We start from the raw sequence: 55,454 nt of genomic DNA, 5'->3' as shown, positions 1-55,454 counted from the left end.
TTCGAGGACCTTGAGCCGCGCCGCCATCTTGGTGAAGTCCCTGGCCAAGTCGCTGATCTCGTCGCCGAGCGGGATCTGCGGGTCGTAGTCGAAGTCCCCGGCGGCGATCCGGTCCGTCGCGCGCTGCAACTTCCTGATCGCCCCGAAGATGCGATAGGTGACGAAAGGCGCGACCCCTATGGCCAACAGGAACCCGGTCAGGGAGATCACCACCGTCCACCAGATCGTCGCCTTCTGCTGCTGGTTCGCCTTAGCCAGCACCGTGTGCAGATGGGCCTTGCGCTTGACGTAGGTCGCGTCCACCGCCTGAAGCAGCTGCCGTGCCGACCGCCGCAGCTGAACTTCACTCCCCGGGTTCCCCGAGAAAAGCTTCGCGGAAGCGCCCTGGTAGCTTTGATAAAGCCGCCTGAGCTGGCTTGCGTCCTGCTTGGCGCCGGAGGTCTCCAACACCGCCAGATTCTGCAGCGCTTCCGACTCGCGCTGCCGGAACAGATCGATGAAAGCCGGGTCGTGCAGGATGGCGTATTTACCGGCGAAGCCTTCCTGGGCCAGCAAGGAGGTGCGCAGTTCGATCAGGGCGCTCATAACCGGCAGGTCGTTGTTTGCGATCTGCCGGGAGGTGTTGTTGCTCTTGTAGATGTTGAAGGCAGAGAAGACGAGCGCGGCCATGGTGAAAAAGGCCATGGCGGCATAGCCCGCGCCGATCTTCTGTATCAGCGTCAGCCTGGGCAGGTTGAATTTCGCAGGAGCATTTGTGTCCATCGATGATGACATGGGCTAGATATTAGAGGACGCTGAAAGCAAAGTCAACTTTGACGGTCCGCGGCATGGTACTCCTGCCACTGTGACAGTACCCGCGCTGCCGCCTCTTCAGGGGTGCAGCTGTCAAGCAGAACCACCATCTGCGCATACTTTCTGTAAAGTGGAAACCTCTGGGCATACAGTTCTTCCAACCCGCCCTGATCCATCCCGACTATGCCGCGCGGCGCCTCGAGCGCGATGTGGCTCCGGATGGCGCCGACGGGTAGGTCGAGGAAAACGACCGTGGCGATGGAGCGAAGGTGCAGCATGGCCGCCTCTGAGTAGACGACGCTCCCGCCGGTGGCAATCACGGTCCGCTGCGCAGCTTCCAGGCTCAGCACTGTCTGCTCCTCTATCAGGCCGAAGGCCTCCGCCCCCACCAGTTCGATCACGGCCTGCAGCTTCAGCCCGAAGCGTTGCTCGATGAGCCGGTCCGTGTCCAGGAAATCCCACTCAAGCCTGTCTGCCACGATTCTCCCCGCAGCGCTCTTGCCCGCCCCGGGCATCCCTATCAGTGCCATCGCCTGCATAACTGCTCCCTCATGGGCTCCGTGCCCTTCTGTGCGCAATACCATCCAGCGACAAGAATATTACCAACTAATGTGAAAGCAGGCCGGGAAGTTCCGGCAAAGATAGGGCTTCCAGAACATTAAAACCACTGGCGAGCGAAAACAAATTAGCTATACAGTGCCGCGAAAGGGGTGCGGGTGGATCTGTTGAGGGCGGGAAGGGAGGGGGTCGAGCTGCACGCCAGCACGCTTTCCCAGGAAAGCGGCTACTACCTGTTCAAGGCGGTGAAGCCCGGCGATTACCTGGTCGTCATCCCGGACCAGGAGCTGGCCAGGCTGGACGCGGCCCCGCCCCAGCCGCTGCGCGTGGCGATGCCCGATGGCGGGGACATGGTCTCGGGACAGGATTTCCTGCTCGAGCCAGCCTCCGCACTCCCCACCCTTGAGGCGGCGGCAAACAGGAGGTGAAACCGAAGGAGGTGGTTTGGGTCAGTTCTTAGCCGGCAAAAGTGTCGCTTCCAGGAGCTCGCGCAGCACCCTGTTGGCGCCCGACTCCCGGTTCACGATCGCCTTGCGCTCTCTGCGCGACAGGAAGGCGCCCAGGTGCTCCGCTGCCTCGGCGGTACTTCCCGCGATCGAAGCGGAGAGGTGGCAAAGGATCTGCACCGGCAGGCCGTTTTTGAACCCCTCTACCAACTTGCCGATCTCCTCGTGGCGCTTCTCGTAGCTCCAGGTCTGGTAGACTTCGTCTCCGATATTGTTAAGCTGGTGCAGCATTTGGCCTCCGTTTTCGTCGTGCGCCGCTATTTCTTATGTTCGTGGCTGAAGATGTGATCCCTGCAGTAGCCGTGCTGCCCGTTGCACTTGGGGCAGTAGCGGAAGTCCATGTCGGGATGGGTTTTGTCGGTGATGCCGCAGGTGGTGCACTTGTGGCTTAAAGGCTGCTCCTTCCTGGGTGCCTTGGCCACGGTCTTGGCGATCTGCCGCCTGCCGTGCCTCAAGTTCAGCGCGATGTCCCGGGCGAAAAAGATGAGGAAGTTCGCGGTCGCCGCCAGCACCATCACCCGCGCGGTCCAGTCACCGAAGACGAACTGATAGGCGTAGCCGAGCCATGTGAGCAGGGCGAGCCACTTGACCTTGACCGGGAGGATGAAGAAGAGCAGGATCTCGAACTCCGGGAACAGGGCTGCAAAGGCAAGGAAGACCGAACCGGCGAGAAAGGCGTTGCTGATGGGGTAGGAAGGGACCAGGAAGGAAGCCCCCAGCGTGATCAGGCACCCCAGGAAAAGGTAAGCGTTGTAGCGGAAAGCCCCCCAGTACTCCTCCAGCGCGGACCCCAGCATGTAGAAGAAGTACCAGGCGACGAGGGTGAAGAGGACTCCTGAGCGCGGCGGATCGAAGGGGATGGTGAAGATGCGCCACCACTCACCCGCCAGCAGCAGGTCGGCGGAGAAGTAGGTCGAGCTCCGCTCCAGCTTCCCGGAGAGGTACATGACGTAGAAAAACGACTGTCCGGCGATCAGGTACAGGGTCAGGTTCGGGATTGCGAAGCGCCCGAGCTTTTTCTCCAGCAGGTCTATGGTTCTCATTGCGCGGGATCGGGTCCTTTTTGAGCCGGCAGCACGCTGCCGGGAGTTGGCGATTGGGTTCTGACGGCCATGGTGCCGGCGTCGGCAACGGCGCCTGTATGCGTCAGGACACCCTGCTTTAGAAGGGCATCCCGTTCGGTATCCGTGATGACCTTGATCCTGGCGAGCGCCTCGATATCGACCTTTCTGGCATGCTCCACGGTGTAGGCGAAGTCCTCGGTACCATAGCTCGAGCCTCGGGGATAGACGTTGCGCACCATCACCTGCAGCGGCGACGGGTACTCGAACAGATGCTCCTCCCACTCTCGCCGCTGGTCGTTGGTCATCCCCGTGTACCAGACGTGGTGCGCCAACTCGTGCAGCATCATGGAGCGCAACTCCTGGTCGCTGTATTTCTGGTACAGGTTCCGGTAGATGAGCTTCGTGTCGGGGCGGTACGCGCCCAGGCGATGCTTCACCTCGCTGGGCATCATCGGCTCGTCGAAGGAGTCCCCGGCGACCCTCAAGGTGCTGCGGTCGCGGTCGTAGCGGTCGAAAAGGGTGGCGAGGAAGAGGTCGGAGCGGGAAAGCTGCTGCACCTTCTCTCCAAAGCCCCAGCTGACCGGAACATAGGTCGTAGCGCACCCGCTGGAGAGCAAGGCCAGGAGCAAAAGCGACCGCATTTTAACCATAGACGGCATCGTTACCCCGGCCCCGTCGCTGTCAGCGCGACGGGAAGACCCTGCGCAATCTACCACATTATTTTATTAAAGCGCAACCACCGCTCTCTTCGTCCGGTAGCCGACAGCCGGCTCATTTTCATCCCATGGGCTGAATAATATTGATTATTGCGCTCCCCTACCCTAAAATGTCGCCGAATTCGAATACCAGAAGGAAAACATGACCAGCGTCCTCTTAATATCGGATAGCGAAAGGGTGCAGCGCATCTTCCAAGGCCTGGAAGAAAAGGGAGTGCTGAAGCTGCAGTCGGCATCGACCCTCCCTTCCGGGGAGGCTCAGATAGCTTCTTCCCCCTGCGACTTCACCTTCGTGCAGAGCCGTATCTCTGGTTTTTCCGGAGACATACTGCTGCGGCACTTGGAGAAGATGCTGCAAAAGGGGGCCGCGCTGGTCCTTTTGGGGGATGCCGAGGATGCCGGGCAGGCGCGAAAGTACGGCAGGCAGTCGGTCGACCTGACCCTTTCAGACGAGCTTCTGGCGCAGACCGTTGCGGCCGTTGTGACCGGCGCGCCGCTCCCGGCGGAGGAGACTGTTGAAGCTCCTGCTGCGCCCAAGCCCGCCCCGAAACAGGAACCCGTGCCGTCAGAAGCTAAAGACGAGGAAGCCGAGCCTTCCGCCGCACCAGACGCCTCCCCAAAAGAGGCCGCCGATCCTCTCGCGTCGCCTTTTGAGGAGGCGATGCAACGCGCCGCGGCTGGCGTTACCCCCATCAAGGCAAGCCTGCTCGAGGTCGAGGACCGGGTGGAAATTGGCAAAGGAGGTCCCGGTGGCAGGAAAGAACCGGCCTCGCCGCCGCCCACCGCCGAGGCCCCGGTGCGGCCGGAAAATGACGATTTCTTTGCCGGCGAGACCCTGCAGGAAGCGATGCGCCGGATCGAAAAGAAAAAGAGCCGTCGCCCATACCTTCTCATCGTGCCGGCTTTGGTGCTGATCGCCATCCCATTGATCTCGTACACCGTCGGGAAGAGGTCGCCCCTCAATCTCGAACTTTCCCCTTCTTTCAAGTCGGCGCAAAAAGCCCCTGCAACTCTTCCCGCTCCGAAACCCAAGGAGGCGCCTGCCGCGCTTCCCGGCGCTCTGGCGGATAGCTCCGGGAAGGCCCCGGCAAAGACGGAGCCGGCACCCCCGCAAACGGGAAAACCAGCCATGCCCCCCGCCGCTACGGCCGTGCGACCGGAGCCGCAGCCGGCGCAAAAGGCCGCCCCCCCCGCCCCCACTGCAGCCAAACCGTTGGCAAAGCGCGGAGCCGAGCGGCTCCCCCCGACGCTGGAAGGGACCAAGCCTGACCCGCAGTACGGCAAGACCCACCCGGGTTGGGAGCGTTACGTCGGGCGCCTGGCGGAGTACAAGCTATACCGGGAAAACAACCTCTACAAGGCGCTGCAGGTGGTCCCCGTCGCCGGCGGGACCATTTCCGACGACCTCTTCGACAGGATACTGAGAGAGTTCGGCGGGGCGGACAGCTACCGCGTCGAGTCCAGCGAAAAGAAGGGCGGCTACCTCATCGAGCAGGCCAGCACCAAAGGCAACACCGCTCTCACCATCTATCGAAACCTGAATACCCGCAAGGTAAAAGGCTTAGTCGTTTACTACCGTTGAATGGCCGGTCCTGAAATAAGGCAAGTGAGGTAAGTTGATGATCAATCCGACCAAGGCCAAGGGAATGCTCCTGCTGGCACTCCTTTCGCTGCCGTACCAGTTGCACGCAGCGCCGCCGCAGTATGAAATCGACCTGAAGGAGCTGGACCGGCAAAAGCCCGCCCCGGCACCCAAGCCGGCAAAGCAGGAGCTCCCCGCCAAGAAGCAGGCTCCAGCTAAAAAGGGAGCACCCGAGGAGACCCCACGTCCCGCCAAGGGAGCGACAGCCACCGCGCCCAAAGGGGAGTACGTCCGCTACACGGTGAAGCCGGGCGACCACATCTTCAAGATCCTCATGGTCAACTTCGGCATGTCCAACGAAGCGGCCGAGCGTATGATCCCGGAGATAGTACGGATCAACGACATCAGCAACATCAAGGCGCTGACGGTGGGACGCACCCTGCTGATCCCGGCAAAGGGGAAACAGGTGCAGAGCGGACACCACAAAAGGAAAGAGCGGCACAAGGGAAAACCGCTGACAGCCGCGGCTCCCGAGGCGCAGCCGTCCAGTTCCCAGGAAAAAGCGCCTGCCGCGACGTCCGCCCCTGCCCCCGAGGCACCCGAAGCCGCGTCACAGGCACCCGAAGCCGCACCGCGGGCACCCGAGCCGGCACCTGAGTCCCGCCCAGCAGAACCTGCGCCCACCGCTCCGGTCCCCGTCGCTCCGGCTGCCCCCGCAGTACCGGCTCCACCTGCTGTGCCGCAGGCCGCAACCTGGGTCTGCCCGGCGCCCAGGCAGAACACGGCAGCGATCGTCGACTCGCTGCTCAGCGCCATCTCCGCCTCCTGGAGCAAGAACAGGATCATCCACTCCGGCAGCGGAGCCCCCACCACTTTCAGCATCAGGGTGGACCGCTACTTCGAGTACAAGGGGGGGCGCTACATCGTCAGCATCGGCGAGAACGACCCTTACAACTACACGCTGATCAGGCTGCTCGAGGCGGCAGGGTACCGCGTACTGATGTTGAACGGGAACGAGGACTTCAAGACGACGTCGGACAAGCTGTTCAAGCTCGTCGGCATCCAGCCTGAGTTCGGCACTCATCTGCTGCCGGGGGGGGCACAGGCGACAGGGTACCTGCTCCAGCAGGAAGACGCAGGGGGGAGACGGATTTTGGTTACGGAAGGTGCGCCGCCCCCGGGGCACAAATGGGTGCTGCCCCAGGGATGCGGCTCGAAATAAAAGGGTGAGTTACGGGATGGGGGGGGCTGCGGCGTCCCCCTGTTCCATGGCGGGATCGCCGCTTTGGGGGGCCAGGGAGTTCTGCTGGATGCTGCTGCCGAGCGCGCTTTGCAGCGAGGAGTCAGCCAGGGACGGAGTTTCCTCCTTCAGCACCTCTTTGGGGGACGGGATCGCTCCCTTAACCTTGACGGTGAACTCTTCTCCCTTTCCCTGGGCGGCGTGGTCGACCCAGCCGTCGACCTTCTCCCGGACCAGGTCCTCGATCCTCCTGTTCAGCGGCGTATAGGCCGCTTCCTGCTTCAGCGGCTTCACACGCTGCAACTGGTCGAAGACCTTCTTGGAGTACTTGTCCCGCTTGTCGGGGGTCTGGCTGTTGTAGCAGCCTATGGCCTTCCAGGTGTAGCCATACTTCTCCATGCACATGGAAAGGATCCAGGCACCCGTCTTCACGCTGTTGCACGGATCGCCCAGGGAGTTCCAGCGTTCCTTGCCGATGGTGGGGGCCCAGATGGAGTTTATCTGCATCAGCCCGAAGTCATATGAACCGTTGGTGTTGTAGTTGACGGCGGCGGGGTTGAAGTTGGATTCAACCTTGGCTATGGCGCGAAGGATCTGCGGGTTGATGCCGTATTGCTGGCCCGCCTCTTCGAAGCAGAAGGCGGATGCATCCGCTGCCAGCGCCAGGTTCAAGGCGGCAACCGCTAGAAGCAGTTTGGCTTTACCTGTCATCGGAACCTCTTTTGGGGGTGTAAGGTCATCTGCAGGAGGAGGCTCAGGCGGGTTTTCCCTGCCGATGTCTGCCCGCCGCCTGTTCCGCGACCGGCACAATCCGGCCAATAATACCTTTTCCCGGTGATGATGTCACCTGCTAATGTGCCGAAGCCCCCCGCACCCTGTCGTGCGGCGCTCAGCGCAACCGCCGCAGAAGGAGCAGCCGATGAGAATGAACCTGAGCGAGCTGGAGATCAGGATCCTGGGGTGCCTCATGGAGAAGGAACTCGCGACTCCCGAGATCTATCCCCTGACCCTCAACGCCTTGGCCGCCGCCTGCAACCAGAAATCGAACCGCGACCCGGTGATGTCGGTCACCGAGGCGGAGCTCCTGCGCGGGTTGGAGGCGCTGGGAGGGCGAGGGCTCGCCCGCCTCACCACCACCGGCGGGCGCGTCCCCAAGTACTGCCATTCTGTCGCGGAGAAACTCGGCCTTGCAGCCGCCGAGTGCGCGGTGCTGGCGGAACTGATGCTTCGCGGCGCACAGACGGCGGCCGAATTGCGCAGCCGGGCGGAGCGGATGACGGCGCTCGTGGACATCGAGGTGGTGGAGGAGGCCCTTTTGAAGCTGCAGCAGCACGGCCCGCCCCTGGTGGCGAAGCTCCCGCGCCAGCCCGGGCGCAAAGAGCCGCGCTACCTCCAGCTCTTTGCCGGGATGCCTGACCTGGCCGACCTGCCGGAAGCGCCGGAGGAGAAGGAGCCTGCGGCCGCGGTCCGTCCTAGAGCGACTACCGCAAGCCCCGCTGCGGGAAACGAGCGGCTGGAGCGGCTGGAGGAGGGAATTGGCTCCCTGCGGCAGGAGATCGCCGCACTGCACCGGGAGGTGCAGGAGATGATGGACGCATTCGCCTGAGCCCCCCCGGAAGCTCCAGCCTGGCGAAAAGGCAAAAAAGAAGGCCCGACATCTCTGTCGGGCCTTCTTTTTTGAAGCGGTGTTGAAGTGCGGTACTAGATCAGGCCGTGTGCGACCATAGCCTTGGCTACCTTGATGAAGCCGGCGATGTTGGCGCCGTTCACGTAGTTGCCCGGGGTGCCGTACTCTTCCGCGGTCTGGTAGCAGGTGTCGTGGATGTTCTTCATGATCTGCGCCAGACGCTGTTCGGTGTACTCGAAGGTCCACGCGTCGCGGCAGGCGTTCTGCTGCATCTCCAGAGCGGAGGTGGCTACGCCGCCTGCGTTGGCAGCCTTGCCCGGGCCGTAAGCGATATTTGCCTCGAGGAACACCTTGACCCCTTCCGGAGTGGTCGGCATGTTGGCGCCTTCGCCGACCGCGATGACACCGTTTTTGACCAGGGTAGCTGCGTCCTTGCCGTTGATCTCGTTCTGGGTCGCGGAAGGCATCGCCACCTGGCAGGGGATCTCCCAGATGTTGCCGTTGGGGATGTACTTCGCGTCCTTGTGGTATTGCACGTAGTCCGCGATGCGGCGGCGCTCCACTTCCTTGAGCTGCTTGATCAGGTTGAGGTCGAGGCCCTTCTCGTGGTAGATCACGCCGTTGGAGTCGGAGCAGGTGATGCACTTGCCGCCCAGCTGGTGGATCTTCTCGATGGTGTAGATAGCCACGTTGCCGGAACCGGAAACGGAGCAGATTTTGCCGTCGAAGGCCTCCTTGCGCACCTTCAGCATGGCGTCGACGAAGAAGGTGGCGCCGTAGCCGGTCGCCTCGGTGCGTACCAGCGAGCCGCCCCAGTCAAGGCCTTTGCCGGTGAGGACGCCGGGCTCGTAGCGGTTGGTGATGCGCTTGTACTGGCCGAACATGTAGCCGATCTCGCGGCCGCCCACCCCGATGTCGCCGGCGGGAACGTCGGTGTGCTCGCCCAGGTGACGGTACAGCTCGGTCATGAAGCTCTGGCAGAAACGCATGATCTCGTTGTCGGACTTACCTTTGGGATCGAAGTCGGAGCCACCTTTGCCGCCGCCGATGGGGAGGCCGGTCAGGGAGTTCTTGAAGATCTGCTCGAAGCCCAGGAACTTGATGATCCCGAGGTATACGGAGGGATGGAAACGCAGGCCGCCCTTGAAGGGTCCGAGGGAGCTGTTGAACTCGACGCGGAAGCCGCGGTTGATATGGACGTTGCCGTTGTCGTCCTGCCAGGGCACTCTGAAGATGATCTGGCGCTCCGGCTCGCAGATCCTCTCGATGATCTTGCGCTCTGCGAACTCCGGGTGCTTAACCAGCACCGGTCCGAGGGACTCGAGGACCTCGCGGACCGCCTGGTGGAACTCTACCTCACCGGGGTTGCGCTTGAGAACTTCCTGAAAAATCGGCTCTACCTTCTCGTCAATCTGTGGCGACATACTACCTCCTAGTGGCATTGAGTCAGAGTGTTTTGATCACTCTTTAATCAGTTTTTGCCCTGACAGGGGGAGCCCCCCTGACCGGTGCCACATATATATGCACGCGCTGAACCATTTTTGTGCAGCCGTGCCCGAAAAAGATGCACAGATTCTTACCTGGCCGATTTAGCAGGTAAATTTTCCCTCCCGCCAGGAAAACCATGCTTTCTTTTTGGGCAAAAAGGCACCATCAGTGTTTACATTAGCTACACTACTAATGTTCAGAGTTACACAAAAGACGTTCTTTCAGGCAGGAAAGAAGAGAGTGCCACAGTAAAAAAAGGGGGGTGCCGCAAAAAGCGGCACCCCCTTTTCATGCGGCTAAAGGGGAGGCTAGTTGGTGAACAGCAGTTTCCGCTCCAGATCCATGGAGTGGGAGAGCCGCTTGGCGTCCTCCATGGTGATCTGCTCCTGCTCGTGCAACTGGATCAGGTGTTGGTCGAAGGTCTGCATCTGGTACTGGCTGCGGCCGTTTTCCATGTGCGCCTCGATCTCGTCCAGCCTCCCTTCCCTGATGCAGCTCTGGATGGTGGTGGTGGCGCGCATGATCTCAAGGACCGGCAGGATAGCCTCTCCGGTCTTGTTCATCACCAGGCGTATCGAGATGGTGGCGACCAGTATGTCAGCAAGCCTTTGGCGCACGATCTCCTGGGCATCCGGGGGGAAGTGCCCCACGATCCTGTTGATGGTGGAGACCGCCCCCTGGGTGTGCAGGGTGGAGAGAACCAGGTGCCCCGTCTCGGCGGCCATGAGGCAGGATTCGATGGTGGCGGTGTCGCGCATCTCGCCGACCATGATCAGGTCCGGGTCCATGCGCAGCGCGGCCTTCACCGCGGAACTGAAGCTGTCGGTGTCTATCCCCACCTCGCGCTGGATGATGCAGCTCTTCTCGGACTTGAACAGGAATTCGATCGGGTCCTCGATGGTGATGCAGTTGTAGGCGAGGTTCTCGTTGATGTAGCGCAGTATCGAGGCGAGGGTGGTCGATTTGCCGTTGCCGGTGGGACCGGTGACCAGGATGAGGCCGTTGGGCGCCTTGGCTACCTCGCCCAGCACCGACGGGAGCCTGAGTTCCTCGAAGGTGCCGATGTTCGCGGGGATGACCCTCATGATGATGCCGAAGTTCCCGCGCTGCTTGAAGATGCTGACGCGGAAACGGGCGCCGCTTGGCAGGGAGAAGGAGGTGTCGAATTCCTTCTGGTCGACCTCCCAGCGGCGGTTGTGATGCGCCATGATCTGCGAGGCGATGAACTCGGTGTCATCGGAGGTGAGGCTCGGCAGCTTGGAGCGGATGATCTGCCCCTTGCCGCGGAAAAACGGGGGATTGTCCACCTCGAAATGCACGTCTGAAACCTTCTTGTTGAAGGCTATTTCAAGAATCTGGACGAAGATCTTGGAATCCATGCCCCCCCCTGTAGCTTGAATGTAATGACAGCGAAGCTTGCTGCTTATTTTTGCGCGCACCTTTTACGGTACAGCACGTTGTCTATGATGAGCCCTGCGTGCAGCGAGAGAATCTCGAGCAGTTGCAACTGCGGGTCCGCCCCGGCGCTGGAACCGAAGTCGGCGTAGATGACGGCGATCACCCTGCCGAAGCTTCTGACCGGAAGCAGCAGGATCCTGCTGCTGGCGGGAGCGCCGATGGCCGGAAAAATGGTCTCGCGCACCGCGCGGTCGGCGTCGCCGTAATAGATCTCGCCCTCCAGAGCCCTCTGGTACAGGCTGGGCTCCCCGGTCGGGATGCGCAGTTTCACCGAGGTGACGGCGCCCGTGTCGCTCGTCCCGATGGCGCGTTCCGCTATCAGCTCGGAGCGCACCACCACGAGGGTGACCCCCCGCTGGAAAAAGCCGCAGGCGGCCTGCAAGAGCGAGAAGGTGACCTCCGGCGGGTCGCGCTGCTCCGAGAGGTCCAGGAAGCTGCTCCTGAACCTGGGCAAAAGCGCGGGCCCGGGCTCCTCGACGCGCTTTTCCAGGTAGGCGGCGAGCGTCCGGCAGCTCTCGACGGTGTCCGCGATGAAGCTTTCGGGGCGCTCCTTCCTGGTGGCGCGGGGCAAAAAGGCGCTAGCGCCGGCTTCCAGCACCCGGGCGAAGAGCCCGTAATCACCAGGGGAAGCGAGAACGACGACAGGGAGATCGGGGTAGCGCCCTCGTCTTTGCTGCAACAGGGCTAGAAAATCCGCCCCCTCGCCGCGCTCCCTGGAGTCGCCGGCATCGACCAGCAGCAAGGGTAGCCGCTGCCTGGAAAGGGCCTGGTCCAAGACGGCGTCAACCTGCGACGGATCGTCGGTAGCGCAGAGAAAGCTCGCACCGCAGACAGCACCCACACATTCGCGCAGCACCTTGTCGCCGGTGTAGAGCACCACCCCGGTTGCGCCGCCCTTCTCCGGCCGCGACGCCAGTTGCTCCAGGTAGCGGAGAAGCTTCTGCTGTTCCTCGGCGGAGATCCCGGAAAGCTCGTCCCGGAGCCGGCTTGCGGGCGTGTCCGGAAGCTCCTGGGTCAGCGGGGCGAAGTGCTGGGGGATGCGCCTTTCCAGCTCGTCCAGCTCTTCCAGCCCCAGGTCGGCCGCGGATATCTCGCCGGCGCCGGTCGGCGCTTCCGCCAACGAGGGCTCGGCCGTGCCGAACATCGCTTCCGGGGTGAGGGTGCCGTCGCGCTTTCTTTCGTCGTAGATGCGCAGGGCGTCCATCAGCAGGTTCTGGGTGTTGAGGTGGATCTCCTGTTTGACCTTTTCGGGGAAGTAGCGGTAATCGTCGGAAACTATTGATTTGGTTACGTCGAGGGAGAAGGTGCCCCTGGTCCAGGTGAGCACCTCGACGATGGTCATCTCGATCAGCGCCTCCAGCCCCTTGTAGGCGTCCGAAGTCTTGACCATGCCACCTTCGATGAGGGTCTGGATGATGGGCTTGCGCTGGGGGCCGGCCGATCGCTGCTCCTTGAGCGCCAGGTCGAGGTTCTCTTTGGTGATCAGCCCCATGCCGAGCATGATCTGTCCGATCCGTACGCTGTTGTTCACGTGGTTCGCGCTCACCACGAACCCGTCCAGGAAGACCAGCTGGCTTTCGCCCTTGGCGCTTTTCAGGGTCAAGGTGCCGGATTTGCCGGTCGCGTGCAGCAGTTGGATCACGTCGACTATGGGCAGGTGCTCTAAATCGCCGTCAAATGACATGCAGGTACCCTTATCTTGGATGGTGGTGCGGGTATGGGAGCGTTCCACGGTTCTGCCGGGAGCCGGGCCGCAGGACTCTCCCCGCCGACGGCCCAAGAGCTGGCAAGCGGCGTGATATTAGCATGCGTAAACGGTCAAGTAAACGGTAACCTCAGGCCGCCTCGAGTTCCCCGGTATGGCTGAGCCAGGCGAGGGCCAGTGCGAGCACCCCTGCCACTCCCCCCATGGTGAGCCTGGCGCTGGTGTAGTGGGAGTTCCGCTCGGCGAGAAAGCCGAGGAAATCGTCCCGCTGCGCCACCATCCGCTCCAGGTACCTGCCGTCCTCCCTAACCGTCTTAAGGCCGCTTCTGCCGCCGCTTTTCAAGGTGGTGCTGTCCTCCACCGTCTGCATCAGGCGCCCCAGCATGGCGAATACGGCGCTGCCGCGGTTGCCGGATGCGACCTCGCGCCTGAACACCGGGAGCGCCTGTTCGAACAGGGAGGGGAGCCCCGCGAGGGCCTCCTCCCTGATGCCGCCCCCCTGGAAGCGGTTGCGCACGCGGGTGGAGGAGCCGGGCTCTCCGTGCTCGAAGAACCTGGCCGCGAGTGCCGCGATGGACGCGCGCAGGGCGGTCTCGTCCCGGCTTGGGGCGCAGGCGCTGGCGCAGATAAGGAGCCCGCCGAGAAAGATGTACCCCTTGTGGCAGCTACTCCCGATGGCCCGGTGCACCGCCCGCTCCGCCGCTGCACCGAGCCGGACCTGTTCGGCCAGGTCGGCGCCATCGGCGACAGCCTGGCTCAGGTCGAGCAGGTACAGTGCCACGATCTTGAGCGACTCCTCCATGCTCCGCAGGTCCAGGCCGCGGAGCGGTCCGCTGTCGGCAAGGTCCACGAGCCCCGGCTTCGGGGTCAGGTAGAGCTCCATGAAGGCGCCACGCACCAGGTTGTGGGCCAGCTTTTCCAGATAGTTACGCATTTCACCTCGTCATCCGTCGCAGGTTGCCAGCTGTAGCGCGTCATCTTAGCACCTTTTCTGGCCCGCAATAAACCTGTATACGCTATCCCCGCCCTCCCCCCGGCTTTGCGGCACGTTACTGAGCCGGTCTTCCAGGAACTGCCTCGACAGGGAGTCAATCGGGCATTGCCGGGAAAACTTTATAGATATTTCATCCTTAGCCGGGCGCCGGGCCGCCGCCCCCGGCAGGGAACGGGTGCCGTGCACAATAACCTTGAATTAGTAGATGGTTCTAGGATAATCTCGCTCTGGCATCGGTTCCCCCCTGCCCTGCACATCCAGATGCACCGCCTTAGAAGCTTAAGCTTCCCCGCCGCACCGAACCTTCTAGGGCGCCACGCCCCGCCTTTGCCGGGCGCATCCGACCACTGGAGAAAGACAACACCTATGGAAACCTATAAGGCGCAGTCCCGGCAGCAAAACCGGAGGCTCAAGCGGCGTTCGGGAGGGAAGGTCGTCCTCGCGACGTTCGCGGCAGTATCCACCATCGTGCTCCTGGCCTTCGCCGGCTATTTCTTCTACCTTTTGGGGGCGCTTCCCAAGGTCGACCGCCTGGCCGACTACCGCCCGCCGATCCTTTCCCAGGTCTACGGCGCCGACGGCACCCTCGTCGGCGAGTTCTACCTGGAACGGCGCACCGTGGTCCCGGTCGACAAGATGCCCAAGCGGCTGATCCAGGCCTTCGTCTCCGCCGAGGATTCCAACTTCTACCAGCACAAGGGGATCGACTATCTCGGGATCGCCAGGGCCGCTTTCAAGAACCTGATCTCCATGCGGAAGAAGGAGGGGGCCTCCACCATCACGCAGCAGGTCGCCAAGTCCATGCTGCTCACCCCGGAAAAGAAGTTCTCCAGAAAGCTCAAAGAGGCCATCCTCGCCACCCGGATGGAGGAGCGGCTCTCCAAGGACGAGATCCTCTACATCTACCTGAACCAGATCTACCTGGGCGCGGGCGCCTACGGCGTGCAGCTTGCCGCCGAGACCTACTTCGGCAAGGAAGTGGAGAACCTGAACCTCGCCGAAATGGCGATGCTGGCCGGGCTCCCCAAGGCCCCCAACAGCTACTCCCCCATCAAGCACCTGGACCGGGCCAAGGAGCGTCAGGCCTACGTGCTGGAGCGGATGGTGAAGGAGGGTTACATCACCCAGGCCGAGGCGCAGTACGCGAAGGCGACACCCATCGTGATCCAGCCGCTCAAGAAGGTGAACGCGGAGCAGTCGGCCTATTTCCTGGAGCAGGTGCGGCAGCAGCTGGTGCAAAAGTACGGCGAGGAGCGGCTCTACAAGGACGGACTCAAGATTTACACGACGATGAACGCCCAGATGCAGAAGGCCGCCTATACCGCGGTCGTAAACGGCCTCAAGGCGGTGGACAAGCGCCAGGGGTTCCGGGGCGCCGCGAAGTACCTCCAGGAAGCCGAGGTGGAGCCTTTCTGCAAGAAGGTCGAGGACGAGATCGACGACCTCTCCCTGAAGGAGGGGAGCATCTACCAGGGGGTGGTGACCGGCGTCGACCCTGAGAAACGTGAGCTCACCGTGCAGGTGGGAGAGCGGACCGGCACCGTCCCGAGGAAGAACATGGAGTGGGCCGGGAAGCTGGAGCTCATCCCCCGGTTCGGCAAGCCCGAGGCAAAGCGCGCCATTGGCCTTGGCGCCGTCCTGGAGCTGCAGGTGAAGGTCCCGGACCAGAACAAGACCGGCGCGGTGTTCGCGCTGGACCAGGTCCCCGAGGCGCAGGCAGCCCTGATCGCCCTAGATCCCTTGACCGGAGGGGTGCGCGCCATGGTAGGTGGGTACGACTTCAAGAAGAGCCAGTTCAACCGCGCCATGCAGGCGAAAAGAAACCCGGGTTCGGCGTTCAAGCCGATCATCTACGCTGCGGCCCTCGACAACGGCATGACGACGGCAAGCGTCATCGACGACTCCCAGGTCGAGTACGAAAGCGGCGCGGAGAAGGCCTGGAAGCCAAAGAACTACGACAACGTCTACCGCGGACCGGTAACCATGCGCGAGGCGCTCACCGAGTCGATCAACGTGGTGAGCGTGAAGATCCTGGAACAGATCGGGGTCGGAGCGGCCATCGACTACGCCAAGAAGATCGGCATCACCTCGCCTATGGCGAGCAACCTCACCCTGGCGCTTGGCTCCTCCTCGGTCACCCCGATGGAGCTCACCAGCGCCTATGGCGTGTTCGCCTCCGGCGGCTACCGGACCACCCCCTACTTCGTCACCAAGGTGCTGGACCGCGAGGGTAACGTGCTCGAGGAGACCGCGGAGCCGAAGATCCCCGTTTTCCGCCGGATGTCGTCTGCCGGCGAGGGGGAAGGGAACCCGCCTCAAGGCGACGGGGAACAGCCCCCCCAAAAGCCGGAAGAGCCGGTCTTGACTTCGTCGACCGGCGGGGCGTTCCCGGTGATCCCGCCGGAGACGGCGTTCATCATGACCAACCTGATGCAGAGCGTGGTCACCAGCGGCACCGGCGGTCGTGCGCGCGCGGTCGGGAGGCCGGTCGCCGGCAAGACCGGGACCACCAACGACATGAAGGACGCCTGGTTCGTGGGGTACGTGCCGCAACTGGTGGCGGGTGTATGGGTGGGATACGACCAGGAGCGGAGCCTCGGAGCCGGGGGGTCGGGGGGGCAGGCGGCGGCGCCCATCTGGACCGAGTTCATGCAGCAGGCCCTTGCCGGCCTGCCGGTGAGGTCGTTCCCCACCCCAGGAAACGTGACCTTCGCCCTCATCGACCCGCACACAGGGCACCTGGCACGCGAGGGGACCCCCGGTGCGGTGCAGGAATGCTTCATCGCAGGGACCGAGCCGACGAGCTACGGCGCCGAGCCGCAGACAGAAACGGACACAGCGCCGTAACCTACCGTTTTTACACGGTTTGATTGGGCCAAACACGGGCGCGGCAGACGACGGCGGCAGCGCCGCGAAGGGCTGCCAGGCGCGGTTCTACGCCTCAAAGCAGGGGCTAAAACCGCACCAGTTCTGGAGAAAATGGCGTCAATTTCAATAAAACCCTTGCAAACTGCGAATATATGATTATAGTGACCCTAATTTAATCCAGCCAAGGAGGGTTTCACATGACTAAAGCAGAACTGGTCGAAGCAGTGGCAAAGTCCGCAAACATCCCCAAGGGCGCAGCTGAGAAGGCCGTCGGTGCATTCATCTCCAGCGTCAGCGGCGCATTGAAGAAGGGGGACAGGGTTACCCTGGTCGGCTTCGGCAGCTTCGAAGTCGCCTCCCGTCAGGCACGCACCGGCAGGAACCCGCAGACCGGCAAGGAGATCAAGATCGCCGAGGCCAAGGTGCCCAAGTTCCGCCCCGGCAAGGCTCTCAAAGACGCCATCGCCGCCAAGAAGAAGTAGCACTGGACCAGGTCAGACGTGCCCCTCCGTGACTGTCGCATCGTCCCCGGCACGCACAGAAAACCCCGCTTATGCGGGGTTTTCTTTTGCCGAAGGTATACGCCTTGTCCCAAATAAAAGCTTGCCTTATGTGGATGGCTGTAGTAAAGCTGTTCCTCTGACTGACTCAGTTCCATCTGGGGGACTCCCCCTTCCCATCGATCCAACCCCTTCGCATTCAGGTTAATCCCCACGAGAAATGCGGCAGCAGCTATGGTTGGCGACGATGTTTGGTTTGCCGGTCATATGGCGTGTTGCCGTTCCAGCTTTTAATTGCTTCGCGACAAGTGCTGTCGCAGCGGCCGTCTCACGCCCAACACTTCACCGACCTTTTTGCGAAAAGAGCCGACCGCCGCCCCCGGGGATCTTCGGGCTGTGCCGCCGTGCGCTTGCGCCAGAAAGGAAGCAAAGGAAACACATGTCTTTTGAAACTCTGAACCTCTCCGCACCCATCCTCAAAGCAATCCAGGCCTGCGGCTACACGCAGCCCACACCGATCCAGGCCGAGTCCATTCCGCTCGCGCTCTCTGGGCGCGACCTGATCGGCAGCGCCCAGACCGGGACCGGCAAGACCGCCTCGTTCGTGCTCCCGGCGCTGGAGCGCCTGCTCACCCCGTCGCCGGTGCGCGGCAAGGGGCCGAGGGTACTGGTGCTCACCCCCACCCGCGAGCTCGCCATCCAGGTGGTGGACGCGGTGAGAAGCTACGGCAAGTTCATGAGGGTGCGCTGCGGTTCCATCCTGGGAGGGATGCCCTACCGCGACCAGATGATGCTCCTGGCACAGCCGGTCGACATCATCGTGGCCACCCCCGGGCGCCTGATCGACCACCTTGACCGCCGCTCCATCAACTTCTCCAGGCTGGAGATGCTGGTGCTCGACGAGGCGGACCGCATGCTGGACATGGGCTTCTCCGACGACGTGGACCGCATCGCCGAGGCCGCGCCGGCCGAGCGCCAGACGCTGCTCTTCACGGCGACCATGGACGACGCCATGGCGAAACTGGCCCAGCGCCTGCTCAAGGACCCGGTCCGCGTGGCCGTGGAAGGGACTGAGGTGGCGAACCTGCAGATCGAGCAGCGCCTGCACGTAACCGACGACATGCGCCATAAAAACCGCCTGCTGCAGCACCTGGTCTCCGACGCCAGCGTCACCAAGGCGATCATCTTCTCCGCCACCAAGAAGGACGCCGACCAGCTCGCCTTCGAGCTCTACTCCCAGGGGCACGCGGCGGCGGCGCTGCACGGCGACATGTCCCAGGGCGCGCGCAACAAGACCATCACCAACATGCGCCGCGGCAAGGTGCGGCTTTTGGTGGCGACCGACGTGGCCGCACGCGGCCTGGACGTCTCCGGCATCAGCCACGTCATCAACTACGACCTTCCCAAGTTCGCCGAGGACTACGTGCACAGGATCGGCAGGACCGGCCGCGCCGGTGCGACCGGCATCGCCATCTCCTTCTGCTCGATGAACGAGGTCGCCTACCTGGACCGCATCGAGCGCTTCACCGGTAAGAAGCTCCCGATGCACGTCGTTGAAGGGTTCGAGCCGACCCGTCCCTTGAGGAGAGGCAACGGCGGCGGCCCCGGCGCCAGGAAGGGGCGCCCCTCCTTCGACCCGCGCAAGAAAGGGTTCGGCCCCAAAGGGCGCACCGACCAGGGACGCTCCGACCAGGGGCGTCCGGGATACGCCGGGCGTTCCGGGCAGGGTGGAAATGGCGGCAGGCGTGACAACCAGGTCGTGGTCGAGTACCGCCGCGGCCAGGGCAGCGCCGGAAATTAGCCCTTTTCCTTGCTTTCAGCAGGTGATTTTGGTATCGTTTGCAGCGAAAAAAGGCCCCCGAGGAAGCTTCCCCGGGGGCCGCTTGTTCAACAGGGTCAGCCGCGGCAGGTTGGAAGCGGCTGCCATGATAGATAGCACAGGGGGTGGCAGATGTCTGGAGCTGTTGAGTTAGGTAAGGGCCTTCACTGGATCGGGGTCAAGGACCCCAGCCTCACCGTCTTTGACGATCTCTTTCCCACCGAGTACGGCACAACCTACAACTCGTACCTGGTGCAGGGGGATACCCACACCGCCATCATCGACACGGTGAAAAGGAAGCGCTTCGACGAGTTCCTCGAGAACATCCGCTCCGTCACCGATCTCTCCAAGATCGACTTCATCGTGGTGAACCACTCCGAGCCGGACCACTCCGGATCCCTCGCGCTCCTTCTGGAGCAGTGCCCCAAGGCCACGGTGGTCTCCAGCCAGGCCGCCCGCACCTTCCTGGGGAACCAGATCCACACCCAGTTCGACTCGCGCATCGTGAAGGACAACGACACGCTGGACCTTGGCGGACGCACGCTGCGCTTCATCGCCGCGCCGTTTCTGCACTGGCCGGACACCATGTTCACCCTGATCGAGGAGGAGGGGGTGCTCTTCCCGTGCGACGCCTTCGGCTCCCACTACTCCGGCCAGGGGATCTTCGCCGACGAGATGCCCGACTTCTCCGGTGAGACCCGTTTCTACTTCGACTGCATCATGCGTCCCTTCAAGGAGCGCATACTGCAGGCAGTCGCGAAGCTCGACGACGTGGAGCTGAAGATGCTCTGCCCTAGCCACGGCCCCATCTACCGCAGCGACGCCCGCAAGGCCGTGGAGCTGTACCGTAAGTGGTCCATGCCCAAGGCTGCGGGTCGGCGCGTCGCCATCTTCTACATCTCCCCGCACGGCAACACCGAGCAGATGGCCGAGGCGGTCGCCAAGGGAGTCAGCGCGGCCGGGGTCCACGTGACCCTGTGCCACATAAACCACGCCTCGGTGGCCGACATCCGCGACCTGATGGAGGAGTGCGACGGGCTCATCTTCGGCTCCCCCACCATCAACCGCGACATCCCGAAGCCGATGTGGGACGTCTTGGCCTACCTCTCCACCGTGAGCCTGAAAGGGAACATCGGCGGCGTCTTCGGCAGCTTCGGCTGGAGCGGCGAGGCGTGCCGGATGCTGGAGGAGAGGCTGAAGAGCATGAACTTCAAGCTTCCCGCTCCCTTCGTCCGTTCCCCCTTCATGCCCAAGCCCGAGGTGCTCGCCGAGTGCGAGGCGCTGGGACGCGCGGTCGCCGAAGAGGTCCTCAAGAAATAGCGGCAAAGAAGTCTTCCCTGTGGGGGAGCGGCGGCCGCCGGCGCGCCGCTCCCCCGTGTTTCACCATGGACGCTCCCCCTTCCCCTTCGCGCTCTTCAACCCTTTAAAACCGAAACCTCCAACGACACCGCATGCAGACACGGGTTCCGCACATAGTCGAGGTAGCCATCCCGCTCCCGCTTGAGGGAAGCTTCCACTACCTGGTGCCAGAACGGCTATCGCCGCAGGCGGCCGCCGGCAAGCGGGTGCTGGTCCCCTTCGGCAGGCGCAAGGTGACCGGTTATCTCCTGGGAGATGCCGACGTTCCGGGCGCAGGCGAGCTGAAGGAGGTGCTCGACATCCTGGACGAGGAGCCTCTTTTCACCGCCTCCGAGCTCGAATTCTTCCGCTGGATCGCGGGGTACTACCTGCACCCGCTGGGAGAGGTGATCAAGATGGCCCTTCCCGCCGGGATCAACCTGGTGAGCCGCTACCGCTGCGAGCAGGGTGAGGACGGGACGCCGGTGCTGAAGGAATTTCTCGCCGGCGGCAGGAAGGTGAGGACCGAGCGTTACTTCATCCCTATCACCGACGCGGAGAGGCGCCCCCGGGGGAAGGGGCTGGAGATCCTCGAATACCTGATGGAGATGGGGGAATGCGCGGCGGCGGAGCTGAGAACGCGGTTCGGCAACTGCACCCCGCAGTTGACCCGCCTGGTGCAGCTTGGGGCCGCCCGGGTCGAGGCGCGCGAGGTCTACCGCGATCCCTTCCGCTCGCAGCAGTACCAGCACGACGGCCCGCTGCCGCTGAACCCGGCGCAGGCGCAGGCGCTGGATCGGCTCTCGATGGCGGTCGAGGGGGGAACCTTCGCGCCGTTTTTGCTGCACGGCGTGACCGGCTCGGGAAAGACCGAGGTGTACCTGCAGACGATAGCGGTGGCGCTCGCGGCCGGGCGGAGCGCGCTCGTCATGGTGCCGGAGATAGCGCTCACCCCACAGCTCGTCGGGCGCTTCAAGAGGCGCTTCGACTGCGGCATAGCCGTCTTGCATTCCGGGCTCTCCGACGGGGAGCGCTACGACGAGTGGCGCCGCATCCGCCGCGGCGAGGCCTCGATCGTCATCGGAGCCCGCTCCGCCCTCTTCGCGCCGCTCACGCAGGTCGGCGTCATCGTGGTGGACGAGGAACATGAGGGTTCCTACAAGCAGTCCGAGGGGGTGCGCTACAACGCCCGGGACCTGGCACTGGTGCGTGGCAAGCTTGCCTGCGCCGTGGTGATACTCGGCTCGGCCACCCCGCTCGTCACCAGCTACCATGCCGCGATGAACGGGAAGCTCGGCTACCTCCAGCTCCCGGACCGGGTGCGCGAGCTCCCCATGCCGCAGACCGAGATGCTGGACGCGCGCAAGCAGAAGGGGGAAGTGTTCCTGCCGCAGCTCATCGAGGCCATGGGTGAAAACCTCGACAACGGCGGCCAGACGCTCCTCTTTTTGAACCGGCGCGGCTTCGCCACCTATCTCGTCTGCGAGAGCTGCGGCCACGTGCTCCGCTGCCCCAACTGCGAGGTAACCCTCACCTTCCATCGCCTCAAGGGAAAGCACGTCTGCCACTACTGCGACTTCTCCATGCTCCCCCCGAAGAACTGCCCCCACTGCGGCGACGGGGAGATCACCCTTTTGGGGCGGGGGACCGAGCGGGTCGAGGAGCAGGTGCAGCAGCTCTTCCCGCACGCCCGGGTCTCCCGGATGGACCGCGACACCACGAGGGGCAAGGGGGGGCACGCACGGGTTCTGAAGGAGCTCGAGGATGGAGAGGTCGACATCCTGATCGGGACCCAGATGATCGCCAAGGGTCACGACTTCCCAGGCGTCACCCTGGTCGGGGTCCTGTCGGCCGACGCCTCATTGAACCTGCCTGACTTCAGGAGCGCCGAGCGCACCTTCCAGCTGGTGACCCAGGTGATGGGGAGGGCAGGGAGGGGCGACAAGCCGGGGCGGGTGCTGGTGCAGACCCTGGCGCCCGAGCACTACGCGCTCACCCGCGCCGTGGCCCACGATTTCGAAGGGTTCTATCGGGAGGAAATCGCCTTCCGCGAGGAGGTGGGTTATCCCCCCTTCGCCCATCTCGCCTCGCTCACCCTCTCCGCGGTCGCGGCCTCGCAGGGGGAGCACTCCGCCGACGAGGCCGCGGCGCTGCTCCAGAAGATCAAGAGGGAATGCCGCTTGCGGGTGGAGGTGCTGGGCCCGGTGACGGCGCCGCTTGGAAAGGTGCGCGGGCGCTTCAGGTGGCAGATACTCTTGAAGGGGAGGGAGAGGGCCGACCTGCACCGGCTGCTGTTCCACTTCAGAGGGGGCTTCAGCCACCCCTCCACCGTGAGGCTCACCATCGACGTGGACCCGGTGGACATGCTGTAACAACTGAATTTGCAACGGAGACAAATCCCCCCTGTCCCCCCTTCGCAAAGGGGGGAACGCAGTTCGGATCCATCCAGTTAAAGGCATAAAAAAAGGGCCCCAGTTTCGAGGCCCGTTTATTCACCTGTCAGGATCGCTCTAGTCGACATAGTTGTAGTTCGTCTCCTGGTCCAGGATCTTCAACAGCGACTCAGGCGTGTACGGGAAATCTGTCTGCATCTCCTCAAGCTTCTTCCCTTCAGGAGGTGTCCAGCGCAGCACCCAGTCACCGTCACGCTGTTCCTTGGTCACCCTTCCTTCGCAACGGGACTGCACGGTACGCCACATCTCTTCCTGGTCTATCAGTTCGAATCCGTCGATTTTGCTGCTCTCTTTGAGAGTGTCGAGGAACCTGGCAACAAGATCGAAATCGATGAAGTCTTCCTCATTGCGCCACCACTTGATAAACATCCGCTCCGGGTGATGACTCCTCTCCTCACGTATTTGCTTTACCAATTCGTACCCTTTCATAGCCGCCTCCTTCGGGTTGCCCATCTCCTTAAGGGATGTCAGCTCCACCGGTCAATTTAAATAGTACAACCGCCCCAACTAATACGCAAGAACAGCTACTTTTCCAGCGTGGCGGTCCCCTCCGCAGTCACCCCCGGCGCCAGTCCAGGAGTTTTTCCCGCCCCGGTTGCTTTCAGTAGGATTTCAGCTAAATTAAATGCGTCCAACCAAGGGAGACGGCCATGAAAACGACCATCTATCTGCTCCTCGCACTGCTCGTCCTCGGCCTGTACCACCCTCCCCAGGCTCGCGCGGAAGGAGGTTGGGGTCCCTTCGGGATAAGAGGGGGCTTGGCTGCCGACTCCAAGGATAGGAACACCACCCAATACGAGGCGTTCGGCGAATACGAACTACCCTGGAGCCTGCGCAGCAAGGGGGGGTGGGGCATATCGACGCGTATAGCACTCACGGCAGGCGCATTGAAAAGCCAGGGGGAGTATGGCTTCATCGGCTCCCTGGGCCCCTCTTTCGCCATAGGGAACCCTGAACGTTTCCCCCTGGAACTCGACCTCGGACTGAGCGTCGCCCTCCTGACCCGCGACAAGTTCGGCACCTGGGACTACAACGGCATCGAGGAATTCGTCTCCCACGGCGGGTTAATCTACCACTTCAGCCGCCAATTCGCCTTTTCCTACCGGTTCCAGCACATGTCCCACGCCGGTTTCAACGGCAGTCCAAACCCAGGCCTGAACCTGCACCTCTTCGGCATCAACTGGTACCCGGCCCGATGAAATCGGTCTTTTTTCCGATGACAGATGAGATGGGAAGTTATAGTATCGCCTCCACGCCCACCGCCTGGGCGGTAAACCATCGCAGAGGAAGGCATAGCTCATCGCAACGGATAAAAAGAGGCTGGTGCACCAGCTCATAGTCGAAAGGCTCGCGGCGGATCTAGCCGTATTGACCAACGCGGCCCGGGCCGCACATGAAGCGGCCACCCACGAAGAAAACATCCCCGACAACAAATACGACACGCTGAGCCTGGAGGCTTCATACGTGGCCCAAGGGCAGGCGAACCGCGCCCAGGAGATCCGGCGCGCGCTGCACGCCTACCGCTCCCTGGAGCTGCAACAGTTCGACTCCGGCGCAGCGATCCGCCTCACGGCGCTGGTGACGCTGGAGGGAGCGGACGGCGGCAGCAAAACCTTCTTCATCGGCCCCCAGGAGGGTGGCTTGAAGCTGGAGCTCGAGGGGGAGGAAGTGGTGGTGATCACCCCCGGGTCGCCCCTGGGGCAGGAACTGATCGGCAAAAGCGAAGGCGACGAGGCCCGGATCGGGACAGTGGCATACGAGGTAGTCGCGGTGTCCTGACCGGAGCAAACAGGAGGGAGCATGGCAGCGGAACTTTTCGATGCACTGGTCGTAGAGGAAGAGGCGCCCGGGACTTTTACCCGGCAGATCAAGAAGAGATCGATCGACGAACTGCCGCCGGGGGAACTGCTGGTCAGGGTTCGCTCCTCCTCGCTCAACTACAAGGACGCCCTCTCCGCGCTGGGGCGCCCGGGGGTGACCAAGAACTATCCCCACACACCCGGCATAGATGCGGCGGGCGAGGTGGTTTCCTGTGCCGACGGCGCCTTCCGCGAGGGCGAAAAGGTCATCGTCACCGGCTACGACCTCGGCATGAACACCCCCGGCGGGTACGGCCAGTATATCCGGGTCCCCTCCGCCTGGGGGGTCCGGCTCCCCGAGGCGCTGTCGCTCAAGGAAAGCATGGCGCTGGGAACGGCCGGGCTTACCGCGGGGCTGTCGCTGCAAAAGCTCGTCCAGGCGGGGGTGAGGCCCGAGCACGGCGAGATCCTGGTGACCGGCGCCACCGGCGGGGTGGGAAGCGTCGCCGTAGCGATCCTTTCCCAGGCGGGGTACCAGGTCGTGGCGGTGACCGGCAAGATCGAGGAGACCGAGTACCTGACCGGGCTGGGGGCGCGTCAGGTGCTAAGCCGCGAGGCCTTCCTGCAGAACTCCGACCGCCCGCTCCTGAAGGAACGCTGGGCCGGGGTGATCGACGTCGTGGGCGGCCCCATGCTGGCGGCAGCGATCAAGTCCGCGAGCTACGGCGGGGTAGTTACCTGCTGCGGACTCGCGGGTTCCGCCGAACTTCCCCTGAACGTCTTCCCGTTCATCCTGAGGGGGGTATCGCTTCTCGGGGTCGATTCCGCGCAGTGCCCCTCCGCGGCCAGGAACGAGGTATGGCAGCTGCTGGCAAGCGACTGGAAGCCGCAGCGGATTCTCGCGCAGGCGCAGGAAGTGCCGCTGGCTGAGCTGGAGGAGAGGTTCCACGCCATGCTGAAGGGCGAATCGCGCGGCCGCACAGTAGTCAATCTCGACCCCGGCCAGTAACGATCTTAACCGCCGATGGCTCTTGCACCCGATTAACCTTGTTAAGAACTATCATTATTGACAACTCAACCTGTGGGCTCTATTTTAACGCCTGATTCGTTTGCTCTGTGAGGATCCAGTGCTCCCGGCATGATTGTTCCTGTTCCATCTTGCGGAATGCCTCTGTCAATGTCTTCGCAGCAGCAATGCTTTTAATGCGGTGCAATGCCATGGGCGGAGGGTGCATAAACAATGAGATTGGGCGAGCTGCTGGTAAATGCCGGGAAGATAACGCCGACGCAACTCGAAGAGACGCTGAAAGGCCAGGCGATTTTCGGGGGGCGCTTCGGCACCAACCTCGTCGAAATGGGGTACCTGGACGAACAGGAACTCGCGCACTTCCTGAGCCAGAAAACCGGCATCGCCCACACCTCCCCCGGTCAGCTGATCGATATCCCACCCCATGTGGTCGGCGCGGTCCCCGAGGAATACGTCCGCAAGCACCGGGTGATCCCCGTCGCCCTCAACAACCGTAAGCTCACCCTCGCCATGCTGGACCCCAGCGACTTTCACGCCATAGATGAGATCGCCTTTGCCACCGGCTACATAGTGGTCCCCGTCATCGCGCCGGAGTTGCGGCTTTTGAGCGCGATGGAGAAGTACTACGGGATCAAGCGGGAGCTGCGCTACATCAGCGTCGAAGGGCTCAGCAGGAACCGGGCACAGAACGCTACGCCTGCGGCTCAACCCAAGACCGCCAAGGCGGCAGCCCCGCCATCGCCTCCCGAGGACGACCCGTGGCTGTCGGCGGAGGAGGCCGAGATACTGGAACTTCCTCTCCTGGACGAGTTGGAGTGCTTCGGCGACCTGAGCATAGAGCCGACCCTCGACCCGCTGGCGGGAAGCTCGCTCTACCAGAACGCGCCGGAGAAGGATTACTCGCTGGACGGCGTGCTGACAGGACTTGCCCATGCCGAGGACCGGGACCAGATAGCCGACCTCGTCGTGGGGCACCTGGCGCAGCGGTTCCCCCGGGTCGCCTTCTTCCTGCTCAGGGGGGGTAAGGCGACCGGGTGGCTCGCGCAGGTGGACCAGAAGCCGGTTCCGGATTTCGAAGCGGTGGAGATCCCGCCGACGGAGCCCTCAGTGCTGCAGGTCGTCGACGAAACCAAGAGCTTCTACGTGGGTCCTCTTCCCGCCATGGCCGGCAACGTGCGCCTTTTGAGAGCCCTGGGCGGCGGTAACCCGCCTCACAACCTCCTGGTACCCCTGACGATGATGGGACGGGTGGTGGCGGTGCTCTACATAGGCGGCGGGAGCACCTCTTTAGACGTCGAGCTTCCCCAGCTCCAGAAGCTGATGGCGAAGGCCGCGATGGCGTTCGAGATCCTTATCCTCAAGAGCAAGATTTTAATGACATAGCATCAATGAGCGACGAAAATAAGCGCCGCGCCAAATTGACTTTCATCGGCTCTACGTTAGATTATACGGGTGCCGAAATCCCCCAATCTCCTCATTGAAAGGCAAATGATGCCCGTCACACCGCAGCAGGTAGAATTGATTCCCCTTGCCATCTACACCCTCTTCGCGGTGGGGCTCATCGGCGTCCTCCTGCTGGCTGCCCGCTACCTGGGTTCCGGGCGGGAGACCGCCGAAAAGCACATCCCCTTCGAATCCGGGATGGTTCCCACCGGCAACGCCCGGCACGCCTCCCAAGTCCCCTTCTACCTGATCGCCATCTTCTTCATAGTCTTCGACGTGGAAGGGGCGTTCATCATCGCCTGGGCCACCTCGTGGGACCTCCTGGGCATGCCGGGGATGGTCCACATCACCCTCTTCATCACCGTCCTCATGCTGGGGCTGGTCTGGCTCTGGATGAAGGGGGGACTGGACTGGGGTCCTTCTGCCATGCGGGGTAAACGACCTTGAACCAGGGTGACGACGACAAAATACCGGAGAACGTCCTCCTCACCTCCCTGGACGACCTGATCAACTGGGGGAGGGCGAATTCCCTGTGGCCGATGTTCTTCGGCCTTTCCTGCTGCTTCGTCGAAATGATGACCTCCTTCACCTCCCGCTACGACGTCTCGCGCTTCGGGGCGGAGGTGCTCCGCGGCACCCCCCGCGAATCCGACCTCATGGTGATAGCCGGCACCGTCTTCAAGAAGATGGCCCCCAGCATCCTCAGGCTCTACGACCAGATGGCCGAGCCGAAGTGGGTGATCTCCATGGGGAGCTGCGCCAACTCGGGGGGGATGTACGACGTCTACAGCGTGGTCCAGGGGGTGAACCAGATCCTCCCGGTCGACCTCTACATCCCGGGGTGCCCGCCGCGGCCGGAGTCCTTCCTGGAAGGGCTGATGCTGCTGCAGCAAAAGATCAGGAGCGAAGAGCGCCCGACCCGTCCGGTACTGAGGATGCAGGGGGGAACCCAGGGGACGGTGGCTCCCATCCTGGTGGACGGCGTCACCAAGTCGCGCGACACCCGCGGCCCCGGGATGGAGGGAATCGCCATCCGGGGGACCGAGATGCAGCACCCCTACTTCCCGGCCCCGCGCTCCGACGAGCTCTGGCGCCCGAAACAGCCCCGGCTCCCCTACCCCGACTTCAACCTCAGGGAGGAGCTGGAGGCGGCGTTCGGGGGGGAGGTGGTCCTCGACGAGAGCGCCTGCGACATGCTCACCTACCGCGCGCCGGCAAGGCTCGTGCCGGAGCTCTTGAGGCACCTGAAAGAGCGCAAGGAGTCCCGCTTCCGGCGCCTTGAAGACATCGCCTGCGTGGACGAATCCTGCCGCCGCGACCGGGAAAGCTACAAGGATTTCACCGTCAATTACCACCTCACCTGCTTCGACACCCCGGGCCGGATCAGGATCAAGACCGAGCTGGAAGGGAGCTACCCCGAGACCCCCAGCGTCACCTCCGTCTTCCCCGCCGCCAACTGGTACGAGCGGGAAGCCTACGACATGTTCGGCATCCGCTTCGCCGGCCATCCCAACCTGAGCAGGATACTGATGCCGCCGGATTGGGAGGGGTACCCGCTCAGGAAGGAGCACCCGGCCAGAGCGACGGAGCTTCCCCCTTACACGGCGGAAGACGCCAGGAGGCAGAAGGCGCTTCCCGGCGGCGACTTCTTCGACCGGGTGGACGACGACACCCTGATCCTTAACCTGGGACCGCAGCACCCCGGCACCCACGGCGTCATCAGGTTCGTGCTTAAGCTCTCCGGCGAAGAGATCGTCGACATGGACAGCGACATAGGCTACCACCACCGCGCCGCCGAGAAGACCGGGGAGCGGCAGAACTGGCACCAGTACATCCCCTACACGGACCGGGTCGACTACCTCTCCGGGGTGCAGAACAACCTCGCCTACCTGAACTCGGTGGAGACCCTTTGCGGCATCGATATCCCGGAGCGGGCGCTCTACATCCGGGTCATGCTCTGCGAGCTGTTCCGGATCGCGAACCACCTGGTCTGGCTCGGCACCTTCGCCTCCGATCTCGGCGCCATGACCCCGGTCTTCTACACCTTCACCGACCGGGAGAAGATCTTCGACATCGTCGAGTTCATCACCGGCGGGCGGATGCACCCGGCCTGGTTCCGGATCGGCGGGGTCGCCGAGGACCTCCCCGAAGGGTGGCAGGAGAAGGTGCAGTTGTTCCTGGAATGGTTCCCGGCAAGGCTCGCCGAGTACGACAAGCTCCTCTCGGGAAATCCCATCTTCACGGCCCGCTTGAAGGGGGTCTCCGCCATCACCCTCGACACGGCGCTGGAGTGGGGGATCACCGGCCCCAACCTGCGCGCCTGCGACTTCGCCTGGGATCTCCGGAAGAAGATGCCCTACGGCGGCTACGAGCGCTTCGAGTTCGAGGTGGCGACGGCTAAAGGGGGAGACTGCTACGCGCGCTACCAGGTGCGGATGGAGGAGATGAGGCAGTCGCTCTCCATCGTGAGGCAGGCCGCGGCCGGGATGCCCGGTGGACGCTTCATCTCGCCCGACTACCGCTACACGCTGCCGCAGAAGCGCGACACCCTGGAGGACATCGAGTCGCTGATCCACCACTTCGTCAACGCTACCCGCGGCATGTCCCCCCCGAAAGGGGAGTGCTACGCCCCCATCGAGGGGTCCAAGGGGGAGTACGGCTACTTCGCCGTCTCGGACGGGCTGCACACTGCCTACCGGATGAGGATAAGGACCGCCACCTTTCCGCACATCCAGTCGCTCCCGGTATTGAGCCGCGGCTGGCTGGTCTCCGACTTCCTGGCCATCCTGGGGTCGCTCGACTTCGTGCTCTCGGACCTGGACCGCTGACAAGAGAGGAACGGAAACGTTGATGATACCCGAAACACTGAAAAAATCGCTGACCAACAGGGTACAGGCCGCCGTCACCCCCCGCGAGGCGGCGGTCGACGTGATGAAGGAGCTGCAGGCCCACTACGGCTGGCTCACCGACGAGGCAGTCGTCGAGGCGGCCGGGCTCCTTGGGCTGTCGCCTTTGCAGGTGGAGGAGCTCGCCACCTTTTACGAGATGATCTACCGGCGCCCGGTCGGGAAGAAGGTGATCCACGTCTGCGACTCCATCTCCTGCTGGTGCGCCGACTGCGACGGCATCATCGAGCACCTGAAAAAGCGCCTGGGGGTGGAGCTCGGCGGGACCACGGCGGACGGGATGTACACCCTTTTGCCCTGCGCCTGCATGGGAAGGTGCGGCGACAGCCCAGCGATGTCCGTGGGGGACACCCCCTACGGGCACCTGACGCCGCATCTGGTGGACGAGATACTGGAAAAGGAGCGGGGTTAAAAGGACGACATGGAACTCCCTCTCTTTCGACATAACCGCCGGGACCGCTCGGTAGTCTTCAAGGAGTACCGCGCCGAAGGGGGCTTCGAAGCGCTCAGGAAGGCGATCACGGGGATGACCCCGGCCGAGGTGCAGCAGACCGTGATCGACTCCGGCCTGCGCGGGCGCGGGGGCGCCGGCTTCCCGACGGGGAAGAAGTGGTCCTTCGTGCCGCGGGACCTCCCCGGGCCGCGCTGGATCATCTGCAACTGCGACGAGATGGAGCCCGGCACCTACAAGGACAGGGTGCTCCTGGAGCATAACCCCTACAGCCTAGTCGAGGGGATCACGCTCGCCTGTTACGCGCTGGGGGTGAGGCACGGCTTCATCTTCATCCGCAAGGGGTACGAGAAGGCCGCCGAAAACCTCGCCCGCGCCATCGCGGAGGCGAAAGAGGAAGGATTCCTGGGCGAGCGCATCCTCGGGAGCGAACACTCCATCGACATCGACCTGCACCTTTCAGCAGGCCGCTACATCTGCGGCGAGGAAACGGCGTTGATCAACGCTTTGGAGGGGAAGCGCCCGAACCCGCGGCAAAAGCCCCCCTTCCCCGCGGTTAAGGGGCTCTGGGGCGGGCCAACCGTGGTGAACAACGTGGAGACCCTGGCCAACATCCCGGCTATCATCGCCCGGGGCGCGGCCTGGTTCAAGGGGCTCGCTATGAACCCGGAAGGGGCGGGAAGCAAGCTCTTTTGCGTGAGCGGCTCGGTGAAGGACCGCGCCTGCGTCGAGCTTCCCATCGGCATTCCGCTTTCCGACATCATCGACGGCCCCTGCGGCGGCATGCGCCTGGGAAAGACCTTCAAGGCCTGCATCCCCGGCGGCGCCTCGACGCAGTTTCTCACCGCGGAGCACCTGAAGGTGCCGATGGATTACGACACCGTCGCCAAGGTCGGCTCCCGGCTCGGCTCCGGCGCGGTCATAGTTTTCGACCAGGACCACTGCCTTGTGGAGGCGACGCTCAACCTGATCACCTTCTTCGCCCGCGAGTCGTGCGGCTGGTGCACCCCGTGCCGGGAGGGGCTTCCCTACGTTAAGGAGATCCTCACCAGGATCGAGACGGGGTATGGCAGGGAAGACGACATCGCCATCCTGCGCGAGCACGTAAAGTACCTGAACTACTCCTTCTGCGCCCTGGCCCCAGGCGCCATGGCGCCGCTGGACGGACTTTTGCGGCACTTCGAGGACGAGGTGCGGGAGCATATCGTGAAGAAGAAGTGCCCGCTGAAGAAATAGGGCGAAAGGACCTCAGAGCCATCACATGCCGAAGCTGATCATCGATGACATACCGGTCGAGGTGCCGCCGGGCACCAGCGTCCTGGAAGCCGCACGCAGCGTCGGGATCACCATCCCGCACTTCTGCTACCACCCGGCGCTCGCCATCGCCGCCGCCTGCCGCCTCTGCGCCGTAAAGCTTTTGGACGGGCCGGTGAAGGGGATCCAGATGTCGTGCTCGCTTCCGGCCCAGGACGGGATGGTGGTCTCCACCACCGATCCCGAGGCGCTCAAGATGCGCTCGCTGGTCATCGAATGGCTCATGCTGAACCACCCTCACGACTGCCCGGTCTGCGACGAAGGGGGGGAATGCCTGCTGCAGGACTTCACCATCGCCGGAGGGCACAGCCGCCGCAGGTACCAGGGGAAGAAGCGGACCTTCCAGAACCAGTACCTGGGCGAGCGGATCCACCACGAGATGAACCGCTGCATCGAATGCTACCGCTGCGCGAGGTTCTACCAGGAGTACGCCGGCGGCACCGATTTCGGCGTCACGGGGAGCGCCGGCCGGGTCTATTTCGGCAGGTTCGCTGAAGGGGCGCTGGAGTCCCCCTTCTCCGGGAACCTGGTCGACATCTGCCCTACAGGGGTCTTCACCGACAAGACGGGACGCTTCCGGGCGCGCTACTGGGACTACCGGTTCTCCCCTGCCGTCTGCCAGCACTGCTCGGTCGGCTGCAACACCTCGCCGCAGAACTTCCAGCGCGAGCTGATCAAGATCGTCGCGCGCAGGAACGACCAGGTGAACGGCTGGTTCATCTGTGACCGGGGGCGCTACGACAAGGAATACCTGAACGGCCCGCAGCGCCCGCGCGACCCAGAGGTCGACGGCGCCCCATGCGACTACCGTAATGCCCTGGAGTCGGCGGCGAACCGCATATCAGAGTTCTGCCTGCAAAACGGCGCGGCAAGCCTCGCCTTCTTAGGCTCCGGGCGCCTTTCGCTGGAGGGTTGCCTCGTCCTCTCCGAATTGGCGCGGGTGATAGGGGCGCAGGCCTGCTATTTCGCCGAAGCTGGGCCGGCGCAGGGAAGCCTCGCGGCGGTCCGGCTCCTGAACGAGGAAAACGCCGCACGCGTGCGCGACATCGAGAAGGCGGAGTGCATCACCCTCTTCGAGCTGGACCTGATGGAAGAAGGGGCGATGCTCGCGCTTTCAGTGCGCAAGGCTTCGCTTGCCGGGGCGCAGGTCTTCCGCGTGGGAGGGGCGAGGGAGGGTGAAACGCACCCGCTCCCCTTTCGGTACCAGGAGGTGGCGACGCTCGACGAGGTTCCCTTCGAGGGAGGCTCCAAGGGGGTCGTCATCTGTGGCGCCGGGGGGAAGTCCCCGGAGCTTCTCTCTTACCTGGCGTCGAGCGGGGCGAAGCTCGTCATGCTGCAACCGGCGGCGAACGGTTTCGGCGCCTCCCTGGTGGCCCTGGAGCGAGGCGCCGCCACCCTCTCCGACCTGGTCGAGTCGGGCCAGGTGAAAGCGGTGGCCTGTTTCGAGGCGGAGCCCCCCCCCTGGCTCTTGGAGCGTGTGGAGGTGCTCGCCTGTGCCGACTGGAAACTCGGCGCCACCGCGAAAAAGGCTTCCGTGTTCCTCCCCACCACCACCTGGATCGAGTCCGACGGCACCAGCATCAACTACGAGGGGAGAGCCCAGCGCTTCCTTAGCAGCAGGCCCGCGGGGCTTCCGCTCAAGGGGCTGGATTCCAAGTACTACTCGAGCGAGACCGAGGCGGTCTCCCTGCACCCGCCCCGCGTGCACCGAAATGAGATACCGGGCGGAGCGGAACGGGAGGCCTGGCGGGTCATGGCCGACCTGATCCTGGAACTTGGCGGGGAGCCGGTGAACGAGCCGCTCACGGGAAGCTGGGGCAAGCTGAGAGACCTTGACCCCGAGGGCGAAGGGGTGCGCATCTACGATCTCCTATCTACACAGGACTTGTCATGATGACCTGGGACGCCTTGGACATAGTGCTGATGCTGGGGAAGATCGTCGTGCTCTTCGCCGTCATCCTCACGCTCGCCGCCTACATGGTGCTGGCGGAGCGGCGCATCCTCGGCTGGATCCAGGACCGCATCGGCCCAAACCGGGTCGGCCCCTTCGGGCTGCTCCAGCCGCTGGCCGACGTCATCAAGATGCTCACCAAGGAGGACATGATTCCCAAGGCCGCCGATCGCTTTCTCTTCTCGGTGGCCCCGGCGATGGCGGCGATTCCGGCCATCCTGACCTTCGCCATCATCCCGGTGGGGGCGCCGGAAGTCCTTTTCGGCCGCCAGGTTCACCTGCAGATCGCCGACCTGGACGTAGGGGTGCTGGTGTTTCTCGCCCTCTCCTCCATCGCCGTCTACGGCGTCGCGCTCGGGGGGTGGGCGTCGAACTCCAAATACGCGCTCCTGGGGAGCATCCGCGGGCTCTCCCAGCTGATTTCCTACGAGCTCTCCATGGGGCTTTCGCTGGTCCCCGTGGTGATGCTCGCCAAGTCGCTCAGGCTCTCGGAAATAGTCGACGCGCAGGCGCAGATGCCTTTCATCGTGTACCAGCCTCTGGCCTTCGCCATCTTCCTGGTCAGCATCCTGGCCGAGTGCCGCAGGATCCCGTTCGACCTCCCCGAGGCAGAGGGAGAGCTGGTAGCCGGGTTCCACACCGAGTATTCGGGGATGCGTTTCGGCCTTTTCTTCGTCGGCGAGTACATCAACATCATCTCGCTCAGCGCTCTGGCCTCCCTCTTCTTCCTGGGGGGATGGCGCGGGCCGCTGCTGCCGCCGATCCTGTGGTTCTTCATCAAGGTCGCGCTCTTCGCTTTCGTCTTCATCTGGGTCAGGGGAACCCTCCCTCGTCTTCGCTACGACCAGCTCATGCACCTGGGCTGGAAGTTCCTGACACCGCTAGCTCTTCTCAACATTCTGGCCACCGGATGGTGGCTGGCTTTACGATAAGAGGCGTTGTACTGGGCAATGTATTCTCACCAAAGGAGGAACTGCGATGACAACAACCGTGGAAGTCGAGTTGGGGGCAGGGTTCAGGGCGCAGGTCGACGCCGTGGACAAAAACGGCCACACCGCGCTTATGGACGCCGCGAAAGCCGGTAACGTCACGGAAGTCAACGACCTGCTGGAAAGAGGAGCGAACCTGTCCACGAGAAGCGACAAAGGAAAGACCGCGCTTCATTTCGCCGCGGCTCACGGCAGCGCCGATGTAGTCCGGCTGTTGTTGAGTAACGGCGCGGAAGTCGACGCGCGGGACCGGGACGGCCACACCCCGCTGATGCTGGCAGCGAACTACGGCTGCACTGCAACCTCGCAGCTTCTGGTTGCCAGCGGTGCGGACCCGATGGCCATGTCCTACAGCGGGAGCACGGCGCTCGCCTATGCTGAGAACAATTGCCACAAGCAGACCCTGGACGTACTTTTGAAATCTTTACGGCCCAATTAATCGCCCTCTCCGGCAGACAGCCCGCGCTGTCTGCCGGGCCTCCGCCCCCGCAGGCGCCAAGCGCTCCGGGTGGTGAAATCGATCTTCCCGAGCGGCAGTGCCGCGAACAGGAAAAGATGCCCATTCTGACCGACATAAAAGAGATCCTGACCGGCCTTTCCATCACCTTCAGCCACATCTGGCGGAAGCCGGTAACCGTGCAGTTCCCCGAGGAGCAAAGGCCGATGCCCCCGCGCTTTCGCGGCAGCATCGTGCTCACCCGGGACCCCGACGGCGCCGAACGCTGCGTCGCCTGCTACCTCTGTTCCGGAGCCTGCCCCGTGGACTGCATCTCCATGGCCGCCGCCGAAGGGGAGAACGGCCGCCGCTACGCCGCCTGGTTCCGTATCAACTTCTCCCGCTGCATCCTGTGCGGCCTGTGCGCCGAGGCGTGCCCGACGCTAGCCATCCAGATGTCGCCGGAGATGTTCCGCTGCAAGCGGGATGTGATGGACATGGTGTACGAAAAGGAGGACCTTCTGATAGACAGCACCGGGAAGGACCCTGAATACAACTACTACAGGCATGCGGGAATCGGCGTGGTGCAGCCGCGGGGGAGCGCCCCCGGCGAGCAGGAACCGACCGACCCGCGCAGCCTCTTGCCGTAACAAATACCACCGGAGCGAAATGGAACGGATCATCTTCTACATACTTGCAGCGGTCACCGTGATAGGGACGCTCTGTGCCATCACGGCAAGGCAGGCGGTACGCGCCATCGTCTACCTGGTGACTTCGTTCTTCGCCCTGGCGCTCATCTTCTACCTCCTGGGCGCGCCCTTCGTCGCCGCCCTCGAGGTCATCATCTATGCGGGCGCCATCATGGTGCTTTTCCTCTTCGTCATCATGATGGTGGAGCTGGCCTCCCCCGAGAAGCTCCCCAAGCCGACGCTTTCCGATTGGTGGCCGGCGCTGCTCCTGGTCCTCGTCGTGGTCGCGTCGCTGACGGTCCTCTTAGCCGGGGAAGCGCCACCGGTACCGGGGGGAGGATCGCACACGGTGCGCCAGTTCTCCAAGGTCCTCTTCACCCGCTACGGCGTCGCCATCGAGCTCGTTTCCATGCAGCTTCTCTTCGCCCTGGTCGGCGCACTTTACCTCGGGAGGCGCAGATGAGCATACCTTTGTACGAAGTGCTGATACTCGCCTCGATCCTTTTCGCCATGGGGCTTGCCTGCGTCGTCGCCTGGCGCGCCAACGTGATCATGATGCTGATCGGCATCGAGATCATGCTGAACGCGGTGATGCTCACCTTCGTCGGTGGCTCCGCCCATTGGGGGGTCGCGGAGGGGCAGGTCTTCTCGCTGATGATCATGGCGCTCACCTCGGCGGAGGTGTCGCTCGCGCTCGCCATGGTCGCCTACCTGCACCGGCGCAAGCAGTCGGTCGACACCGACGACTTCAGCTCGATGAAAGGGTAGGGAAAACCCAAAGGCGGAACACAGAGGTCTCCGAGGTTCACAGAGGTCACTGAGGTTTTTTGGGGGAAAGCAAAGGCTTTTCTCGCAACCGGACAAGGAATATTGATGCAAACCTATCTATCCCTCATGCTTTTGTTACCGCTTCTCGGCGGGGTCTTCTGCGCCCTGGCCGGGCGCAAACTGCCGCGCGTGCTGGTGGAGGCGCTCGCCTGCGCGACGGTATGGGGGAGCTTCGCCTGTGCGGTGCTTTCGGCCGCGGCCTATGGCGGGCCGCAAACGGTGACGCTCACGGAATGGTTCGCCTCCGCGGAACTCCAGATCCCGGTCTCGCTCTACCTCGATCCGCTTTCGCTCTCGCTTTGCCTGATGGTCGGCTTCGTCTGCGGCCTGATCCACATCTACTCGGTGTTTTACATGAGAGGCGACGAGGACTACGCACGCTACTTCGCGCTCTTGAACCTCTTCGTCTTCGCCATGCTCACCCTCGTCCTGGCTGAAAGCCTGCCGCTCCTCTACCTCGGCTGGGAGGGGGTCGGGTTCTGCTCGTACCTCCTGATCGGCTTCTGGTACCGGGAGAAGGACAACGCCGACGCAGGGAGGAAGGCTTTCATCACCACCCGCATCGGCGACACAGCGCTCATGGTAGCATTGGCCTGGCTGTTCCAGCTCTTCGGCACCCTTTCGGTCACCCAGCTAAACGGCATGGGCTTCCTCATGCCAGGCTCCATCATCACCGCCATCGGCATCCTCTTCCTCATTGCGGCCATGGGGAAATCGGCCCAGGTGCCGCTCATGGTCTGGCTTCCGGACGCCATGGCCGGCCCGACGCCGGTCTCCGCCATGATCCACGCGGCCACAATGGTAACCGCCGGCGTCTACCTGCTGGCGCGCATGCTCCCCCTAGTCGGCTCGTCCCCGACGGCCATGGCCGCCATCGCCGTCACCGGCGCGGTGACCGCCTTTTACGGCGCCACCTGCGCCTTGGCGCAGCGTGACCTGAAGCGCGTGCTCGCCTTCTCGACCATCAGCCAGATCGGCTACATGATGCTCGGAGTCGGCGCGGGAGCCGTCACCGCCGCAACCTTCCACTTGCTGGTTCACGCCTTCTTCAAGGCGCTCCTCTTCCTCGGCGCGGGGTGCGTCATAGCCGCCATGCACCACGAGCAGGACATCTTCAAGATGGGCGGGCTCAGGCGCACCCTGCCGGTCACCTTCTGGAGCTTCCTCGCCGGAGCCGCCTGCCTGGCCGGGATTCCGCTTACCGGCGGTTTTTTCAGCAAGGACAGCATCCTCCTTGCCGTCTGGAGCAAGGGCGGAATTTTGTACCAATCCCTGTACTTCCTTGCGCTCATCACCGCTCTCGTCACCGCCTACTACACCTTCCGCATGGTCTACCTCGTCTTCGGAGGTTCCAGCCAGGAAGCTCATGAGACCGGTGGGCTGAAGACCATGCAGGCCGTCCTGATCCCGCTGGCGCTCCTGGCCCTCTCCGGAGGTCTTCTCGACCTTCCCGCTTACCTCGGGGAAGGGTTCCTGGGTCGCCTGTTCGCCGCGGTCCCGGGCGGAAAAACGATAGAGGGCCCGGGCGGGGAAGAAGTTGCACTGCAGGCGATAGCCGGCGCGCTGGCCCTTGCGGGTCTCGTGGCCGCGCATTTCCGGTATGGCCGCGGCAGAGAGCGACGGATAGAGGAGGCGGACGACCAGTCCCCGCTGTTCGTATTCCTTCTGAAGGGGTGGTATTTCGACGCCTTGTACGACATGATCCTGGTCCGCCCTTACCAGGCGCTGTCCAGTGTCCTCTGGCAAAAGGTGGACGAAGGGATGATAGACGGCTCGCTTAACCGCCTGGCCGGCGGCGTTGGCTGGACCGGCACTTGGCTCGGGCGCTGGAGCACCGGCCGCGTCTCCATCTACCTGCTTAGTTTCGCTGCCGGGGTGGCCCTCATGATCGGCTACCTCGCCTGGCTTTTCATCTGACACGGGACCTGCGATGACACCTGATTTCCCGATACTTTCCGTGCTGATTTTCCTGCCGCTTGCAGCTTCGCTGCTCCTTGTGGCGTTGCGCCCTTCGCAGGCGCTGGCGCGTGGCTTCGCCCTGGCAGCTGCCCTGGCGGAACTCGTCCTCGCCGCTTTACCGTTTTTCAGCTCCAGGCTCCCCGCGGCCTACCCTGGCGCCCCCGCCGGGTTCTTCCTGTTCGAGGATCTACCCTGGATCGAGCGTTTCGGCATCCGTTACACGCTCGGCATGGATGGCATCAGCCAGATCATGGTGCTTCTGACCTCGTTCATCACTGTCGTCGCAGTCCTCATCTCCTGGAGACAGATCAAGGAGCGTACGCCTCTTTACTACGCCTTGCTGCTCGCCTTGGAGTGCACGATCCAAGGCGTGTTCCTAAGCCTAGACCTGTTTCTTTTCTACCTTTTCTTCGAGGCGATGCTGATCCCGATCGTATTCCTGTCCGGTATCTGGGGGAACGGGCGTCCGGTCTATTCCGCCATCAAGTTCTTCCTCTATACCTTCGTGGGCTCGCTGCTCATGCTGGTTTCCATCGTCACGCTCTACCTGATGCACGGAACACAGACCGGCAGCTATACCTTCGCCCTCCCAGCGCTGGTGCAGACCAGCGTTCCCTACGGTCTTGCCCTCTGGCTTTTCGCCGGGTTCCTGGTGGCGTTCGCCGTGAAGATCCCGCTTTTCCCGCTGCACAGCTGGCAGCCGGACGCCTACGCCGACGCCCCCATCGCCGGGACGCTGCTCCTGGCGAGCCTCCTTTCCAAGACCGGCGCCTATGGCCTCATCCGTTTCGCCTTCCCGCTCTTCCCCGAAGCCGCCCGCGCCTTCACCCCCGTGCTCTACCTGGCCGCCGTTTTCGTGATCAGCTTCGGCGCCTGGATAGCCTTCGCGCAAAAGGACATGAAGCGGCTGGTGGCGTACTCGAGCCTCAGCCACATGGGATTCATCGCCCTGGGGATAGCGGCCTGGAGTCCCCTCGCCCTGTCCGGGGCGCTGCTGCAGATGGTCAACCATGCCGTAACCACCGGGGCCCTGTTCGTAGTGGTGGGGATGCTGGACGAGCGGAGCGACAACAGGGAACTCGCCGCCTACGGCGGCATATGGGGCAAGGTCCCGGCGTTGTCGTTCTTTTTCCTGTTCTTCTGCATGGCCTCCGCCGGGTTGCCGGGGTTGAACAACTTCGTAGGGGAGTTCCTGGTGCTGGTGGGAGCCTTCAAGGTTGCGCCCGTAGCCGCCCTGGGGGCGTTCCTGGGTATCGTGCTGACGCTGGTCTACACCGTCAGGCTGGTGCAGGAGGTGCTGTTCGTCAAAGAGCAAAAGCCGCTTGAGTTGAAAGACCTGACCATGAGAGAAGCCGGCGTCCTCGCCGTTCTCGCTCTGGTCGCCGTGTACCTGGGCGTTCACCCAACCCCGGTGCTGGACCTCTTCAAGGCCCCTATCGCGTTATTGGTTTCGAGGTAAAGGCGCTGACCACAGAGGTAGCCTCTGTGGTGAGTACTTTTGGAGATTAAATGATCATTCCGGATTTACATACCATGATGCCGATCATCATCACCGGGCTGGGAGCGCTGGTCGTGCTACTTTGCGGACCGCTGCTCCTTAGCGGGACCACCACCTCGATCGCTGTGGTTACTGCTGCGGCTGCGGGCCTGTGGGCCGTCTTCACAGCCCCCTCTGCCGCGCCCGCTGTGGCCGGACTTACCTTCACGCCGCTGGCGCAGTTCCTGATCCCGCTATTCTGCGCCGCGGCTCTGCTGACGCTGCTCCTTTCCCACGGCTACAACGAGAACCGCGCCATCAAAGGGGAGGAATACCCGGCGACGGTCCTGTTCGCCTTGTTCGCCCTTTGCGTGCTCCCGTGCGCCTCAAACCTCTTGATCCTCTTCCTGGCTATCGAGTCGGTCTCCTTCGCCTTTTATATCCTCGTTACTATGGACCTGCAGCGGGCCGAGTCAGGCGAGGCGGGGCTGAAATACCTCCTCATGGGAGCGGTCGCCGCCGCCTTCACCGCTTTCGGCTTCGCCCTCATCTTCGCCGGCAGCGGCACGCTGGCCTTATCCGGTGCCGTTGCGCATGCCGGCAACCGCGCCATCGTCGCAGCTGGGTGGGGCGTGGTGATCATGGGCATGGCATTCAAGCTATCGCTGGTCCCGGCGCACCTCTGGACCCCAGACGTCTACCAGGGGGCTCCCGCACCGGTCGCGGCCTTTCTTTCCACCAGCTCCAAGGTGGCGGCAGCATCTCTATTGCTCATGCTCCTCGCCTTCTCCCCCCCGATGCCGGAGCTGCGCATCCCACTTGTCTTGCTGTCGCTACTGTCCATGGTGGTGGGAAACCTCGCGGCGCTCCGGCAGCAGAACATCAAGAGGATGCTCGCCTACTCGTCCGTGGCGCACATGGGCTATCTCACCCTCGCGCTTCTCACCGGCACCAGGGACGGCTACGCCGCGCTACTCCTTTACGGCACCATCTACACCGCTATGAACCTGGCCGCTTTCGGGGCCATTGCCTCGCTCTCCCTGGAACAGGAGAGGGACCAGATAACCGACTACGCCGGGCTCGGCTTCAGCGCTCCTTTGCGCGGCGGCGTGCTGGCCCTCGCCATGCTGGCCTTGGCCGGCCTGCCACCCACCGGAGGCTTTATCGGCAAGTTCTTCATCTTCTACTCGGCCATCAGGGGGGGGGAAACGGCGCTCGCCATCATCGGTATCCTGAGCGCTGCAGTCTCCTCCTTTTTCTACCTCAAGGTGGTAGCGCAGCTCTACATGCACCGCTCCTCCGATCCCGCACCCCGGGCCGCTTCCGCTGCCGACGCCGCTGCATTATGCTGCGCGGCGGCTTTCATCCTGGTGCTGGGGGTATTCCCGGCCCCGCTGATCCAACTTGTGGATGCCGCGCTGCAGTAAGCCCCCCCCTTTTAAGCAAGTCCCCCCTGTCCCCCCTTCGCAAAGGGGGGGACGCTAGTTCTCGTGCCACGCTTCGTGGATTGATGGTCTGAGCTCCCCAATTTTTTTGCCTGTTGAGCAGCTCGAAACCTCCCACCGATAATCAATAAAAAAGCCCCGCCGGTTGCTGCCGGAGGGGCTTTTTGTCGCTGCACTCCCGATCCTGGATCAGTTGAGGCTCTCCCTGAAGGTGTCCAGGTACTGCATGTCGAACGACCCTTCCATCTCTCCGTACATGATCTCCAAGGCGCTCTCCTTGGAGAGGGCGTTTCGATAGGAACGGGTGGTTGTCAGCGCGCTGAAAACGTCGGCTATGGCCGTTATCTTTGAACTTCTCGCGATGTCGTAGCTGAAGAGGCCGTCGGGATACCCGTTGCCGTTTTCCTTTTCGTGATGATGCTTCACGATCCCTAGGGCGACGGGGGTGAAGATCTCCAGGTCCTTCAGCGTGCTGTAGCCATAGACGGGATGCTTCTTCACCTCCATGAACTCGCTCGCGGTCAATTTGCCTGGTTTGTCCAGAAGCTCCTTAGGGACGTACACCTTGCCGTAGTCGTGAAACAGCGACCCGATGCCGACATCCATCAGCTCGTCCCTGCTCAATTCAAGCATCTTCACGTGCAGGGCGATGGAATACGCGGCGACCTGCACCGAGTGCACGTAGGTGTAGGTGTTGTGATCCACTAGGCTGCTCAGGGCGTTGATGACGCCGTCGGAGTTCATCACGTCGTTCAGGATCAGGCTGATGAGGTTCCTGCAGCGTTCGACGTTCTGCTTTATAGCGATGGCGGGACTGTCAAAGATCTCCTGAACATAGTTTATCGATGCCTGGTACAGCATGTTCTGTTTCACGATGGGCTCGATATCGTCATCGCTGAGCAGTATGGGGAGGTTCGCCTCGACATACTGGTTGTAGGTGGACATCTCTGCCGCTTTGATGAAGAGTTGGTTCACGTTGTTGTCCAGCAGCCGCTCTTTATCGTTCTGGGTGAAAGAAAGGTTGGGATTCTTATAGAGGACATGGTTGTCGCCATGCTTGATGAAGAGAGCCACGCCGGGGAGGGTTTCGGGTACCAGGGACTCCAGCTGGATCATTCTGTACATGCTTGCCCTCCTGGAATATTCGGGTTTACGCGTTGCAGAACATCATGTGATAGAATCCGGGCCACCTGATCGCCGTCTGATATATTAACGTTTTTTAAAACATTGCCTAGTCTACCACGACTTTTCCAGCTTGCCGCCTATAGACCACAGCGCTCACCTCCGTTGTCGCGCATAAAAAAAGGGGAGCAACCTTTCGGCTGCCCCCCGTTTTCGACAATTTAACTCTCTACCAGGTCTCTTCCGGCTCGCCCCACAGGTTGAAGGCGATGTCGTCCAGGAGCTCCGGTATCCCCTCCCCGGTCGCGGCGGAGATGGGAAAGACCTTTATCCCCCGCTCCTCGAAGTAGGGAAGTACCTCTTTCAGGTTTTCCTTCACATGCGGGAGGTCGATCTTGTTGATGACGACGGTCTGGCGCTTCTCGGCGAGCTCAGGGTTGAAGAGCGCCAGTTCCCGATTGATCGCCTCGTACTCGGCGATCGGGTCCCGATCCGGCATCCAGGAGAGGTCGAGCAGGTGCAGCAGTTGCCCGGTCCGCTCCAGGTGCTTGAGGAAACGGTGCCCGAGCCCCGCCCCCTCGCTCGCTCCTTCGATCAGGCCAGGGATGTCGGCCATAACGAAGGAACGGTAGTTCTTGTACTGGACCACGCCGAGGCTCGGCTTGAGCGTGGTGAAGTGGTATTCGGCGATTTTCGGGCGGGCCGCGGATATCTTCGCGATCAGCGAAGACTTGCCGACGCTGGGCATGCCCAGCAGCCCCACGTCCGCCATCAGCTTCAGCTCCATCCGGATCCAGCGCTCCTCCCCCGGCTCGCCGGGCTGCGCGAACTTGGGGGCCTTGTGGGTGGCTGTCTTGAACCGGGCGTTCCCCTGCCCGCCGCGCCCCCCCTTCAGGAGCACGATGGAGGAGTCCGGTTCGGTGAGGTCGGCGAGGATCTCTCCGGTCTCGGCGTCCTTGATCACCGTTCCCTGCGGCACCAGGATCTCCAGGGTATTGCCGTTCGCGCCGTGACGGTCGCTCCCCATGCCGTTCTTGCCGCGGCCGGCTTTCTGGTGCGGGTGCTGGCGCAGGTCGAGCAGCGTGGAGAGGTGCGAGGAAACCTTGACCACCACGTCGCCACCTTTGCCGCCATCGCCGCCGTCGGGGCCTCCCAGGGGAATGAACTTCTCCCTGCGGAAGGAGACACAACCCGCGCCGCCGTCACCGGACTTCACGTTTATCTTAACTTCATCTATAAAACTCATTAACTTTCCTGTGGAAACGGCAAAAGCCCGGACCTTGCGGCTCCGGGCTTTCACACTCTTTTATGCTGCGTTGGCTAGTTGGCCGGGTAAACGGAGACCTTTTTACGGTCTTTGCCCATGCGCTCGAACTTCACCACGCCCTCGATCAGGGCGAACAGGGTGTAGTCCTTGCCAAGGCCGACGTTGTTCCCCGGGTGGATCTTGGTGCCGTGCTGACGGTAGATGATGTTGCCGGCTTTGACGGCTTCGCCGCCAAATTTCTTGCAACCAAGCCTCTGGCCGTCGGAGTCGCGGCCGTTCCTGGAACTGCCGACGCCTTTCTTGTGTGCCATTTTCTGCTCCTTCTGCCGGTAGCTCCCTGTCGATCGAGGGCTCGCCTACCGTCCTGTAAAATATTGCCTAGGCGTTGATCTTCTCGATCTTGAGGATCGTTCTGAGTTGACGGTGCCCATTAAGTTTCCTGGTGTTTTTCCGGCGCTTGGACTTGAAGACCAGAATCTTCTTGTCTTTGCCCTGCTCGACAATCTTGCCGACCACAGAGGCGCTGGGCACTAAAGGTGTTCCGATAACAACCTTATCGCCGCCAACCATCAGGATCTCGGAGAACTCGACGGTATCGCCTACCGCGCCCTCCAATTTTTCGACTTTCAGAAAATCGCCCTCGGAAACTTTGTACTGCTTCCCTCCGGTTTTAACTACTGCGTACATGAACTTCACCACCTTTACCCTGGATTTACAATTGAGCGGTCAAACTTATCTTGAAAAGTTTTTGGAGTCAAGGCTTTTTTCCGCCTCAGCCTATTTTTCTGCCAGGTCGGAGCTGAGGGTCAAGCGACCTCGACGAAGATCTCGTCACCCCGAATCTCGACGGGGTACACCTTGAGGATGCACTCCGGATGGTCGGCGCAGGCGCCGGTGGCGAGGTCGAAACGGTAGCCGTGCCTCGGGCAGGAGAGCCGCCCGGCCTCCTTGATGAAGGCCCCCTGCAGGGGCGCCCCCTGGTGCGGGCACTCACTCTCGCAGGCGTACACCGTCCCCTTGGTTTTCACCAGGAGCACCTGCACCCCGCCTGCCTCGACCAGCTTTTTGCCAAACTCCGGGACCTCGGACAGCTTCGCAGCAAAGACCATGGAACCTCCTGTACGTCGTGCGGTTAAAGTGAATCCTGTGACAACCCTCGTGGGTCTAGCGTTTCACGATCCCCACGCAGTGGGCCGATTGCTCGGCCTTCTGCCTTGCCTCGTCGCAGTCGGCGCCGAAGGCGAGTGCCACACCCATGCGGCGCCCCTTCCTGGTGTCGGGCTTGCCGAAAAGCCGCAGCTTGCTCCCCGGGATCTCGAGGGCCTTTGCCACACCCTCGAAGGTGACCTCCTGGGCCTGCCCCTCCGCGAGGATGACGTGCGAAGCCGCGCAGCCAAGGCTTTCCACCTGCGGGACCGGCAGCCCCAGGATGGCGCGCACGTGCAGCTCGAACTCTGATAGGTTCTGGGAGATCATGGTGACCATCCCGGTGTCGTGCGGCCTGGGGGAGACCTCTGAGAACCAGACCTTGTCGCCGGTGACGAAGAACTCGACGCCGAAGATGCCGCGCCCGCCGAGAGCACCGGTTACCGCCTCTGCTTGGCGCTGCGCTTCGGCGAGCACCGCGGGGACCATCGGGGTCGGCTGCCAGGACTCGTGGTAGTCTCCGTCGATCTGACGGTGCCCGATAGGTGGGCAGAAGCTGGTGCCGCCTGCATGCCGGACGGTGAGGAGCGTGATCTCGTAGTCGAACGGGATGAACTGCTCCACGATTACCTTGTCGGAGGCGCCGCGCGCCCCCTCCATGGCGTACTTGAAGCAGCGCTCCATGTCGGCAGCGTCGCGCAGGACGCTCTGTCCCTTGCCCGAGGAGCTCATTATCGGCTTCACCACGCAGGGAAGCCCTATGGTGGCCACGGCCTCGCGGAACTCCGCCATGCTGGTCGCGAAACGGTAGGCGGCGGTGGGAAGACCGAGTTCCTCGGCGGCGAGCCTGCGGATCCCCTCACGGTTCATGGTGAGGTTCGCGGCGCGCGCGGTAGGAATGACGTTGAACCCTTCCTTCTCCAGCTCCAGCAGGTACACGGTATTGATCGCCTCGATTTCTGGGACGATCAGCGACGGGTCCTCCAGGCGGACCACCCGGTCCAGCTCTTCGCGGTCCAGCATGTCGATCACGTGGCTTCGGTGTGCGACCTGCATCGCCGGAGCATCCGCGTAGCGGTCCACCGCTATCACCTCGACCCCCAGCCTCTGGGCCTCCAGGGCCACTTCCTTGCCGAGTTCGCCTGAGCCCAGCAGCATTATCCTCGTCGCACCATCTTTGAGCGGTGTCCCTATCATCGCTTCTCCTGAATCTGTATATTCTCCCCCACCCTCCCCCTCCGGGAGAGGGAACAGCTTATCGGCCCGCTCTTCTCCTTGCGGGATGACGCTAAGGGGAGCGCACATTGGGGTCCTAGCTTACGGCGACCTCGAACTGCTCCTGGTGGAAGCCGGGCTTGGCGCGGACCGTGATCCGCTTCTTGAAGTTCTTCTCCAACTCCTCCAGCCCGCGCCGCTCCTCGTCGTAAAGGAGGTCGGCCACCTGGGGATGCACGGTGAGCATCACCTTGGTGCCGCGGATGTCCAGCATCTCCCGCCGCAGTTCGCGGAAGATCTCGTGGCAGACGGAGATCTTGGACTTCACGTAACCGCGCCCCTCGCAGTAGGGGCAGGGCTCGCACATCATGCGCCCCAGGCTCTCGCGCACCCTCTTGCGGGTCATCTCCACGAGCCCCAGCTCCGAGATCTTCAGGATGTTGGTCTTGGACTTGTCGCTCTTCAGGGCCTCTTCCAGGGCGCCGTACACCTTCTCACGGTTCACCTCCTTCTCCATGTCGATGAAGTCGATGATGATGATCCCGCCCAGGTTCCTCAAGCGCAGCTGGTAGGCGATCTCTTTCACAGCCTCCAGGTTGGTCTTCAGGATGGTGTCTTCCAGGTTGTGCTTGCCCACGTAGCGCCCGGTGTTGACGTCTATCGCCGTCAGCGCCTCGGTCTGCTCGATGATGATGTAGCCCCCGCTCTTGAGCCAGACCTTGCGCCCCAGGGCGCGGCTGATCTCGACCTCCAGGCCGAAGTGGTCGAAGATCGGCTCCTCCTCGTCGTAGAGCTCGATGGAGTACTTCATCTTCGGCATGAAGGTGCTTATGAACTGGACAATCTTGTCGTACTCGGGCTTCGAGTCGACCACGATGCGCTCCACCGACTCGGTCAGGATGTCGCGCACCACCTTCTGGGTCACGTCCAAGTCGGAGTGGATCAGGGTGGGAGCCCCCGCGTTGTCTTTCTTCTTGGCGATCTCGTCCCAGAGCTTGGTCAGGTAGTGCAGGTCCGCCACCAGGTCCTCTTCGCTCTTGCCGTCGGAAACGGTCCTGACGATGAAACCTCCGCCGACCGGCTTGATGCGGTCCACGATCTCCTTCAGACGCTCGCGCTCCGCTTCGTCCTCGATCCTCCTGGAGATGCCGACGTGATCCACCGTCGGCATGTACACCAGGTGGCGCCCCGGAAGCGAGATATGGGCCGTGATGCGCGCTCCCTTGGTCCCGATGGGCTCTTTGGAGATCTGCACCAGGAGTTCCTGTCCCTCCTGCAGCAGTTCCTCGATCGGATGCAGCGGGTGCGGCATCGGCTCCTCGCCCTGCTCACCTTCAATGTAGCTGTCGTACTCGTCCATGGCGTCGAATACGTCCGCCACGTAGAGAAATGCAGCCTTCTCCAGCCCGATGTCCACGAACGCCGCCTGCATGCCGGGGAGCACCCGGACCACCCTTCCCTTGTAGATGTTGCCGATGATCCCCTTCACCCTGCTCCTCTCGACGTACAGCTCCGCAATGGTGCCATTTTCGATGAGCGCGATGCGGGTTTCGTGGGAGGTGGTGTTTATTACCAGTTCGTTTCCCATGCTAACCCCTTCCTATATTTAAATTTCAAAACATGTGCGAAATCTCAGCATTCCAGGTTCAGCTTGTCCTACCGCAAGGGCTCGGGTTTCCGTGCCTTTGGGTCGAGCGTCGAACCGGGAACGGCTTTTATTCGGTAAAGAGGACTTCCAGCTTCTCCAGCCGGGCCTCTTTCAGCGCCTCGGGCTCCACGCCAAGGATGGCGCAGGCGAATTCGACCGGCTTGCCGCGGCCGACTACCATCTCCAGCGCGCTCCCATCGACCTTCAATTCGGCCAGTTCATGGCGCAGGTCGAACTCGGTGGCTTTCCCCTTCTTTTCACGCTTAAGCGGCGACGACTCCAGGGCGAGGAACGCGTCTACCTTCGCCTGCAGGTCATGCGCAAGCTCTTCCGGGAGAGTCACCCGGTAGCGCACCTTGTCCATGATTACGGAGAGCGCCGGCGCCCGCAGCGGAATTTCAACCGCCTCCAGAACCCGGACCCCCTCGGGGAGGCTCCGGTTCAGGGCTCGCTCCAGCTCGGCCGCCGTATAGCCGGCATTAACCTCGAAATCCATGTACTCCGCATAGGAGACGATACCCACCGATAGCGCCGTGGCGAAGGAAAATTTCGGGTGCGGGTGGAACCCCTGTGAGTAGCGTATCGGGATCCTGGAGCGTCCGACCGCCCTGGTGAACAGGGTGAGCATCTCCAGGTGGCTCAAAAAGCGCATCCGTCCCACCTTCTCGAAGCGGATCCTGATCCGCTGCGCCTCCTCGACCGGCGCCTCGGACGCAGCTTCCGTGGCATAGGTGTCGAAGGGGACGGGGTCCTTCAATCTCAGCTTGATCTTGTCGAAATCGCAGACGCCGCAACCGGTGCATTTGTCGAAGCGGCAGTCAGGGGTTGCCTCCTCTTTCAGCGCCGCCGCGCGCTCGGCGAGCAGGAACTCTTTCTTGATGCCGCAGTCGATGTGATCCCAGGGAAGCGGCTCGTCAGCCTCGCGCCGGCGCAGGTAAAACGCGGCGTCGATGCCGCTATTCTCGAAGGCCTGCGCCCACTTCAGCCGGTCGAAGTGCTCCCACCAACCGTCGAAGCGGCAGCCCAGGCGATGCGCCTCGATGAGCAGGCGCGACAGCCGCCGGTCGCCGCGGGCGAACACCCCTTCCATCCCGGAGAGGGAGGCGTCCTGCCATTTCATGATCAGCTTTTTCTTTTTCAGCTCGCCGCGCAGGTGGCGCTGCTTGTCGACGATCTCTTCCTCCGTGATCTGCGGCTCCCACTGGAACGGCGTGTGGGGCTTGGGAACGAAGCTGGAGACCGATACGTTTACGTCGCCGCCGTTACCGGCGAATTTCCCCTGGCGCTTCACCTCGCGGGAGATCTCCACGATGCGGTCCACGTCTTCCATGGTCTCGGTGGGAAGGCCGATCATGAAGTAGAGCTTGATCAGCCGCCAGCCGTTGCTGTAGACCGCGCGGGCGTTCTCCAGAAGCGCCTCCTCGCTGATCCCTTTGTTGATCACCTTTCTAAGCCGCTCGCTCCCCGCCTCGGGTGCCAGGGTGAAACCGGTCTTCCTGACCCGGCGGATCTCCTCGGCCATTTCGGGGCTGAGGCTTCCCACCCGCATGGAGGGGAGGGAAACCGCCTTCTTTTGGGAGGCGTAGCGGTCCATGAGCCCCTTCAATAGCGGAGTGAGGCAGCCGTAATCGCCGGTGGAAAGCGACAAGAGCGATACCTCGTCGTACCCGGTGTTGCCCAGGGTCTCCTCGACGATCTCCAGCACCCGCTCCGGGCTCCGCTCGCGCACAGGCCGGTAAATATACCCTGCCTGGCAGAACCTGCAACCCCTCGTGCAGCCACGGGAAATCTCGACGCTCACCCTGTCGTGAACGGTCTTCAGGAAGGGGACTACCGGAGACGTCGGGTAGTAGGCGCTCTCCAGGTCTGCCACGAAGCGCCGCTTCACGCTCCGATACCCCTCCAGAAGCGGGGTGACCTTTTCGATCCTGCCGTCGGCGAGATAGCTCACTTCGAAGAAAGAAGGGACGTAAACCCCCTCGATGCGGGCGAGGCGCTCCAGGAGCACCCTCTTCGGCAGCTTCTCCTCTTTCCAGTTGCGAACGCAGTCGGCGATCTCAACTATCGCCTCCTCTCCGTCCCCGATCAGGAAGGCGTCGAAAAAGTCGGCCAGGGGCTCCGGGTTGTAGGCGCAGGGACCGCCGCCCAGGATCAAGGGGTACCCTTCGCTTCGCTCAGAGGCGAGCAGCGGGATTCCGGACAGGTCCAGCATGTTCATTATGTTGGTGTAGGAGAGCTCGTACTGCAGCGTGAAGCCCACGATGTCGGCCTCGATCAGCGGCAGGCCGCGCTCCAGCGTCACCAGCGGCTTGCCCTGACTCCTGAGCGACTCCTCGAGGTCGGGCCAGGGCGCATAGGCGCGCTCGGGCATGATCCAGGGGACCTGTTTCAGCACTCCGTAGAGAACCTGCAGGCCCAGGTGGCTCATCCCTATTTCATAGACGTCAGGGAAAGCGAGCACGAACTCGAGCGCCCCCTCCCTGCCGGAAACCGTTCCCATCTCCCCGCCCATGTAGCGGGCGGGCTTTTCTACTGACAAAAGTATGTTATTGCTCAAAAAACCCCCAAGTGCGCTTTTCAGCTAAGACCGGGCATGATAACAAATATTCTTCAGCACTGGCAAGGTAATATGCCCCGATGCCGCCGCAAAAGGGGAGATCCGAACCAAATGGTACCTCATTTGCGGTACTCATTGGAGGAAATGAGGTTGCATTTTAATGTGCGACAGGAAGCTGTCCAAGTGGAGTTCCTTAAATTCCGGTACTTTGCATTATAATGAGGATGTGGCACGGTACCTGCTAATGGGTAGGGAGTTGCTTACTTTTCAAAAAGGAGATTCACCATGAAAAAAGTTATTTCCTCCGTAGTTGCTGCTCTCGTTGCTGTTGCTTTCGCTGGCGTTGTTTTCGCTGCTGACGCAGCACCGGCTGCTGCTCCGGCTGCAGAAGTGAAGAAAGAAGAAAAAGCTCCGGCTAAGAAAGCTGCTCCGAAGAAGAAAAAAGCTGCTAAGAAAGCCGCTGCTAAAAAAGCAGAGAAGAAAGAAGAAGCACCGGCAGCTGCTCCGGCTGCAAAGTAATTTCCTTTTAAAGGAAATTCAGAAGGCCGCATCGCAAGATGCGGCCTTTTTTTATGCCGTTCCCAAACCAGTGGCAAGCGTAAAAATAAAAGGGGCACCGTTTCACACGGTTGCCCCTTTTGTTTTCTGCTACAGTGCCGCGACGGCTAAGCCGCCACCTGCACCTTATTCTTTCTGCCAGACGTAAGCCGGGTCGAAATAAGGATCGTAAAAGCCGGGATAGGCGAGGAAGAATGTGGCGGTCTCCCCGGCGCCGGCTACGGTGCGCACAACGGTCATGCCGATCCCCTTCAGCGGCCCCACGGTGAGCCCCTTGGCAAAGCCGTCGTCCCTGCAGGTCAGGTAGATCTGCTTGGGGAACTCCATCCACCCAGTGCCGATATTGGCCACGCCACGCACAAGCTTGTTGGCCATGCCGTCAACCACCTCCTGCGGGGAAGCGCTGTCCACACTGCGGTCATCGGCTTGCACCATCTCTACCGAACCTGCCAGGGCCAGCACCAACAGTGCCATCACCACGACGTACTTGCGCATATAGATCTACTCTCCCTTGTTAACTGCGGGTTCGGCTGGCTCGTCGACGGGCTCCGCTCTCGGTTCGACCCTCTTTGCCCCCCATCCCTGCCAGACGTATTCCGGCTGGATCATGGAATCGTAGTAGCCAGGCTGCGGCACTGCAAAGAAAACGGTCTCAGTCAGACCGGTGAAGAGGCGGTAGACAGCCATCCCCATCCCCTTGAGCGGCCCGACCACGTAACCGACAGCACCCCGGTCCCGCACGGTGAGGTACGACTGTTTCGGGATCTCGACGACCGAAGTGGCGACGTTCGTCACCCCCCGGACCAGCTTGAACGCCATCTTTTCGGCTATGGCTTCGGGTTGCTGCCCCTCCATCGCGAAAGAAGACGTGGCAAAGAGCATGACAAGCAACAGGGATAACACGGTCACCTTGGTGCGCATTTTGGCTCCTCTTCGGGCTACGGGTCGGTAAAAACTCATGTTCTTTTAACATACATGCCTCTCATTGGCAAGAACGGCCTCACGCCGCGACCGACGCCAACGCGGTCGATACCTTCATGACCGGAGGAGCTGTTGGTAGAGGCGGATCGACTTTGGGACAGGTGATCTCCCCTCGCCCTCTGGGAGAGGGGCGGGGGTGAGGGTGGTACTGTCAAAAAGAAAGGCGCGACTCTCATGTGAGCCGCGCCTTTCTTTTTCAATATCGACTAAACAGCGGTTGGAGCTACTTGCCGTGCTTCTTCTTTAGGTACTCGGCAACCCCTTCGGTGGAAGCCTTCATCGACTCCTCGCCTTCCTGCCAGTTGGCCGGGCAGACCTCGCCGCCGTGGGTTTCCACGAACTGCAGCGCATCCAGCATCCTGAGCGCCTCGCCTACGCTCCTGCCCAGCGGCAGGTCGTTGATGACGGTGTGGCGGACGACGCCCTTGGTGTCGATCAGGAAGAGCCCGCGCAGGGCGACCGATTCGTTGAACAGGATGCCGTAGGACCTCGCAATCGACTTGTCCAGGTCCTCAACCAGCGGGTACTGGACGTTGCCGATGCCGCCGTTCTCGACCGAGGTGTTCTTCCAGGCGAGATGGGTGAACCTGGAGTCGACGGAAACACCGATCACCTCGCAGTTCTTCGCCTTGAAGTCCGCCACCCGCTTGTCGAAAGCGAGGATCTCGGAGGGGCAGACGAAGGTGAAGTCGAGCGGATAGAAAAAGAGCACGACATATTTGCCGCGGTATTTCGAGAGGGTGAGCTCGGCGAACGAGTTGTCAGGCAGCACCGCCTGCGCAGTAAAATCGGGGGCTTCCTTAGTAACCAAGGTTGTAAGACTCATAAGCGCTGTTCTCCTTTGAGTGCTGATTGGAAATCTAATGTGGAGAACTGTACCAGCAGCCACATTGGGTGTCAATCAAAAAAAGGACTAAAAGCATCTTATTTGTCTTTCGACTACTAACGCTCGATAATTTCGCCCCTGATACTGATAGTTACCTCCCTGAAGGGGATCTCCATACCTGACGCCGCCAGGGCCTGGCGGGCCGCCATCACGATGCCGCCGCAGCAGGGAACCTCCATCCTCAACACGGTGATCCCCTTGATGCCGGAGACCTTGAAGAGCTCGGTCAGCTTGTTGAGGTAGGCGTTGTTGTCATCCAGCTTCGGGCAGCCGACCACTACCGCCTTGCCGGCCAGGAAATCCTGATGGTAGTTGCCGTAGGCAAAGGGTACGCAGTCGGCGGTGATGAGGAGCTCTGCGTCCTTGAAGTACGGCGCGGTCACCGGCACCAGGTGCAGCTGCACCGGCCATTGCGCCAGCTGGCTCTGCACCGGGCCTGCGGCGGGGGAGCTTGCAGCAGGAGCGGGGGCGAAGCTTTGCATCCTGGATCCAGGGCAGCCTCCACCATGACCATGACCGTGCCCATGACCTGCGCCGTGGCCATGTCCGTGTCCCGCGCCGTGGCCGTGCGCCTGCGCCTTGGGCGTCACACCTTGTGCCTGCAGGTGTTTCTCCACCGCATCTTCATCGAACTCATCCGCTTCGCGCTCGATGATGGTGATGGCGTCCCGCGGGCAGTCGCCCAGGCAGGCCCCCAGTCCGTCGCAGAGGTTGTCGGCGGAGATCTGCGCCTTGCCGTCCACGATCTTAATGGCTCCTTCCGCACAGGAAGGGACACAGAGGCCGCAGCCGTCGCACTTGTCCTGGTCGATGTTAACTATTTTCCTGATCATCTTTTACCCCCAATGTCTCAATTTGTTCCTGATTTATAGTCGTCTGTCAGAAGAAGTAGTGCCACAGGAGATCGAGCCTGCCGCGCAGCATGAGACGCTTTCCGGAATAGGCCATGACCTCTTTGATCTTTGCCCTTTGCACCTTCCCGTAGCAGTGCACGTGGCAATGCTTGCAAGTCGGTTTTGGGTCGAGCGGGCATTTCTCTCTCTTCAGCTTAGCGTAGCTCAGAAGCTCGTCGCACTCAGCACAGAGCTTGCCCTTTTCGCTTTTGTGCTTGCTGCGGCAGTAACAGCTGATGAAGGTCTCCAGGACCCTGATGTCTTTTTCCTGCTTTTGCTTGTTTTCCATGTCTGTCACCATAACAAAGGAGCGTGGATTTCCTCATGACCAAAGTCAAGAGAATAAACATTGCACCCTTTGCCTTTGCAGCTTCTTTGTGCTATTTTCCTTTGAATGAATACCAATATGGAAAAAGTCATCATCCCTCGCGCAGAGCACAGCGTCTCCCGCTCCCAATTGAGCCCCAACGCGGTAAAAACACTCTACAAGCTGAAGGAACAAGGCTTCACCGCCTACCTGGTGGGAGGCGGTGTCCGCGACCTGCTGCTGGGGCGCGAGCCCAAGGATTTTGACGTGGTGACCGACGCCACCCCGGCCCAACTCAAGAAGATGTTCCGTAACTGCCGGCTGATCGGCCGCCGATTCCGGCTGGCGCACCTGCATTTCCACGATGAGATCATAGAGGTAGCAACATTCCGTTCCATGGTCGATCCTTCAGCCGAAGCCCCAGCCGAGGAAGCCGCTGAAACGCTCTCAGAAGCGGCTCAGGAGCTCCCCCGGGAAGCGGCCGCAGAAGCCGAGTTCCCCGAAGAGGAGCGCGAAGGGCGCCGCCGCCGCGGCCATCACGGCCCCAGCATGCTGAAGAGCGAAGACGGCATGGTGCTCAGGGACAACGTCTTCGGCACCCCGGAGGAGGACGCGGTTCGCCGCGACTTCACCGTGAACGCCCTTTTCTACAACATCGCCGACTTCTCCATCATCGACCACGTAGGCGGTATGGAAGACCTGAAGCAGGGACTGATCCGCACCATCGGCGACCCGCTGGTCCGCTTCACCGAGGACCCGGTCCGCATGATCCGGGCCATCCGCTTCGCCTCCATGCTCGGTTTCAACATCGAGGAGCGTACCGAAGCCGCCATCGAGGAGCTCTGCGGCACCATCAGCAAGGCGACGCCGCCGCGGCTCTACGAGGAGGTGCTGAAACTCCTCCTTCTTGGGGCCGGCGAGAGGACCTACCAGATGATGCGCCACAGCGGGCTCTTCGCGCCGCTCTTCCCCCACTTCGACGCCTGGCTGGAGCGTGAGTCCGAAGGGTATCCCCATGTCCGGGTGAGCAAGGGGCTGGAATGGGTGGACGAGCTGATCGGGCAGGACGAGCCGGTCTCACAGCCGCTGCTCATCGCGCTCGTTTTCGGCGAGTACCTCGAGGAGAAGATCGCCGAGTTCCGGGAGACCGGGCTGCCGCCGCAGCAGGCGGCCGATGCCGCGGTAGCCGCTTTTGCCGGGGAGCTGAGCCCCACCGTGACCGTCCCCAACCGGGTACTGGTCGCCGTGCGGGACATCCTTTCCCTTCAGCTCCGCTTCCAGAAGACCCCGGGGAGGAACGGTCGCGGCGTGATCGGCAGGCCTTCCTTTCTGGACGCACTGCAGTACCTGCGTTTCCTGGAAAAACTCACGCCGCCGAAGAAGTCGCTTGCCGACTGGTGGGAGCGCTACGCGCTGCAGCAGACGGCGGGGCTGCCAGCGGCAGACGTCGCG

Annotated in this window: 52 protein-coding genes (2 of these 52 running past the window's edge); 28 read left to right on the top strand and 24 right to left on the bottom strand. The window is 62.4% G+C overall.

What is annotated here, in order from left to right:
* Together GEOBRER4_RS00960 and GEOBRER4_RS00955 are read right to left on the bottom strand one after the other, a co-directional pair.
* Window positions 1–762, bottom strand: the 5' portion of a protein-coding gene (locus GEOBRER4_RS00960; RefSeq protein ID WP_226377851.1) for a sensor domain-containing diguanylate cyclase. The gene continues 567 nt to the left of window position 1, outside the view; 762 of the gene's 1,329 nt are visible here — the first part of the coding sequence; it begins with the start codon at window positions 760–762; its stop codon lies beyond the left edge, outside the window.
* A gap of 44 nt (window positions 763–806) precedes the next feature.
* Window positions 807–1,331 carry a shikimate kinase gene (locus tag GEOBRER4_RS00955; RefSeq protein ID WP_185243847.1) on the bottom strand — a complete coding sequence of 175 codons (525 nt, stop codon included), beginning with the start codon at window positions 1,329–1,331 and terminating at the stop codon, window positions 807–809.
* Window positions 1,332–1,508: 177 nt separating this feature from the next.
* On the opposite strand from GEOBRER4_RS00955, the gene GEOBRER4_RS00950 reads away from it, so the two are divergent.
* A complete protein-coding gene (locus GEOBRER4_RS00950; RefSeq protein ID WP_185243846.1) occupies window positions 1,509–1,778 on the top strand; it encodes a hypothetical protein in 270 nt (89 codons plus the stop codon).
* A 21-nt stretch (window positions 1,779–1,799) separates the two neighbouring features.
* Here the strand turns inward: GEOBRER4_RS00950 and GEOBRER4_RS00945 are convergent, their stop codons facing one another.
* The 3 genes from GEOBRER4_RS00945 to GEOBRER4_RS00935 are packed head-to-tail and all read right to left on the bottom strand — an operon-like array spanning window position 1,800 to window position 3,570.
* The gene (locus tag GEOBRER4_RS00945; protein WP_085814294.1) at window positions 1,800–2,087 is read right to left on the bottom strand and encodes a hypothetical protein; all 288 of its coding nucleotides are present in this window, start codon (window positions 2,085–2,087) and stop codon (window positions 1,800–1,802) included.
* Window positions 2,088–2,113: 26 nt separating this feature from the next.
* Entirely contained in the window at window positions 2,114–2,899 is a 786-nt protein-coding gene (locus GEOBRER4_RS00940) for a rhomboid family intramembrane serine protease (protein WP_185243845.1), read from the bottom strand.
* Window positions 2,896–3,570 carry a hypothetical protein gene (locus GEOBRER4_RS00935; protein WP_226377850.1) on the bottom strand — a complete coding sequence of 225 codons (675 nt, stop codon included), beginning with the start codon at window positions 3,568–3,570 and terminating at the stop codon, window positions 2,896–2,898. Before GEOBRER4_RS00935 ends, GEOBRER4_RS00940 begins: the two co-directional genes overlap by 4 nt.
* Window positions 3,571–3,778: 208 nt before the next feature.
* Between GEOBRER4_RS00935 and GEOBRER4_RS00930 the strand changes: the two genes are divergently transcribed.
* Together GEOBRER4_RS00930 and GEOBRER4_RS00925 are read left to right on the top strand one after the other, a co-directional pair.
* Entirely contained in the window at window positions 3,779–5,218 is a 1,440-nt protein-coding gene (locus GEOBRER4_RS00930) for a hypothetical protein (RefSeq protein WP_185243843.1), read from the top strand.
* Between the two features lie 37 nt (window positions 5,219–5,255).
* A complete protein-coding gene (locus GEOBRER4_RS00925) occupies window positions 5,256–6,440 on the top strand; it encodes a LysM peptidoglycan-binding domain-containing protein (RefSeq protein WP_185243842.1) in 1,185 nt (394 codons plus the stop codon).
* Window positions 6,441–6,449: 9 nt separating this feature from the next.
* Here GEOBRER4_RS00925 and GEOBRER4_RS00920 read toward each other — a convergent pair whose 3' ends face one another.
* Complete coding sequence (locus GEOBRER4_RS00920) at window positions 6,450–7,169, bottom strand: lytic transglycosylase domain-containing protein (protein WP_185243841.1); 720 nt, start codon at window positions 7,167–7,169, stop codon at window positions 6,450–6,452.
* 208 nt (window positions 7,170–7,377) lie between these two features.
* Here GEOBRER4_RS00920 and GEOBRER4_RS00915 point away from each other — a divergent pair, with 208 nt between their 5' ends.
* Entirely contained in the window at window positions 7,378–8,064 is a 687-nt protein-coding gene (locus GEOBRER4_RS00915; RefSeq protein WP_185243840.1) for a YceH family protein, read from the top strand.
* 95 nt (window positions 8,065–8,159) lie between these two features.
* Here the strand turns inward: GEOBRER4_RS00915 and gdhA are convergent, their stop codons facing one another.
* From gdhA to GEOBRER4_RS00895, 4 genes are all read right to left on the bottom strand, one after another.
* Window positions 8,160–9,509, bottom strand: coding sequence for an NADP-specific glutamate dehydrogenase (gene gdhA / locus GEOBRER4_RS00910; RefSeq protein WP_185243839.1), 1,350 nt, complete (start codon window positions 9,507–9,509; stop codon window positions 8,160–8,162).
* A gap of 372 nt (window positions 9,510–9,881) precedes the next feature.
* Entirely contained in the window at window positions 9,882–10,952 is a 1,071-nt protein-coding gene (locus GEOBRER4_RS00905) for a type IV pilus twitching motility protein PilT (protein ID WP_185243838.1), read from the bottom strand.
* 44 nt (window positions 10,953–10,996) lie between these two features.
* On the bottom strand, window positions 10,997–12,715 hold the full coding sequence (locus tag GEOBRER4_RS00900; protein WP_185243837.1) for a response regulator: 1,719 nt from the start codon (window positions 12,713–12,715) through the stop codon (window positions 10,997–10,999).
* Between the two features lie 151 nt (window positions 12,716–12,866).
* Window positions 12,867–13,670: a triphosphoribosyl-dephospho-CoA synthase gene (locus tag GEOBRER4_RS00895; protein WP_085814304.1), complete on the bottom strand. Its 804-nt coding sequence runs from the start codon at window positions 13,668–13,670 to the stop codon at window positions 12,867–12,869.
* Window positions 13,671–14,096: 426 nt separating this feature from the next.
* Between GEOBRER4_RS00895 and GEOBRER4_RS00890 the strand changes: the two genes are divergently transcribed.
* From GEOBRER4_RS00890 to priA, 5 genes are all read left to right on the top strand, one after another.
* On the top strand, window positions 14,097–16,577 hold the full coding sequence (locus GEOBRER4_RS00890; protein ID WP_185243836.1) for a penicillin-binding protein 1A: 2,481 nt from the start codon (window positions 14,097–14,099) through the stop codon (window positions 16,575–16,577).
* A gap of 218 nt (window positions 16,578–16,795) precedes the next feature.
* The gene (locus GEOBRER4_RS00885; RefSeq protein ID WP_012528627.1) at window positions 16,796–17,080 is read left to right on the top strand and encodes an HU family DNA-binding protein; all 285 of its coding nucleotides are present in this window, start codon (window positions 16,796–16,798) and stop codon (window positions 17,078–17,080) included.
* A gap of 457 nt (window positions 17,081–17,537) precedes the next feature.
* A complete protein-coding gene (locus tag GEOBRER4_RS00880) occupies window positions 17,538–18,899 on the top strand; it encodes a DEAD/DEAH box helicase (RefSeq protein ID WP_185243835.1) in 1,362 nt (453 codons plus the stop codon).
* Between the two features lie 150 nt (window positions 18,900–19,049).
* Window positions 19,050–20,237 carry an FprA family A-type flavoprotein gene (locus GEOBRER4_RS00875; protein WP_185243834.1) on the top strand — a complete coding sequence of 396 codons (1,188 nt, stop codon included), beginning with the start codon at window positions 19,050–19,052 and terminating at the stop codon, window positions 20,235–20,237.
* A gap of 131 nt (window positions 20,238–20,368) precedes the next feature.
* Window positions 20,369–22,627 carry a replication restart helicase PriA gene (gene priA / locus GEOBRER4_RS00870; protein ID WP_185243833.1) on the top strand — a complete coding sequence of 753 codons (2,259 nt, stop codon included), beginning with the start codon at window positions 20,369–20,371 and terminating at the stop codon, window positions 22,625–22,627.
* Between the two features lie 138 nt (window positions 22,628–22,765).
* Here priA and GEOBRER4_RS00865 read toward each other — a convergent pair whose 3' ends face one another.
* Window positions 22,766–23,137: a hypothetical protein gene (locus GEOBRER4_RS00865; protein WP_185243832.1), complete on the bottom strand. Its 372-nt coding sequence runs from the start codon at window positions 23,135–23,137 to the stop codon at window positions 22,766–22,768.
* Window positions 23,138–23,358: 221 nt separating this feature from the next.
* On the opposite strand from GEOBRER4_RS00865, the gene GEOBRER4_RS00860 reads away from it, so the two are divergent.
* The 17 genes from GEOBRER4_RS00860 to GEOBRER4_RS00780 all read left to right on the top strand — a co-directional run bounded on the left by GEOBRER4_RS00860 (window position 23,359) and on the right by GEOBRER4_RS00780 (window position 41,404).
* Window positions 23,359–23,907, top strand: coding sequence for an acyloxyacyl hydrolase (locus GEOBRER4_RS00860; protein WP_185243831.1), 549 nt, complete (start codon window positions 23,359–23,361; stop codon window positions 23,905–23,907).
* A gap of 124 nt (window positions 23,908–24,031) precedes the next feature.
* On the top strand, window positions 24,032–24,487 hold the full coding sequence (locus tag GEOBRER4_RS00855; RefSeq protein ID WP_185243830.1) for a GreA/GreB family elongation factor: 456 nt from the start codon (window positions 24,032–24,034) through the stop codon (window positions 24,485–24,487).
* A 21-nt stretch (window positions 24,488–24,508) separates the two neighbouring features.
* A complete protein-coding gene (locus tag GEOBRER4_RS00850) occupies window positions 24,509–25,516 on the top strand; it encodes a YhdH/YhfP family quinone oxidoreductase (protein ID WP_185243829.1) in 1,008 nt (335 codons plus the stop codon).
* A gap of 231 nt (window positions 25,517–25,747) precedes the next feature.
* Window positions 25,748–26,917, top strand: a complete 1,170-nt coding sequence (locus GEOBRER4_RS00845) for a GspE/PulE/PilB domain-containing protein (protein WP_185243828.1) — start codon at window positions 25,748–25,750, stop codon at window positions 26,915–26,917.
* A 105-nt stretch (window positions 26,918–27,022) separates the two neighbouring features.
* On the top strand, window positions 27,023–27,424 hold the full coding sequence (gene ndhC / locus GEOBRER4_RS00840; protein ID WP_404813872.1) for an NADH-quinone oxidoreductase subunit A: 402 nt from the start codon (window positions 27,023–27,025) through the stop codon (window positions 27,422–27,424).
* The gene (locus GEOBRER4_RS00835) at window positions 27,421–29,805 is read left to right on the top strand and encodes an NADH-quinone oxidoreductase subunit B/C/D (protein ID WP_185243827.1); all 2,385 of its coding nucleotides are present in this window, start codon (window positions 27,421–27,423) and stop codon (window positions 29,803–29,805) included. Before ndhC ends, GEOBRER4_RS00835 begins: the two co-directional genes overlap by 4 nt.
* 22 nt (window positions 29,806–29,827) lie before the next feature.
* Window positions 29,828–30,295, top strand: coding sequence for an NADH-quinone oxidoreductase subunit NuoE (gene nuoE / locus GEOBRER4_RS00830; protein ID WP_185243826.1), 468 nt, complete (start codon window positions 29,828–29,830; stop codon window positions 30,293–30,295).
* 9 nt (window positions 30,296–30,304) lie between these two features.
* Window positions 30,305–31,570: an NADH-quinone oxidoreductase subunit NuoF gene (nuoF, locus tag GEOBRER4_RS00825; protein WP_185243825.1), complete on the top strand. Its 1,266-nt coding sequence runs from the start codon at window positions 30,305–30,307 to the stop codon at window positions 31,568–31,570.
* 25 nt (window positions 31,571–31,595) lie between these two features.
* Window positions 31,596–33,542 (top strand): 2Fe-2S iron-sulfur cluster-binding protein, encoded by a 1,947-nt coding sequence (locus tag GEOBRER4_RS00820; RefSeq protein ID WP_185243824.1) that lies wholly within the window; start codon window positions 31,596–31,598, stop codon window positions 33,540–33,542.
* Window positions 33,542–34,531 carry an NADH-quinone oxidoreductase subunit NuoH gene (gene nuoH, locus GEOBRER4_RS00815; RefSeq protein ID WP_185245255.1) on the top strand — a complete coding sequence of 330 codons (990 nt, stop codon included), beginning with the start codon at window positions 33,542–33,544 and terminating at the stop codon, window positions 34,529–34,531. The genes GEOBRER4_RS00820 and nuoH overlap by 1 nt, the downstream gene beginning before the upstream one ends.
* 46 nt (window positions 34,532–34,577) lie before the next feature.
* Complete coding sequence (locus GEOBRER4_RS00810; RefSeq protein WP_185243823.1) at window positions 34,578–35,027, top strand: ankyrin repeat domain-containing protein; 450 nt, start codon at window positions 34,578–34,580, stop codon at window positions 35,025–35,027.
* A gap of 116 nt (window positions 35,028–35,143) precedes the next feature.
* Window positions 35,144–35,674 (top strand): NADH-quinone oxidoreductase subunit NuoI, encoded by a 531-nt coding sequence (gene nuoI / locus GEOBRER4_RS00805; RefSeq protein ID WP_185243822.1) that lies wholly within the window; start codon window positions 35,144–35,146, stop codon window positions 35,672–35,674.
* A gap of 19 nt (window positions 35,675–35,693) precedes the next feature.
* Complete coding sequence (locus GEOBRER4_RS00800) at window positions 35,694–36,176, top strand: NADH-quinone oxidoreductase subunit J family protein (protein ID WP_185243821.1); 483 nt, start codon at window positions 35,694–35,696, stop codon at window positions 36,174–36,176.
* The gene (gene nuoK, locus GEOBRER4_RS00795; RefSeq protein ID WP_085814320.1) at window positions 36,173–36,481 is read left to right on the top strand and encodes an NADH-quinone oxidoreductase subunit NuoK; all 309 of its coding nucleotides are present in this window, start codon (window positions 36,173–36,175) and stop codon (window positions 36,479–36,481) included. Before GEOBRER4_RS00800 ends, nuoK begins: the two co-directional genes overlap by 4 nt.
* Window positions 36,482–36,586: 105 nt before the next feature.
* Window positions 36,587–38,458 (top strand): NADH-quinone oxidoreductase subunit L, encoded by a 1,872-nt coding sequence (gene nuoL, locus GEOBRER4_RS00790; protein ID WP_185243820.1) that lies wholly within the window; start codon window positions 36,587–36,589, stop codon window positions 38,456–38,458.
* Window positions 38,459–38,471: 13 nt separating this feature from the next.
* Entirely contained in the window at window positions 38,472–39,959 is a 1,488-nt protein-coding gene (locus GEOBRER4_RS00785; protein ID WP_185243819.1) for a complex I subunit 4 family protein, read from the top strand.
* Window positions 39,960–40,009: 50 nt separating this feature from the next.
* Window positions 40,010–41,404: an NADH-quinone oxidoreductase subunit N gene (locus GEOBRER4_RS00780; protein ID WP_185243818.1), complete on the top strand. Its 1,395-nt coding sequence runs from the start codon at window positions 40,010–40,012 to the stop codon at window positions 41,402–41,404.
* 207 nt (window positions 41,405–41,611) lie between these two features.
* Here the strand turns inward: GEOBRER4_RS00780 and GEOBRER4_RS00775 are convergent, their stop codons facing one another.
* The 8 genes from GEOBRER4_RS00775 to GEOBRER4_RS00740 form a co-directional block, all read right to left on the bottom strand.
* Window positions 41,612–42,547, bottom strand: a complete 936-nt coding sequence (locus GEOBRER4_RS00775; protein ID WP_185243817.1) for an HD-GYP domain-containing protein — start codon at window positions 42,545–42,547, stop codon at window positions 41,612–41,614.
* 226 nt (window positions 42,548–42,773) lie between these two features.
* Window positions 42,774–43,790, bottom strand: coding sequence for a GTPase ObgE (obgE, locus tag GEOBRER4_RS00770; protein WP_185243816.1), 1,017 nt, complete (start codon window positions 43,788–43,790; stop codon window positions 42,774–42,776).
* A gap of 74 nt (window positions 43,791–43,864) precedes the next feature.
* Window positions 43,865–44,122 carry a 50S ribosomal protein L27 gene (gene rpmA / locus GEOBRER4_RS00765; protein WP_012528602.1) on the bottom strand — a complete coding sequence of 86 codons (258 nt, stop codon included), beginning with the start codon at window positions 44,120–44,122 and terminating at the stop codon, window positions 43,865–43,867.
* Window positions 44,123–44,189: 67 nt separating this feature from the next.
* Complete coding sequence (gene rplU, locus GEOBRER4_RS00760; protein ID WP_012528601.1) at window positions 44,190–44,498, bottom strand: 50S ribosomal protein L21; 309 nt, start codon at window positions 44,496–44,498, stop codon at window positions 44,190–44,192.
* Window positions 44,499–44,617: 119 nt separating this feature from the next.
* On the bottom strand, window positions 44,618–44,920 hold the full coding sequence (locus GEOBRER4_RS00755) for a Rieske (2Fe-2S) protein (RefSeq protein ID WP_085814326.1): 303 nt from the start codon (window positions 44,918–44,920) through the stop codon (window positions 44,618–44,620).
* A gap of 55 nt (window positions 44,921–44,975) precedes the next feature.
* Window positions 44,976–46,154 carry a formate-dependent phosphoribosylglycinamide formyltransferase gene (gene purT, locus GEOBRER4_RS00750; RefSeq protein WP_185243815.1) on the bottom strand — a complete coding sequence of 393 codons (1,179 nt, stop codon included), beginning with the start codon at window positions 46,152–46,154 and terminating at the stop codon, window positions 44,976–44,978.
* 115 nt (window positions 46,155–46,269) lie between these two features.
* The gene (locus tag GEOBRER4_RS00745; RefSeq protein WP_185243814.1) at window positions 46,270–47,760 is read right to left on the bottom strand and encodes an Rne/Rng family ribonuclease; all 1,491 of its coding nucleotides are present in this window, start codon (window positions 47,758–47,760) and stop codon (window positions 46,270–46,272) included.
* A 127-nt stretch (window positions 47,761–47,887) separates the two neighbouring features.
* Window positions 47,888–50,377, bottom strand: coding sequence for a TIGR03960 family B12-binding radical SAM protein (locus GEOBRER4_RS00740; RefSeq protein WP_185243813.1), 2,490 nt, complete (start codon window positions 50,375–50,377; stop codon window positions 47,888–47,890).
* Window positions 50,378–50,662: 285 nt separating this feature from the next.
* On the opposite strand from GEOBRER4_RS00740, the gene GEOBRER4_RS00735 reads away from it, so the two are divergent.
* Window positions 50,663–50,896: a hypothetical protein gene (locus GEOBRER4_RS00735; RefSeq protein ID WP_185243812.1), complete on the top strand. Its 234-nt coding sequence runs from the start codon at window positions 50,663–50,665 to the stop codon at window positions 50,894–50,896.
* A 165-nt stretch (window positions 50,897–51,061) separates the two neighbouring features.
* Here GEOBRER4_RS00735 and GEOBRER4_RS00730 read toward each other — a convergent pair whose 3' ends face one another.
* The 5 genes from GEOBRER4_RS00730 to GEOBRER4_RS00710 form a co-directional block, all read right to left on the bottom strand.
* Window positions 51,062–51,430 (bottom strand): exosortase system-associated protein, TIGR04073 family, encoded by a 369-nt coding sequence (locus tag GEOBRER4_RS00730; RefSeq protein ID WP_085814331.1) that lies wholly within the window; start codon window positions 51,428–51,430, stop codon window positions 51,062–51,064.
* A gap of 6 nt (window positions 51,431–51,436) precedes the next feature.
* Complete coding sequence (locus tag GEOBRER4_RS00725; protein ID WP_085814332.1) at window positions 51,437–51,856, bottom strand: exosortase system-associated protein, TIGR04073 family; 420 nt, start codon at window positions 51,854–51,856, stop codon at window positions 51,437–51,439.
* A 283-nt stretch (window positions 51,857–52,139) separates the two neighbouring features.
* Complete coding sequence (locus GEOBRER4_RS00720) at window positions 52,140–52,742, bottom strand: peroxiredoxin (protein ID WP_085814333.1); 603 nt, start codon at window positions 52,740–52,742, stop codon at window positions 52,140–52,142.
* A 116-nt stretch (window positions 52,743–52,858) separates the two neighbouring features.
* Window positions 52,859–53,635 (bottom strand): ATP-binding protein, encoded by a 777-nt coding sequence (locus GEOBRER4_RS00715; protein ID WP_185243811.1) that lies wholly within the window; start codon window positions 53,633–53,635, stop codon window positions 52,859–52,861.
* A 46-nt stretch (window positions 53,636–53,681) separates the two neighbouring features.
* Window positions 53,682–53,984, bottom strand: coding sequence for a nitrous oxide-stimulated promoter family protein (locus GEOBRER4_RS00710; RefSeq protein ID WP_085814335.1), 303 nt, complete (start codon window positions 53,982–53,984; stop codon window positions 53,682–53,684).
* Window positions 53,985–54,089: 105 nt separating this feature from the next.
* Between GEOBRER4_RS00710 and pcnB the strand changes: the two genes are divergently transcribed.
* Window positions 54,090–55,454, top strand: partial view of a polynucleotide adenylyltransferase PcnB gene (pcnB, locus tag GEOBRER4_RS00705; RefSeq protein WP_185243810.1) — the 5' portion only. It continues 87 nt past the right edge of the window; only the first 1,365 of its 1,452 coding nucleotides appear in the window; the start codon lies at window positions 54,090–54,092; the stop codon falls past the right edge of the window.

Source organism: Citrifermentans bremense (assembly GCF_014218275.1).
In the GTDB taxonomy this organism is placed as follows: domain Bacteria; phylum Desulfobacterota; class Desulfuromonadia; order Geobacterales; family Geobacteraceae; genus Geomonas; species Geomonas pelophila.
This window is presented reverse-complemented; position numbering and strand designations above follow the sequence as displayed.

Excerpts from the sequence above, each read along its gene's own strand:
- GEOBRER4_RS00845 (WP_185243828.1), top strand. The coding sequence starts at position 25,748 with ATGAGATTGGGCGAGCTGCTGGTAAATGCCGGGAAGATAACGCCGACG.
- GEOBRER4_RS00735 (WP_185243812.1), top strand. The coding sequence starts at position 50,663 with ATGAAAAAAGTTATTTCCTCCGTAGTTGCTGCTCTCGTTGCTGTTGCT.
- GEOBRER4_RS00820 (WP_185243824.1), top strand. The coding sequence starts at position 31,596 with ATGCCGAAGCTGATCATCGATGACATACCGGTCGAGGTGCCGCCGGGC.
- GEOBRER4_RS00900 (WP_185243837.1), bottom strand. The coding sequence starts at position 12,715 with ATGTCATTTGACGGCGATTTAGAGCACCTGCCCATAGTCGACGTGATC.
- GEOBRER4_RS00925 (WP_185243842.1), top strand. The coding sequence starts at position 5,256 with ATGATCAATCCGACCAAGGCCAAGGGAATGCTCCTGCTGGCACTCCTT.
- GEOBRER4_RS00865 (WP_185243832.1), bottom strand. The coding sequence starts at position 23,137 with ATGAAAGGGTACGAATTGGTAAAGCAAATACGTGAGGAGAGGAGTCAT.
- GEOBRER4_RS00710 (WP_085814335.1), bottom strand. The coding sequence starts at position 53,984 with ATGGAAAACAAGCAAAAGCAGGAAAAAGACATCAGGGTCCTGGAGACC.
- nuoH (WP_185245255.1), top strand. The coding sequence starts at position 33,542 with ATGACCTGGGACGCCTTGGACATAGTGCTGATGCTGGGGAAGATCGTC.
- rplU (WP_012528601.1), bottom strand. The coding sequence starts at position 44,498 with ATGTACGCAGTAGTTAAAACCGGAGGGAAGCAGTACAAAGTTTCCGAG.
- nuoE (WP_185243826.1), top strand. The coding sequence starts at position 29,828 with ATGATACCCGAAACACTGAAAAAATCGCTGACCAACAGGGTACAGGCC.
- GEOBRER4_RS00785 (WP_185243819.1), top strand. The coding sequence starts at position 38,472 with ATGACACCTGATTTCCCGATACTTTCCGTGCTGATTTTCCTGCCGCTT.
- GEOBRER4_RS00945 (WP_085814294.1), bottom strand. The coding sequence starts at position 2,087 with ATGCTGCACCAGCTTAACAATATCGGAGACGAAGTCTACCAGACCTGG.
- GEOBRER4_RS00715 (WP_185243811.1), bottom strand. The coding sequence starts at position 53,635 with ATGATCAGGAAAATAGTTAACATCGACCAGGACAAGTGCGACGGCTGC.
- gdhA (WP_185243839.1), bottom strand. The coding sequence starts at position 9,509 with ATGTCGCCACAGATTGACGAGAAGGTAGAGCCGATTTTTCAGGAAGTT.
- GEOBRER4_RS00780 (WP_185243818.1), top strand. The coding sequence starts at position 40,010 with ATGATCATTCCGGATTTACATACCATGATGCCGATCATCATCACCGGG.
- GEOBRER4_RS00725 (WP_085814332.1), bottom strand. The coding sequence starts at position 51,856 with ATGCGCACCAAGGTGACCGTGTTATCCCTGTTGCTTGTCATGCTCTTT.
- GEOBRER4_RS00875 (WP_185243834.1), top strand. The coding sequence starts at position 19,050 with ATGTCTGGAGCTGTTGAGTTAGGTAAGGGCCTTCACTGGATCGGGGTC.
- priA (WP_185243833.1), top strand. The coding sequence starts at position 20,369 with ATGCAGACACGGGTTCCGCACATAGTCGAGGTAGCCATCCCGCTCCCG.
- GEOBRER4_RS00850 (WP_185243829.1), top strand. The coding sequence starts at position 24,509 with ATGGCAGCGGAACTTTTCGATGCACTGGTCGTAGAGGAAGAGGCGCCC.
- GEOBRER4_RS00905 (WP_185243838.1), bottom strand. The coding sequence starts at position 10,952 with ATGGATTCCAAGATCTTCGTCCAGATTCTTGAAATAGCCTTCAACAAG.
- GEOBRER4_RS00955 (WP_185243847.1), bottom strand. The coding sequence starts at position 1,331 with ATGCAGGCGATGGCACTGATAGGGATGCCCGGGGCGGGCAAGAGCGCT.
- GEOBRER4_RS00890 (WP_185243836.1), top strand. The coding sequence starts at position 14,097 with ATGGAAACCTATAAGGCGCAGTCCCGGCAGCAAAACCGGAGGCTCAAG.
- ndhC (WP_404813872.1), top strand. The coding sequence starts at position 27,023 with ATGATGCCCGTCACACCGCAGCAGGTAGAATTGATTCCCCTTGCCATC.
- GEOBRER4_RS00940 (WP_185243845.1), bottom strand. The coding sequence starts at position 2,899 with ATGAGAACCATAGACCTGCTGGAGAAAAAGCTCGGGCGCTTCGCAATC.
- purT (WP_185243815.1), bottom strand. The coding sequence starts at position 46,154 with ATGATAGGGACACCGCTCAAAGATGGTGCGACGAGGATAATGCTGCTG.
- GEOBRER4_RS00775 (WP_185243817.1), bottom strand. The coding sequence starts at position 42,547 with ATGTACAGAATGATCCAGCTGGAGTCCCTGGTACCCGAAACCCTCCCC.
- GEOBRER4_RS00880 (WP_185243835.1), top strand. The coding sequence starts at position 17,538 with ATGTCTTTTGAAACTCTGAACCTCTCCGCACCCATCCTCAAAGCAATC.
- nuoF (WP_185243825.1), top strand. The coding sequence starts at position 30,305 with ATGGAACTCCCTCTCTTTCGACATAACCGCCGGGACCGCTCGGTAGTC.
- GEOBRER4_RS00915 (WP_185243840.1), top strand. The coding sequence starts at position 7,378 with ATGAGAATGAACCTGAGCGAGCTGGAGATCAGGATCCTGGGGTGCCTC.
- GEOBRER4_RS00895 (WP_085814304.1), bottom strand. The coding sequence starts at position 13,670 with ATGCGTAACTATCTGGAAAAGCTGGCCCACAACCTGGTGCGTGGCGCC.
- GEOBRER4_RS00800 (WP_185243821.1), top strand. The coding sequence starts at position 35,694 with ATGGAACGGATCATCTTCTACATACTTGCAGCGGTCACCGTGATAGGG.
- GEOBRER4_RS00885 (WP_012528627.1), top strand. The coding sequence starts at position 16,796 with ATGACTAAAGCAGAACTGGTCGAAGCAGTGGCAAAGTCCGCAAACATC.
- GEOBRER4_RS00935 (WP_226377850.1), bottom strand. The coding sequence starts at position 3,570 with ATGGTTAAAATGCGGTCGCTTTTGCTCCTGGCCTTGCTCTCCAGCGGG.
- GEOBRER4_RS00730 (WP_085814331.1), bottom strand. The coding sequence starts at position 51,430 with ATGCGCAAGTACGTCGTGGTGATGGCACTGTTGGTGCTGGCCCTGGCA.
- GEOBRER4_RS00860 (WP_185243831.1), top strand. The coding sequence starts at position 23,359 with ATGAAAACGACCATCTATCTGCTCCTCGCACTGCTCGTCCTCGGCCTG.
- GEOBRER4_RS00810 (WP_185243823.1), top strand. The coding sequence starts at position 34,578 with ATGACAACAACCGTGGAAGTCGAGTTGGGGGCAGGGTTCAGGGCGCAG.
- GEOBRER4_RS00755 (WP_085814326.1), bottom strand. The coding sequence starts at position 44,920 with ATGGTCTTTGCTGCGAAGCTGTCCGAGGTCCCGGAGTTTGGCAAAAAG.
- GEOBRER4_RS00720 (WP_085814333.1), bottom strand. The coding sequence starts at position 52,742 with ATGAGTCTTACAACCTTGGTTACTAAGGAAGCCCCCGATTTTACTGCG.
- nuoK (WP_085814320.1), top strand. The coding sequence starts at position 36,173 with ATGAGCATACCTTTGTACGAAGTGCTGATACTCGCCTCGATCCTTTTC.
- rpmA (WP_012528602.1), bottom strand. The coding sequence starts at position 44,122 with ATGGCACACAAGAAAGGCGTCGGCAGTTCCAGGAACGGCCGCGACTCC.
- nuoI (WP_185243822.1), top strand. The coding sequence starts at position 35,144 with ATGCCCATTCTGACCGACATAAAAGAGATCCTGACCGGCCTTTCCATC.
- GEOBRER4_RS00930 (WP_185243843.1), top strand. The coding sequence starts at position 3,779 with ATGACCAGCGTCCTCTTAATATCGGATAGCGAAAGGGTGCAGCGCATC.
- GEOBRER4_RS00920 (WP_185243841.1), bottom strand. The coding sequence starts at position 7,169 with ATGACAGGTAAAGCCAAACTGCTTCTAGCGGTTGCCGCCTTGAACCTG.
- nuoL (WP_185243820.1), top strand. The coding sequence starts at position 36,587 with ATGCAAACCTATCTATCCCTCATGCTTTTGTTACCGCTTCTCGGCGGG.
- obgE (WP_185243816.1), bottom strand. The coding sequence starts at position 43,790 with ATGAGTTTTATAGATGAAGTTAAGATAAACGTGAAGTCCGGTGACGGC.
- GEOBRER4_RS00745 (WP_185243814.1), bottom strand. The coding sequence starts at position 47,760 with ATGGGAAACGAACTGGTAATAAACACCACCTCCCACGAAACCCGCATC.